Origin of the sequence: Stenotrophomonas sp. G106K1 (assembly GCF_037969685.1) — a bacterium.
Taxonomy (GTDB): Bacteria; Pseudomonadota; Gammaproteobacteria; order Xanthomonadales; family Xanthomonadaceae; genus Stenotrophomonas; species Stenotrophomonas lactitubi.
Genome location: NZ_JBBPFR010000001.1, coordinates 1 through 56,826, shown reverse-complemented (window position 1 = coordinate 56,826; position 56,826 = coordinate 1). Strand labels below are relative to the sequence as shown.

The 56,826-nt window shown below is 65.8% G+C and carries 55 protein-coding genes (1 of these 55 only partly in view); 33 read left to right on the top strand and 22 right to left on the bottom strand.

Annotated features, from left to right (window positions below; genetic code table 11):
- The 3 genes from WKB25_RS00275 to WKB25_RS00265 form a co-directional block, all read left to right on the top strand.
- A protein-coding gene (locus WKB25_RS00275) for an MFS transporter (RefSeq protein WP_340568034.1) crosses the window boundary here: on the top strand, nt 1-651 show its final stretch. The gene continues 1,023 nt to the left of window position 1, outside the view; only the last 651 of its 1,674 coding nucleotides appear in the window; its start codon lies beyond the left edge, outside the window; it ends in the stop codon at nt 649-651.
- Nucleotides 652-661: 10 nt separating this feature from the next.
- Nucleotides 662-1,825 (top strand): HlyD family secretion protein, encoded by a 1,164-nt coding sequence (locus tag WKB25_RS00270; protein WP_340568033.1) that lies wholly within the window; start codon nt 662-664, stop codon nt 1,823-1,825.
- A gap of 419 nt (nt 1,826-2,244) precedes the next feature.
- Nucleotides 2,245-2,502 carry a hypothetical protein gene (locus WKB25_RS00265; RefSeq protein WP_340568032.1) on the top strand — a complete coding sequence of 86 codons (258 nt, stop codon included), beginning with the start codon at nt 2,245-2,247 and terminating at the stop codon, nt 2,500-2,502.
- 85 nt (nt 2,503-2,587) lie between these two features.
- On the opposite strand, the gene WKB25_RS00260 is transcribed toward WKB25_RS00265, so the two are convergent.
- The 7 genes from WKB25_RS00260 to creB form a co-directional block, all read right to left on the bottom strand.
- Entirely contained in the window at nt 2,588-3,073 is a 486-nt protein-coding gene (locus tag WKB25_RS00260) for a Fur family transcriptional regulator (protein ID WP_025879333.1), read from the bottom strand.
- A gap of 34 nt (nt 3,074-3,107) precedes the next feature.
- A complete protein-coding gene (gltX, locus tag WKB25_RS00255; RefSeq protein WP_340568030.1) occupies nt 3,108-4,511 on the bottom strand; it encodes a glutamate--tRNA ligase in 1,404 nt (467 codons plus the stop codon).
- A gap of 53 nt (nt 4,512-4,564) precedes the next feature.
- Complete coding sequence (locus tag WKB25_RS00250) at nt 4,565-6,157, bottom strand: M20/M25/M40 family metallo-hydrolase (RefSeq protein WP_340568028.1); 1,593 nt, start codon at nt 6,155-6,157, stop codon at nt 4,565-4,567.
- A gap of 205 nt (nt 6,158-6,362) precedes the next feature.
- A complete protein-coding gene (locus WKB25_RS00245) occupies nt 6,363-6,773 on the bottom strand; it encodes a hypothetical protein (RefSeq protein ID WP_340568027.1) in 411 nt (136 codons plus the stop codon).
- A gap of 10 nt (nt 6,774-6,783) precedes the next feature.
- Nucleotides 6,784-8,097: a cell envelope integrity protein CreD gene (gene creD / locus WKB25_RS00240; protein ID WP_340568026.1), complete on the bottom strand. Its 1,314-nt coding sequence runs from the start codon at nt 8,095-8,097 to the stop codon at nt 6,784-6,786.
- A gap of 81 nt (nt 8,098-8,178) precedes the next feature.
- On the bottom strand, nt 8,179-9,639 hold the full coding sequence (gene creC, locus WKB25_RS00235; RefSeq protein ID WP_340568025.1) for a two-component system sensor histidine kinase CreC: 1,461 nt from the start codon (nt 9,637-9,639) through the stop codon (nt 8,179-8,181).
- 3 nt (nt 9,640-9,642) lie between these two features.
- Nucleotides 9,643-10,368 carry a two-component system response regulator CreB gene (gene creB / locus WKB25_RS00230; RefSeq protein ID WP_340568023.1) on the bottom strand — a complete coding sequence of 242 codons (726 nt, stop codon included), beginning with the start codon at nt 10,366-10,368 and terminating at the stop codon, nt 9,643-9,645.
- 35 nt (nt 10,369-10,403) lie between these two features.
- Between creB and rlmJ the strand changes: the two genes are divergently transcribed.
- The 6 genes from rlmJ to WKB25_RS00200 all read left to right on the top strand — a co-directional run bounded on the left by rlmJ (nt 10,404) and on the right by WKB25_RS00200 (nt 17,565).
- A complete protein-coding gene (rlmJ, locus tag WKB25_RS00225; RefSeq protein ID WP_265953333.1) occupies nt 10,404-11,261 on the top strand; it encodes a 23S rRNA (adenine(2030)-N(6))-methyltransferase RlmJ in 858 nt (285 codons plus the stop codon).
- Between the two features lie 95 nt (nt 11,262-11,356).
- Nucleotides 11,357-11,902 carry a GNAT family N-acetyltransferase gene (locus tag WKB25_RS00220; RefSeq protein ID WP_025879325.1) on the top strand — a complete coding sequence of 182 codons (546 nt, stop codon included), beginning with the start codon at nt 11,357-11,359 and terminating at the stop codon, nt 11,900-11,902.
- 148 nt (nt 11,903-12,050) lie between these two features.
- Entirely contained in the window at nt 12,051-15,515 is a 3,465-nt protein-coding gene (mfd, locus tag WKB25_RS00215) for a transcription-repair coupling factor (protein ID WP_340568017.1), read from the top strand.
- Nucleotides 15,516-15,597: 82 nt separating this feature from the next.
- Nucleotides 15,598-16,113 carry a hypothetical protein gene (locus tag WKB25_RS00210; protein ID WP_340568016.1) on the top strand — a complete coding sequence of 172 codons (516 nt, stop codon included), beginning with the start codon at nt 15,598-15,600 and terminating at the stop codon, nt 16,111-16,113.
- 184 nt (nt 16,114-16,297) lie between these two features.
- Nucleotides 16,298-16,903, top strand: coding sequence for an HD domain-containing phosphohydrolase (locus WKB25_RS00205; RefSeq protein ID WP_340568015.1), 606 nt, complete (start codon nt 16,298-16,300; stop codon nt 16,901-16,903).
- A 101-nt stretch (nt 16,904-17,004) separates the two neighbouring features.
- The gene (locus WKB25_RS00200) at nt 17,005-17,565 is read left to right on the top strand and encodes a hypothetical protein (RefSeq protein WP_340568014.1); all 561 of its coding nucleotides are present in this window, start codon (nt 17,005-17,007) and stop codon (nt 17,563-17,565) included.
- Between the two features lie 81 nt (nt 17,566-17,646).
- On the opposite strand, the gene WKB25_RS00195 is transcribed toward WKB25_RS00200, so the two are convergent.
- Together WKB25_RS00195 and gpmA are read right to left on the bottom strand one after the other, a co-directional pair.
- Complete coding sequence (locus WKB25_RS00195) at nt 17,647-19,737, bottom strand: M13 family metallopeptidase (RefSeq protein ID WP_340568013.1); 2,091 nt, start codon at nt 19,735-19,737, stop codon at nt 17,647-17,649.
- A gap of 156 nt (nt 19,738-19,893) precedes the next feature.
- Nucleotides 19,894-20,643, bottom strand: coding sequence for a 2,3-diphosphoglycerate-dependent phosphoglycerate mutase (gpmA, locus tag WKB25_RS00190; protein WP_108266143.1), 750 nt, complete (start codon nt 20,641-20,643; stop codon nt 19,894-19,896).
- 94 nt (nt 20,644-20,737) lie between these two features.
- Between gpmA and nfi the strand changes: the two genes are divergently transcribed.
- Complete coding sequence (nfi, locus tag WKB25_RS00185; protein ID WP_340568010.1) at nt 20,738-21,412, top strand: deoxyribonuclease V; 675 nt, start codon at nt 20,738-20,740, stop codon at nt 21,410-21,412.
- Nucleotides 21,413-21,434: 22 nt separating this feature from the next.
- On the opposite strand, the gene WKB25_RS00180 is transcribed toward nfi, so the two are convergent.
- Nucleotides 21,435-22,409: a cation diffusion facilitator family transporter gene (locus WKB25_RS00180; RefSeq protein WP_340568009.1), complete on the bottom strand. Its 975-nt coding sequence runs from the start codon at nt 22,407-22,409 to the stop codon at nt 21,435-21,437.
- A gap of 149 nt (nt 22,410-22,558) precedes the next feature.
- Nucleotides 22,559-24,805, bottom strand: coding sequence for a TonB-dependent siderophore receptor (locus WKB25_RS00175; RefSeq protein WP_340568006.1), 2,247 nt, complete (start codon nt 24,803-24,805; stop codon nt 22,559-22,561).
- A 287-nt stretch (nt 24,806-25,092) separates the two neighbouring features.
- On the opposite strand from WKB25_RS00175, the gene WKB25_RS00170 reads away from it, so the two are divergent.
- Nucleotides 25,093-26,508: a GGDEF domain-containing protein gene (locus WKB25_RS00170; protein WP_340568005.1), complete on the top strand. Its 1,416-nt coding sequence runs from the start codon at nt 25,093-25,095 to the stop codon at nt 26,506-26,508.
- 40 nt (nt 26,509-26,548) lie between these two features.
- Here WKB25_RS00170 and WKB25_RS00165 read toward each other — a convergent pair whose 3' ends face one another.
- Complete coding sequence (locus tag WKB25_RS00165; protein WP_340568003.1) at nt 26,549-27,730, bottom strand: MFS transporter; 1,182 nt, start codon at nt 27,728-27,730, stop codon at nt 26,549-26,551.
- Between the two features lie 79 nt (nt 27,731-27,809).
- Here WKB25_RS00165 and WKB25_RS00160 point away from each other — a divergent pair, with 79 nt between their 5' ends.
- The 15 genes from WKB25_RS00160 to map all read left to right on the top strand — a co-directional run bounded on the left by WKB25_RS00160 (nt 27,810) and on the right by map (nt 40,369).
- A complete protein-coding gene (locus tag WKB25_RS00160; RefSeq protein WP_340568002.1) occupies nt 27,810-28,259 on the top strand; it encodes a helix-turn-helix domain-containing protein in 450 nt (149 codons plus the stop codon).
- A 75-nt stretch (nt 28,260-28,334) separates the two neighbouring features.
- Nucleotides 28,335-29,468, top strand: coding sequence for a metallophosphoesterase (locus tag WKB25_RS00155; RefSeq protein ID WP_340568001.1), 1,134 nt, complete (start codon nt 28,335-28,337; stop codon nt 29,466-29,468).
- 131 nt (nt 29,469-29,599) lie between these two features.
- A complete protein-coding gene (locus tag WKB25_RS00150) occupies nt 29,600-30,271 on the top strand; it encodes a response regulator (protein WP_100464099.1) in 672 nt (223 codons plus the stop codon).
- Entirely contained in the window at nt 30,268-31,647 is a 1,380-nt protein-coding gene (locus tag WKB25_RS00145; RefSeq protein WP_340568000.1) for an ATP-binding protein, read from the top strand. Before WKB25_RS00150 ends, WKB25_RS00145 begins: the two co-directional genes overlap by 4 nt.
- Before the next feature lie 79 nt (nt 31,648-31,726).
- A complete protein-coding gene (locus tag WKB25_RS00140; RefSeq protein WP_340567998.1) occupies nt 31,727-32,563 on the top strand; it encodes an alpha/beta fold hydrolase in 837 nt (278 codons plus the stop codon).
- 1 nt (nt 32,564) lies between these two features.
- Entirely contained in the window at nt 32,565-32,924 is a 360-nt protein-coding gene (locus tag WKB25_RS00135) for an EamA family transporter (protein WP_340567997.1), read from the top strand.
- Nucleotides 32,921-33,319, top strand: coding sequence for a DMT family transporter (locus tag WKB25_RS00130; RefSeq protein ID WP_340567996.1), 399 nt, complete (start codon nt 32,921-32,923; stop codon nt 33,317-33,319). Before WKB25_RS00135 ends, WKB25_RS00130 begins: the two co-directional genes overlap by 4 nt.
- A complete protein-coding gene (locus WKB25_RS00125; protein WP_340567995.1) occupies nt 33,316-34,518 on the top strand; it encodes a DegT/DnrJ/EryC1/StrS family aminotransferase in 1,203 nt (400 codons plus the stop codon). The genes WKB25_RS00130 and WKB25_RS00125 overlap by 4 nt, the downstream gene beginning before the upstream one ends.
- 161 nt (nt 34,519-34,679) lie before the next feature.
- The gene (locus tag WKB25_RS00120; protein ID WP_340567994.1) at nt 34,680-35,366 is read left to right on the top strand and encodes an MtnX-like HAD-IB family phosphatase; all 687 of its coding nucleotides are present in this window, start codon (nt 34,680-34,682) and stop codon (nt 35,364-35,366) included.
- A 48-nt stretch (nt 35,367-35,414) separates the two neighbouring features.
- On the top strand, nt 35,415-36,815 hold the full coding sequence (locus WKB25_RS00115; RefSeq protein WP_340567992.1) for an aminotransferase class III-fold pyridoxal phosphate-dependent enzyme: 1,401 nt from the start codon (nt 35,415-35,417) through the stop codon (nt 36,813-36,815).
- Nucleotides 36,816-36,847: 32 nt separating this feature from the next.
- Entirely contained in the window at nt 36,848-37,912 is a 1,065-nt protein-coding gene (locus WKB25_RS00110; RefSeq protein WP_340567990.1) for a GNAT family N-acetyltransferase, read from the top strand.
- A 3-nt stretch (nt 37,913-37,915) separates the two neighbouring features.
- Nucleotides 37,916-38,800 (top strand): hypothetical protein, encoded by an 885-nt coding sequence (locus WKB25_RS00105; RefSeq protein WP_340567988.1) that lies wholly within the window; start codon nt 37,916-37,918, stop codon nt 38,798-38,800.
- Nucleotides 38,801-38,936: 136 nt separating this feature from the next.
- Nucleotides 38,937-39,296: a VOC family protein gene (locus tag WKB25_RS00100; protein WP_340567987.1), complete on the top strand. Its 360-nt coding sequence runs from the start codon at nt 38,937-38,939 to the stop codon at nt 39,294-39,296.
- 67 nt (nt 39,297-39,363) lie between these two features.
- Nucleotides 39,364-39,576 (top strand): ParD-like family protein, encoded by a 213-nt coding sequence (locus tag WKB25_RS00095; RefSeq protein WP_340567985.1) that lies wholly within the window; start codon nt 39,364-39,366, stop codon nt 39,574-39,576.
- A 10-nt stretch (nt 39,577-39,586) separates the two neighbouring features.
- Entirely contained in the window at nt 39,587-40,369 is a 783-nt protein-coding gene (gene map, locus WKB25_RS00090) for a type I methionyl aminopeptidase (protein ID WP_340567984.1), read from the top strand.
- On the opposite strand, the gene WKB25_RS00085 is transcribed toward map, so the two are convergent.
- Nucleotides 40,366-40,947 carry a LysE family transporter gene (locus tag WKB25_RS00085; protein WP_340567982.1) on the bottom strand — a complete coding sequence of 194 codons (582 nt, stop codon included), beginning with the start codon at nt 40,945-40,947 and terminating at the stop codon, nt 40,366-40,368. The two genes, map and WKB25_RS00085, sit on opposite strands and share 4 nt — an antisense overlap.
- Nucleotides 40,948-41,051: 104 nt before the next feature.
- Here WKB25_RS00085 and WKB25_RS00080 point away from each other — a divergent pair, with 104 nt between their 5' ends.
- From WKB25_RS00080 to WKB25_RS00060, 5 genes are all read left to right on the top strand, one after another.
- Nucleotides 41,052-41,945: a LysR family transcriptional regulator ArgP gene (locus WKB25_RS00080; RefSeq protein WP_340567979.1), complete on the top strand. Its 894-nt coding sequence runs from the start codon at nt 41,052-41,054 to the stop codon at nt 41,943-41,945.
- A gap of 111 nt (nt 41,946-42,056) precedes the next feature.
- Nucleotides 42,057-43,433, top strand: a complete 1,377-nt coding sequence (locus WKB25_RS00075; RefSeq protein ID WP_340567977.1) for a TolC family protein — start codon at nt 42,057-42,059, stop codon at nt 43,431-43,433.
- The gene (locus tag WKB25_RS00070; protein WP_340567975.1) at nt 43,426-44,439 is read left to right on the top strand and encodes an efflux RND transporter periplasmic adaptor subunit; all 1,014 of its coding nucleotides are present in this window, start codon (nt 43,426-43,428) and stop codon (nt 44,437-44,439) included. Before WKB25_RS00075 ends, WKB25_RS00070 begins: the two co-directional genes overlap by 8 nt.
- Entirely contained in the window at nt 44,424-45,611 is a 1,188-nt protein-coding gene (locus tag WKB25_RS00065) for an ABC transporter permease (protein ID WP_340567972.1), read from the top strand. The genes WKB25_RS00070 and WKB25_RS00065 overlap by 16 nt, the downstream gene beginning before the upstream one ends.
- Nucleotides 45,608-46,735, top strand: coding sequence for an ABC transporter permease (locus WKB25_RS00060; protein WP_340567970.1), 1,128 nt, complete (start codon nt 45,608-45,610; stop codon nt 46,733-46,735). Before WKB25_RS00065 ends, WKB25_RS00060 begins: the two co-directional genes overlap by 4 nt.
- A gap of 253 nt (nt 46,736-46,988) precedes the next feature.
- Here the strand turns inward: WKB25_RS00060 and WKB25_RS00055 are convergent, their stop codons facing one another.
- From WKB25_RS00055 to WKB25_RS00040, 4 genes are all read right to left on the bottom strand, one after another.
- The gene (locus tag WKB25_RS00055) at nt 46,989-47,357 is read right to left on the bottom strand and encodes a glycine zipper 2TM domain-containing protein (RefSeq protein WP_025873797.1); all 369 of its coding nucleotides are present in this window, start codon (nt 47,355-47,357) and stop codon (nt 46,989-46,991) included.
- 154 nt (nt 47,358-47,511) lie between these two features.
- Nucleotides 47,512-49,734, bottom strand: coding sequence for a methyl-accepting chemotaxis protein (locus tag WKB25_RS00050; protein WP_340567968.1), 2,223 nt, complete (start codon nt 49,732-49,734; stop codon nt 47,512-47,514).
- Nucleotides 49,735-49,940: 206 nt separating this feature from the next.
- Nucleotides 49,941-50,333 carry a hypothetical protein gene (locus tag WKB25_RS00045; protein WP_340567967.1) on the bottom strand — a complete coding sequence of 131 codons (393 nt, stop codon included), beginning with the start codon at nt 50,331-50,333 and terminating at the stop codon, nt 49,941-49,943.
- Nucleotides 50,333-50,905: a hypothetical protein gene (locus WKB25_RS00040; RefSeq protein WP_340567966.1), complete on the bottom strand. Its 573-nt coding sequence runs from the start codon at nt 50,903-50,905 to the stop codon at nt 50,333-50,335. Before WKB25_RS00040 ends, WKB25_RS00045 begins: the two co-directional genes overlap by 1 nt.
- Between WKB25_RS00040 and WKB25_RS00035 the strand changes: the two genes are divergently transcribed.
- Nucleotides 50,904-51,131 carry a hypothetical protein gene (locus WKB25_RS00035; protein WP_340567964.1) on the top strand — a complete coding sequence of 76 codons (228 nt, stop codon included), beginning with the start codon at nt 50,904-50,906 and terminating at the stop codon, nt 51,129-51,131. The genes WKB25_RS00040 and WKB25_RS00035 overlap by 2 nt on opposite strands.
- Before the next feature lie 138 nt (nt 51,132-51,269).
- Here the strand turns inward: WKB25_RS00035 and WKB25_RS00030 are convergent, their stop codons facing one another.
- Both WKB25_RS00030 and WKB25_RS00025 read right to left on the bottom strand, forming a co-directional pair.
- Nucleotides 51,270-51,509 carry a hypothetical protein gene (locus tag WKB25_RS00030; protein WP_165376620.1) on the bottom strand — a complete coding sequence of 80 codons (240 nt, stop codon included), beginning with the start codon at nt 51,507-51,509 and terminating at the stop codon, nt 51,270-51,272.
- Nucleotides 51,509-52,303 (bottom strand): hypothetical protein, encoded by a 795-nt coding sequence (locus tag WKB25_RS00025; RefSeq protein WP_340567962.1) that lies wholly within the window; start codon nt 52,301-52,303, stop codon nt 51,509-51,511. The genes WKB25_RS00030 and WKB25_RS00025 overlap by 1 nt, the downstream gene beginning before the upstream one ends.
- A 135-nt stretch (nt 52,304-52,438) precedes the next feature.
- Here WKB25_RS00025 and WKB25_RS00020 point away from each other — a divergent pair, with 135 nt between their 5' ends.
- The gene (locus WKB25_RS00020) at nt 52,439-53,401 is read left to right on the top strand and encodes an IS5 family transposase (RefSeq protein ID WP_340567960.1); all 963 of its coding nucleotides are present in this window, start codon (nt 52,439-52,441) and stop codon (nt 53,399-53,401) included.
- A gap of 107 nt (nt 53,402-53,508) precedes the next feature.
- On the opposite strand, the gene WKB25_RS00015 is transcribed toward WKB25_RS00020, so the two are convergent.
- From WKB25_RS00015 to WKB25_RS00005, 3 genes are all read right to left on the bottom strand, one after another.
- A complete protein-coding gene (locus WKB25_RS00015) occupies nt 53,509-55,689 on the bottom strand; it encodes a hemagglutinin repeat-containing protein (RefSeq protein WP_340567959.1) in 2,181 nt (726 codons plus the stop codon).
- 269 nt (nt 55,690-55,958) lie between these two features.
- Nucleotides 55,959-56,153: a hypothetical protein gene (locus tag WKB25_RS00010; protein ID WP_340567958.1), complete on the bottom strand. Its 195-nt coding sequence runs from the start codon at nt 56,151-56,153 to the stop codon at nt 55,959-55,961.
- Nucleotides 56,150-56,826 (bottom strand): toxin C-terminal domain-containing protein (locus tag WKB25_RS00005; RefSeq protein WP_340567956.1); only part of this gene is annotated, 677 nt, incomplete at its 5' end. The genes WKB25_RS00005 and WKB25_RS00010, both read right to left, overlap by 4 nt.

Genomic DNA, 56,826 nt, shown 5'->3' with positions numbered 1-56,826 from the left:
GGCATCGCCGGCGCGGCGATCACCTTCGGCCCGAAGCGGCTGATCGCGCAGCTGCTGATGGCGATCCTGCTGCTGGGCGCGGCCGCGTTCTTCGACCAGCACCGCACCAGCATGGACCGGCCGCACGACTTCTACGTCAGCCAGTTCCTGGCCTCGGTGGGCGCCGGCATGTTCATGGGCCCGCTGATCATGCTCGGCATTTCCGCCGCGTTGAAACAGGGTGTGGACCACATGATCACCTTCCTGGTGACCTTGTCGATCACCCAGACACTGGGCGGACTGGCCGGCTCGGCAGTGCTGGGAACGTTCCAGCTGCATCGCGAGCAGCTGTATTCCAGCGCCTTGACCAGCCAGCTCGATCCAGCCGACCAGGTAGTGGCGCAGCGCCTGCGCATCCAGCAGCAGCTGTACGCAGCGCAGATCACCGACCCGGTGCTGCGCAGCGCACAGGGCAGCGCGCAGCTGGCGCAGACCACCCGCCGCGAAGCCAACGTGCGTGGCTTCAACGATGTGTTCACCCTGAGCGGCTGGCTGGCAATCGGTTTCCTGTGCTGGTTGCTGCTGCTGTCGCTGCGTACCGCCGTGCGCAAACAATGGCGCAAGCGCCATCCTTCCTCTCCCGCTGCGGCTGCGACCGCGGCACCGCGCTGAGTTCACTGCCATGCCTCCCGTCCCGCCCCGTCCAGACGACACCGACGCTGCCGAGAACGTTACCCCGCCACCGCCCACCGATGCGGCGCCTGCGGCGACGCCTGCCGCGCCCGCCGCCGCGCCGAAGTACCTCAAGCCGAGTTCGCGCAGCGTGGTGGTGATGGTCGTGGTGGCGTTGCTGGGCATCGCGCTGATCCTGCGCGCCTGGCATCTGTGGCCGTTCAGCAGCAGCGTGATGGTGACCGACAACGCCTACGTGCGCGGGCAGATCACGGTGATGGCGCCGCAGGTGAACGGTTACGTGACCGAGGTACTGGTGAAGGATTTCCAGCACGTGAAGCAGGGCGAGCCGCTGCTGCGCATCGACGACCGCATCTATGCGCAGCGGGTGGCGCAGGCGCAGGCGACGTTGGACAGCGCGCGCGCGGCACTGGCCAATTCGGACCAGTCGCAGGCGCAGAACCGCGCGCAGATCGCTTCGGCGCAGGCCACGCTGTCGGCGGGGCAGGCTGAGCTGCAGCGCTCGCGCAATGAAGCCAAGCGCTACGAGGAACTGGCGGCGCAGCAGCTGGTATCGATCAACGACCGCGACAAGTTCCGTACCAGCCAGGCCTCGGCACAGGCCAGCGTGCAGCAGTCGCAGGCCCAGATCCGCATCGCCGAGGAGACCCTGGTCTCAACCCAGGTCTCGCGCAAGAGCCTGGAGGCGCAGGTGGAAAGTGCGCAGGCGCAGCTGGAACTGGCGCGCATCGACCTGGCCAACACGGTGATCCATGCGCCGCGCGATGGGCAGATCAGCGAGGCCAGCGTACGCGTGGGCCAGTACGTGGCGGCCGGTTCGCAGTTGCTGTTCCTGGTGCCGGACGCATTGTGGGTGGTGGCCAACTACAAGGAAGGCCAGACCTGGAAGATGGCGATCGGGCAGCCGGCGTCGTTCTCGGTCGATGCGTTCCAGGGCCAGGTGCTGCGCGGACGCGTGGAAGAAATCGCGCCGGCCACCGGATCGGAGTTCAGCGTGCTGCGCCCGGACAATGCCAGTGGCAACTTCACCAAGGTGGTGCAGCGGTTGCCGGTCCGGATCTCGATCAACGGCGAACAGGAACTGGCGGCACGGTTGCGGCCGGGCATGTCGGTGATCGTGCGGGTAGATACCGCGACCAAGCCGATGGATTAGGCGCTGGCTTGCTTGACTGCGCGGCTCCGCCAAGGACAGCGAACGGCAGAGCCCCTCGTGGCTGATCGTTGCGGTTGGATTGGTGGGATTGGCCAGGTGGAAGACCTGATCGGCTTCGTGCTGGAGCACGGTGCCGAAGGTGCGGCCGAGATTGAACGTCTGTGCGCGCTGCATGGATGGCGCGAGGAGTTCCAGTACAACTGGCGATGGCACGCATTTCGCGCTGATGGCGCCGTGGGCAAGGGCCTGTGCGGCTTTCGGCCATGGCGGCGTGGCGGCGATGCTGCCGCTGCTGGATCAGCCGCGCATGGCGACCTATGTGATCGGGGTGCTGGAAGAGGTGCGCAGCGAGGCTTCAGTTGCGGCCCTGCTGGCGTTCTGCGGACAGGCCGATTTCAACGTCAGCACCGTGGCGGGCGTTGGGCGCGCTGAACGTGCTGCTGTCGTTCGACAGGGGGGTGGCGGTGTATACGGATATCCAACAGGCGTTGCTGCAGCGTGTGCAGCGCGCGTGGGGCCAAGCGCCGACGCCGCAACGCCAGTGCATGGCGCTGTATGCCGTGCGCGGCGCACGCGTGGCCGAGGCGTTGGACTGGGTGCAGTCACTGGTGCTGGAGGATGCGGAGTTGATCGCCGCACGCAAGGCAGTGCTGAAGCATCTGCGCAGACATCTGTGAGATGGGGTCAGATCCCTTTGCCGCTGGCAAAGGGATCTGACCCCAATTGCGAGGATGCCGGCCAGCGACCGGCACTCCCCTTCCGTCAGCCGGCGCAGCGGGCGCAGAGTCCGTGCACTTCCAGCGTCTGTGCCTGCGGCTGGAAACCGAGTTCCTTGGCCCGCTTCTCCAGCTGGGTCACGATCTCGCGGTCCTCCAGCTCCACCGCGCTGTGGCAGCTGTTGCAGATCAGGAACGGCACCGAATGGGCCGCACTGCTGGGATGGTGGCAGGCCACGAAGGCATTGACCGATTCCAGCTTGTGCACGAAGCCATTGGCCATGAGGAAGTCGAGGGCGCGGTACACGGTGGGCGGGGCGTCGGCGCCCACACCCTTGCCGTTGCGCACCCACTCCAGCAGCTCGTAGGCCTTGACCGGCTTGCCGGCCTCGGCGATCAGCTTGAGTACGTTGGCGCGGATCGGGGTCAGGCGCAGCCCGCGCTCACGCGAGACACGCTCGACCACCGCCACGAAATCCGAAGCGTCGTGGACATGGTGGTGCGGGGCCGTACAGGCGGTTTTGGCGGACATGCGCGTTCTCCAGTTCGGGCGTGGGCCGGTGGGCTCAGGCCGTTGCTACCTTGGTGATGGCCACATCGATGCGTTTCAAGGCCTGCTCGCGACCGGCCAGGTACACGGTATGCGAAATGTCAGGACTGACCTGGGTGCCGGTGATGGCCACGCGCAGCGGCTGGGCGACCTTGCCCATGCCCATTTCCAGCGCTGCGGCAGCATCGTGCAGGGCCACGCCAACGGCCTCGGCGGTCCACTCCGGCAAGGCTGCCAGCAGCTCGCGGGCCTTGCCCAGCGGCAGTTCCGCACCGGCCTTGAAGTGCTTGGCCACCGCCGCTTCATCGTACTCGGTCAACGGCTGGTACCAGACCACGGCCTTCTCGGCCATTTCCTTCAGGGTCTGCACGCGCTCGCGCAGGGCGATCACCACGTCCACCGGCGCCGGGCCTGCGGCCACGTCCAGGCCCAGCTTCTGCAGCTGGTAGACCAGGTGCGGCACGATCGCGGCCGGTTCCTCGGTCTTCAGGAAGTGCTGGTTGACCCAGCCCAGCTTGGCCATGTCCAGGCGCGAGGCCTTGGAATTGCAGTTCTTCACGTCAAACAGGTCGATCAGCTCCTGGCGGCTGAACAGTTCCTGGTCGCCGTGCGACCAGCCCAGCCGGGCCAGGTAGCTCAGCAGCGCGTCGGGCAGGTAGCCGGCGTCCTTGTACTGCATCACGTCGGCCGCGCCGGTGCGCTTGGACAGCTTGGCACCCTGCTCGTCCAGGATCATCGGCATGTGGCCGAACTTCGGCACCGGCGCGCCGATGCCTTCGTAGAGGTTGATCTGGCGCGGGGTGTTGTTGATGTGGTCGTCGCCACGGATGACTTCGGAGATCTTCATGTCCCAGTCGTCCACCACCACCGCGAAGTTGTAGGTGGGGTAGCCGTCCGGACGGAAGATGACCATGTCATCCAGTTCGCTGTTGGCGATCTCGATGCGGCCCTTGATCAGGTCATCGAACACCACCGTGCCTTCAAGCGGATTCTTGAAGCGGATGACGCGGTTCGGGTCGTCCCTATATGGCAGGCCCTGCTCGCGCGCGGCGCCGTTGTAGCGCGGCTTTTCCTGCCTGGCCATCGCGGCCTCGCGCATGGCGTCCAGCTCTTCACGGGTCTCGTAGGCGTAGTACGCCTTGCCGTCGGCAATCAGCTGCTCGGCCACTTCCTTGTACCGGGCGACGCGCTCGGTCTGGTAGAACGGGCCCTCGTCGTAGTCCAGGCCCAGCCACTCCATCGCCTCCAGAATCGCGTCGATCGCGCCCTGGGTGCTGCGTTCGCGGTCGGTGTCCTCGATACGCAGCACGAACTCGCCGCCACGGTGGCGGGCCTCCAGCCAGCAGTACAGCGCGGTGCGGGCGCCACCGATATGCAGGTAGCCGGTGGGACTGGGGGCGAAGCGGGTGCGGCAGGTCATGGAGGGCTCGAGGAACGGGTATCCCCCGATTTTACCAGCCCTCCGTCCCCTTTTCAGGGCTCGGGCTTGCGCGGGAACGGCTGCTCGCGCATGGCGGCGTGGTAGGCGAAGGAGGCGACGATGGCAGCGGCCTGCTTCAGGTCTTCCGGTTCAGCGTGGTCCCAGGTGTCCAGGTGGCTGTGGTGGACGTTGCTGAAATAGTCCAGCTTGTCCTGGATGAACTGGAAGCCCGGCAGGCCGATGCGGTCGAAGCTGATGTGGTCGGTGCTGCCGGTGTTGCGGGTGGCGACGGTGGTTGCACCCACGTCATGGAACGGGGCCAGCCAGGCTTCGAAGATCGGCATCGCCGCCAGGTTTTCCTGCGCGTAGATGCCACGGAAGCGGCCCGAGCCGTTGTCCATGTTGAAGTAGACCTGGAACTTGCCGTAGTCGCGGGTCTTCTGCAGGGCACCGGTCGGTTCGCGCAGCGAGGCCGGCAGCGCCTTCTGCGCGGGGTCGGTGGGCTCGGGGAATCGACCGAAGTGCTTGGCCACGTATGCCTGCGAGCCGATCAGTCCCTGTTCCTCGCCACTCCACAGCGCAACCCGGATGGTGCGCTTGGGCTTGGCACCGCTGGCCTTGAGGATGCGCATGGCCTCCATCATCACTGCCACGCCGGCGGCGTTGTCGGCTGCACCGGTGCCGCTGTGCCAGGAATCCAGGTGCGCACCGATCATCACCACTTCATCGGGCCTGCTGCTGCCGCGGATCTCGGCCAGCGTGTTGTAGCCGGGCTGGTCGGCCTCGTCGGTGAAGCGTGCGGCCACATCCACGCGCAGGCGCACGCTCTGCTTGGCTTCCAGCGCGCGCACCAGCGGATTGAAGTGCTCGGCGATCATCGCCAGTTCGGGGATGCCGACCGATTCGCCGGCCTTGCGCGAGCCGCCACCGGCCACGCGGATGATGCCGTTGTCCCAGCTGCTGATGCTGATCGCGGCCAGCGCGCCTTCTTCGACGAAAAACGCGTTGACCTTCGCCGCCAGCGCCTGCTTCTCCTGGTACTCCTTGACCCGTTTGGCGCGGTCGGCGGCCACGTCCTTGTCCTTGGGCAGGGTGAACTCCTGCAGGCCTTCCAGCGAGGTGGCGTCGTGCCGGTGCGAATCGGCGTCGGCGCCGCGCTTGTATTCGCGCGCCTCGCCCAACAGCAGGATCTTTCCACGCAGCTTGCCGCGATATTTCTCGATGTCCTCGGGCTTCTTGATGTCCACCTGCAGCAGGTCGCCCTCGACCGGGCCGTTGGTACCCGGCGTCCACGCCTTGGGCAGGGCATGCAGTGGCTGCACGCGATCGCCCAGCATGTCCACGCTGGCCGACGTGAATTCCCAGCCACGGCCGAATTCGTCGAAGGCTTCGTCGTGGACATTGTCCAGCTTCCATTCGCTGAACTTGCCGCGGGTCCAGGCGTTGGCCCGCCCCATCGCCGGCGAGTTGGTCAGTCGCGGCCCGATGCGTTCGGTGAGGTAGCTGAAGGTGTCCATCACCTGCGATTTGTGGAACGCCTGCTGACGGATCTTGCCGACCATGTCCAGGTCCACCGGCTCGCGCTGCTGCGCCACCGCATTGCCACCCATCGCCAGCGCTACTGCCAGCACGCCCCACTTCAGCACATCGCCCCCCTGCCCTTCGGCTCGATCATCAACCGGTTGAGTCTAGCCAGCCAGGGCGGCTGGCCCCTGTCCCATCGGTCATGGGCATCTGGTAGATCCACGCCATGCGTGGATGGGGCTTCCCACCGAAGAGCGGCGCGGACCAAGGTCCGCCCCCACCAGAGGCCCAGCAGATCCACGCCATGCGTGGATGGCCCTTCCACCATCACCCCTTCCACCCCAGCCACAGCTGCGCGCGTTCCGGCAACAGCAGCAGCCAGTGCCGCTGGTCGATGCTGCTGCAGCCGAACACGGCAGCATGTTCCGGCCAGTCTGCAGGCAGCCCGTCGATGCCGATCTCCGACAATGCCGCCGCCCCGGCCTTCCATGGCCGGTAACGAGGAACCTTGCCCGCGAGCGTGCCGCGTCCATACCGCGCCTCCCGCAACCAGTCCAGCCCACGCCGCTGCAATCCCTCGCAGGTGAGGGCGGCCAGCTGGAAGCGGACCAGGCCGGGCGCGATCCGTGCCCCCGGCAATGCCGCCAACACCCCATGCGCCTGCAGCAGCGCATCCACTTCCAGCAGGGCGGGAATGCCCTGTCGTGCCCGTTGCTGCAATCCTTGGCGCCAACCCACGGTGTGCTCCCTACTTCTGCTCGGCCAGGGCGTACCAATCGACCCGACGGGTCACCCACATCGCCAGCGCCAGGATCACGAACAGCAGCAGCGAGCCCATCAGCAGTGCATTGTTTTCCGATACCAGCAGCCCATACAGCGCGCCGTACAGCACCGTCAGCATCGCGGCGAAGCCCAGGCCCCGCTTCCAGTGCCCCAGCACGTTGGCCAGGTACACCGCCTGCAGGCTGATGCAGGCCAGCGCGGAAACCAGATAGGCCTGCCAGAAGGCGATGTGCTCGGACAGGCTGATCAGCAACAGGAAGAAGATCGCCAGCGCCAGGCCGACCATCAGGTACTGCAGCGGGTGGATGCGCAGCGACTTGATCAGCTCGAACAGGATGAAGCCAACGAACGTCAGCACCACGAACAGCACGCCGTACTTGGAAGCGCGGTCGGCCTGGGTATAGGTATCGACCGGGTCCACCAACGAGACCTGCACCGCCTGCGCATCCAGGTCATCGCCCTCGCGCAGTCGCTGCTGTGCGTCCGATGCCAGCGAGGACACGGCCCAACGTGCATCGAAGCCCTGCGCATCCACACGCCGCTCGTTAGGCAGGAACGCACCGGCAAACGAGGGGTGCGGCCAGCTGGAGCGCAGGGCGATCTGGTTGTCATCGCCCACCGGCACCACCGACAGGGAGCGGCTGCCATCGAGCTGCAGCTCCAGTTCCACGCTGCTGGCCGCCAGGGTGCCGCCGCTGCGGGCGATGCCGGCGATGGGTGCATGCAGCCCACGGCCCAGTGCGGATGCGCCGGCCACGCCCGGCAGCAGCTTGACCTGCTGTCCATCAACGCGCAGGTTCGGCGTACCGACCAGGCCGCGCGCATCGGACACGCCCAGCGCGATGTAGGCCTCGCCATAGGTCGTGCCATCGTGCTCCGGGTAGTCATCCTCGCTGAAGGTCGCCTTGAGCTGGCCATTCCAGCTGTACACCGGCACCTTGAACAGGCCGACCGAACGCTGGCTCGGCAGCAGCTCGCCGCTGATCTGCAGGGTGGCCGGCGGCTGCAACCAGTAACCCTGGGTGGTCTGCAGCTCGGTCTTCTTGTTGCCCTGCGCGTCGACCACCTCCACCTGCTCGCGCTTGGACCAAGGCACCACGCGCACCGGCCCGACCACGCGCTGGGTTCCGGCACGGCTTTCGGCCACCCGCGAATAGGCCTCTTCGCGATAGGCGCTGCGCTCGGTGATGACGCTGCGGATCAGGAACAGCGGGATCAGCAGCAGCAGGATAAGGCCGCCGACAATGGCGAACCGCAGCAGCATCTTCAGGGATTTCATCGTCCGTCCTCGTTGGAGAGGACTGCAGGATGGACGCCTGCGGTGAGCAGGGTTTGTGGCGAATTTGAAGCGGGTGTGAAGTCAGCGCCGCGGGCGCTGCCCCGGTATCGCCAACGGCAGCCACAGGCTGGCCACGGTGCCGCCATCTTCGCGCGGCTGCAGGCTGGCGCGGCCGTCATGCAGGCGCGCGACTTCCTGCACGAAGGGCAGGCCGAGGCCGGAACTGCGGCGGCCGGTGCCGGGTCGGGCCAGCGAATAGAAGCGTTCGAACACGCGCTCGCGCGCGTAATCGGGAATGCCCGCGCCACGGTCGGCAACCTGCAGGCGTACGCCCTGCCCGTCCACCTGTGCATCCAGCTGCACCTGTGCCCCGGGCGGCGAGAACGCAATGGCGTTGTCGATCAGGTTGTGCAGCGCTTGCCGCAGCAGATAGCCATCGCCCTGCACGCGCAGGTCGGGCACCTGGTCGATATGCAGCTCGACACCGGCGGCCTGCGCGCGTACCTGCGCTGCCACCGCGGCTTCCTGCAGCAACGCGGGCAAGGCAATCGGATCCCGGGTCTGCAGCCAGCCGTGCTGCTCGACCTCGGCCAGCGCCAGCAGCTTGTCGATGGTTTCGGTCAGCCGCTCCTGCTGGTCGACGATGCTGCGTGCGAAATGCGCGCGGTCGGCGTCGGCCATAGGCTCCTGCAGCAGTTCGGCCGCACCGCGGATCGCCGCCAGCGGGCTTTTCATCTCGTGGGTCAGCGATTGCACGTACTGTTCGACGTACGCCTTGCCTTCCAGCTTGCGCCGCATCGTCTCCAGTGCCTGGCCAAGCTCGCCGATCTCATCGTTGCGCCGCTTCGGCGGTGGCACCGGCTCACCGGCACTGACCGCCCGCGCATAGCGGCTGAGCTGGCCCAGGCCGTTGGTCAGCCACATCGTCACCAGCACGCCCACCAGCGCTGAGAGCCCAATCAGCCACGCGCCGCGTTCGATGATGGCGCGCTGGCTGGCGGCGATGAACGGATCGATGCTGCGGTTGGGCTGGGCCAGGCTGAGCACGCCGATCAGGGTGCTGCCATCGACCGGGTCGTACACCGGCGCGGCCACGTGCATCACCGTGTTGCTGTCATCGCCCGGCGTTTCCGGGCTGGAGCGCGCGCCGTACTCGCCGCGCAGGGTGCGATAGACATCGTTCCAGCGCGAATTGTCGCGGCCCACGTCGCGGCCCAGCGAATCGTAGATCACGATGCCCTTGGCGTCGGTGATCGTCACCCGGTAGTCCAGCGCACGCTTGGGGAAGCGCCAGACCATTGCCTTCAGGTCGCGCTGCCGGGCCTTGGCCAGGTTGCGGGTGAAGCTGCCGTTGCGGATGGTGCCGGCTTTGACGTCGGCGGCGGCCATCTCGGCCAGCACGTTGGCCGCATCCACCAGGGTCGATTCCATCGCCTGGCGCACGCCCGGCTTCACTTCGTTGACGAACACGCGCATCACGAAGAACGCGGCGATGCCTACGATCAGGAAGAATCCCAGGAACAGTTTCAGGACCAGACGCACGCGTCAGACCTCCAGGGCGTAGCCGAGGCCGCGATGGGTGCGGATCGGTTCACCGCTGGCACCTGCCGCCCGCAGCTTCGCGCGCAGCGTCTTGACGTGGGTGTCGACGGTACGGTCGGCGCTGTCGGCGGCGCTGTCCCAGCCACGGTCCATCAACTGGGCACGGCTGAGGATCGCGCCGGGGCGCTGCAGCAGCGCTTCCAGCAACGCATACTCATAGCGGGTGAGGTCCAGCGCGTGGCCCTGGAAGCGGATGCGGCGGCCTTCACGATCGATGGCGAAGGCACCGTGTTCCTGCCAGCCGCTCTCGGCGCCCGGGGCGGCCGGAGCGGGCGTTGCGCGCCGCAGCCGGGCACGCACCCGCGCCACCAGTTCGCGCGGCGAGAACGGCTTGGCCATGTAGTCGTCGGCCCCCAGCTCCAGGCCCAGCACGCGGTCGAGTTCGTCGTTGCGTGCGGTCAGGAAGATCACCGGCACCTGCGCCACCGGCCCCGGCAGGGCGCGCAGCCGGCGGCAGACCTCGAAGCCACTGAGGTCCGGCAGGCCGACATCCAGCACCACCAGGTCGATATCGCCGGCCTGCAGCTGCTGCAGCGCCAGCCCGCCCAGCAGGCAATGGCTGGCCGCATAGCCTTCGCTGCGCAGCGCATAGAGCACGGTTTCGGCGATGGCCGCTTCGTCTTCGACCACCAGGACATGGGTAACAGGGGCTGTCATGGCGCGCAGCATAGCCGCTGCGGCCCTTGCCCCGTACACTGCCGCCCATGAACTATCGCCACGCCTTCCACGCCGGCAACCACGCCGATGTCCTCAAGCACATCGTGCAGCTGGCCCTGATCGACAGCTTCAAGCGCAAGGACAGCCCGTTCTTCGTGCTCGACACCCACGGCGGTGCCGGCCGCTACCTGCTGGCCAGCGAAGAAAGCCGCAAGACCCTGGAAGCCGAATCCGGGGTCATGCGGCTGATGGCCCAGCCCAAGCTGCCGGAGGTGGTCGAGCGCTACCTCAAGGCGGTGCAGGCCGACAATCCGGTCGGCGCGATGATCGCCTACCCCGGCTCGCCGCTGCTCAGCGCGCAGGCCATGCGCCCGCAGGACCGCATGGCGGTGTGCGAGCTGCAGGAGGACGAAGCCGCGTCGCTGAAGACCCTGTTCGCCCATGACAGCCGCGTCGGCGTGCACCCCGGTGACGGCTACGCGCTGCTGCGCTCGCTGCTGCCGCCCAAGGCCAACGGCGCCAAGATCGGCCGCGGGCTGGTCCTGATCGACCCGCCCTACGAGGCCCAGGACGCCGAGTACCAGGCGATCCTCGCTGCTCTGGCCGAGACCCTGGCGCGCTGGCCGCAGGCCACCTGTGCGGTCTGGTTCCCGATCAAGCAGCGCCGCACCATCCTGCATTTCCTGCGCAAGGCCGCCGCACTGCCGGTGAAGTCGGCCGTGACCATCGAGTTCCTGGTGCGCCCGGACGACTCGCCGCTGCGCCTCAACGGTAGTGGCATGCTGGTGCTCAATGCGCCCTGGCAGTTCGACCGTGTGGTCGGCCCGGCGCTGCCGGCGCTGCGCCAGCATCTGGGCGAACCCGGTGCCAGCACCCGCCTGGACTGGCTGAAGACGGCCGAATAAGGGCCTTCACGAGGCTGTACGACCGTGAGCCTTTCGTTCACGGAATGCAGCCCCGGTGATGACACAATCGATGGACCACCAAGGAATCACCCGGTATGGCCACTCGCAACCGCATGCCGCCCTGGCATGAGATCTTCAAGGCTCCCAGCGGCCACGAGCTGCTGATCCGCCCCATCCGCCCGGAAGATGGCGCGCCGCTGCAGGCCGCCTTCAGCCTGTTCGGGCCGGAAGAAATCCGTGACCGTTTCCTGCAGTCGGTGACCGAGCTGTCGCCGGAAACCACCCAGCGCCTGACCCACCCCAATCCGAAGACCGAGATCACCCTGGTCGCCGCCGAGTCGCTGCCGGCCGGTGAGGCCGTGGTCGGCGCGGTGGCCCGTGCTTCGATCATCCCCGGTACCCGCGAAGCCGAGTACGCGATCCTGATCAGCCGGTTCCTGATCGGCCAGGGCCTGGGCCGCCAACTGATGCGCAAGCTGGTGAAATGGGGCCGCGGCAAGTACCTGGACCGCCTGTACGGCGATGTTGCCGCCGAGAACGAGCCGATGAAGCAGCTGGCCGCCTCGCTGGGCTTCAAGCCGGTGCCGCACCCGAACGGGGCCGAAGGCCTGGTGCGGATGGTGCTGGAACTGGACAACTGACGGTAGTGCCGGCCGCTGGCCGGCTCCACCGATACCCCGCAGCATCATGAGGCTGCCGGCCAGCGGCCGGCACTACCGGTATCGGCCTGCCGCCGTCAGTACCGGCTGACACGGTCGCGACAACGCGGTCTGTTAAGATCAGCGGTCCATGTCGCGTACTCCCTACCCCGCCCCGCCGCTGCCCCGTGCCGGCCAGCTCCGCGCCTGGTGGCGCGCCCCCGCCTCGCCCACTGCCCTGGCCTGGTATCTGGCCCAGGCCGCGCGCACGCATGACGCCCCGGTACTGGTGGTGGCCCGTGACAACCACGGTGCCAACCAGCTCGAAGCGGATCTGCATACCCTGCTGGGAGGCGACCCGAGCCTGCCGGTGGTGGCGTTCCCGGACTGGGAAACGTTGCCCTACGACCGCTTCAGCCCGCACCCGGACATCATTTCGCAGCGCCTGTCCGCCCTGCACCGCCTGCCCACGCTGAAGCGTGGCCTGGTGGTGGTGCCGGTGCAGACCCTGCTGCAGCAGCTGGCTCCCCGCAGCTACGTCATCGGCGGCAGCTTCAATCTTGAAGTCGGTCAGCGCCTGGACCTGGAAGCGGAGAAGCGGCGCCTCGAAAGCGCCGGTTACCGCAACGTGCCGCAGGTGATGGACCCGGGTGACTTCGCCGTGCGCGGCGGCCTGCTTGACGTCTACCCGATGGGCGCCGACGAGCCGCTGCGGGTGGAGCTGCTGGACGAGGACATCGATTCGATCCGTGCGTTCGATCCGGAAAGCCAGCGCTCGCTGGACAAGGTCGAGGCGGTGCACATGCTGCCCGGTCGCGAAGTGCCGATGGACGACGCCAGCATCGCGCGGGTGCTGGCCACACTGCGCGAGCGCTTCGACGTCGATACCCGCCGCAGTTCGCTGTACCAGGACCTGAAATCGGGCCTGGCGCCGGCCGGCATCGAGTACTACCTGCCGCTGTTCTTCGAGCGCACCGCCACCCTGTTCGACTATCTGCCTGCCGGCAGCCTGCCGGTAGTCTGCGTTGGCGCCGCTGAGGCGGCAGAGACCTTCTGGACGCAGACCGGCGAGCGCTACGAGCAACGCCGCCACGATGTTGAACGGCCGCTGCTGCCACCGTCGGCGCTGTACCTGTCGCCGGACCTGCTGCGCGAGCGTCTGAACGACGCACCGCGCATCGAGGTGTGGGCTGCCGATCACGCACGTATCGCCGACGCGCATGCGCTGGGCGACCAGCCGTTGCCGCCGCTGCCGGTGGCCGCGCGCGAAGCACCAGCCGGTGACGCACTGAAATCCTTCCTCGGCCATTACCCCGGCCGGGTGCTGATTGCCGCTGATTCGCCCGGACGCCGCGAGGCCCTGCTGGAAGTGCTGCAGGCCGCCGAGCTGAAGCCGCCGGTGGTGGCCGATCTGCTGTCCTTCCTGGCCAGCGACGAACGCTTCGCCATTGCCGTGGCGCCGCTGGAAGACGGCTTCGCATTGGACGCACCGCACATCGCGGTGCTGACCGAACGTCAGCTGTTCCCCGAGCGCGCGGGCAGCACGCGCCGCACGCGCCGCGCCGGACGTGAGCCGGAAGCGATCATCCGCGATCTCGGCGAGCTGACCGAAGGCGCGCCGATCGTGCACGAGGACCATGGTGTCGGCCGCTATCGCGGACTGATCGCGATGGACGTCGGCGGCATGCCCGGCGAATTCCTGGAAATCGAATACGCCAAGGGCGACCGGCTGTACGTGCCGGTCGCGCAGCTGCATCTGATCAGCCGCTATTCCGGCGCCTCGGCCGAGACCGCACCCCTGCATTCGCTGGGTGGCGAGCAGTGGAGCAAGGCCAAGCGCAAGGCTGCCGAAAAAGTGCGCGATGTGGCCGCCGAGCTGCTGGAGATCCAGGCCCGCCGCCAGGCGCGTGCCGGACTGGCACTGCAGGTGGACCGCGCGATGTACGAGCCGTTCGCCGCCGGTTTCCCGTTCGAGGAAACCCCGGACCAGCTGGCCGCCATCGACGCCACCCTGCGTGACCTGGCCAGCAGCCAGCCGATGGACCGCGTGGTCTGTGGCGATGTGGGCTTCGGCAAGACCGAAGTCGCGGTGCGTGCCGCGTTCGCCGCCGCCAGCGCTGGCAAGCAGGTGGCGGTGCTGGTGCCGACCACGCTGCTGGCCGAACAGCATTACCGCAATTTCCGCGACCGCTTCGCCGACTATCCGATGAAGGTCGAAGTGCTGTCGCGCTTCAAGAGCACCAAGGAGATCAAGGCCGAGCTGGAGAAGGTCGCCGCCGGCACCATCGACGTCATCGTCGGCACCCATCGCCTGCTGCAGCCGGACGTGAAGTTCAAGGATCTGGGCATGGTCGTCGTCGACGAGGAGCAGCGCTTCGGTGTGCGCCAGAAGGAGGCACTGAAGGCACTGCGCGCCAACGTGCACCTGCTGACCCTGACCGCCACGCCGATCCCGCGTACGCTGAACATGGCGATGGCCGGCCTGCGCGACCTGTCGATCATCGCCACCCCGCCGCCGAACCGGCTGGCGGTGCAGACCTTCATCACCCAGTGGGACAACGCGCTGCTGCGCGAAGCCTTCCAGCGCGAGCTGGCACGCGGTGGCCAGCTGTATTTCCTGCACAACGATGTGGAAAGCATCGGCCGCATGCAACGCGAGCTGTCCGAGCTGGTGCCCGAAGCGCGCATCGGCATCGCCCATGGGCAGATGCCCGAGCGCGAACTGGAAAAGGTGATGCTGGACTTCCAGAAGCAGCGCTTCAACGTGCTGCTGTCGACCACGATCATCGAATCGGGCATCGACATCCCCAACGCCAACACCATCATCATCAACCGTGCCGACCGCTTCGGCCTGGCCCAGCTGCATCAGCTGCGTGGCCGCGTCGGTCGTTCGCACCACCGCGCCTATGCGTACCTGGTTGTACCGGACCGTCGCTCGATCACGCCCGACGCGGAAAAGCGCCTGGAAGCGATCGCCTCGATGGACGAACTGGGTGCCGGCTTCACCTTGGCCACGCACGATCTGGAAATCCGCGGCGCCGGTGAACTGCTGGGCGAAGACCAGAGCGGGCAGATGGCCGAGGTGGGCTTCAGCCTGTACACCGAGCTGCTGGAACGCGCCGTGCGCAGCATCAAGCAGGGCCATCTGCCCGACATCGATGCCGGCGAAGAAGCGCGTGGCGCCGAGGTCGAGCTGCATGTGCCGGCGCTGATTCCGGACGACTACCTGCCGGACGTGCACACCCGCCTGACGCTGTACAAGCGCATTTCCAGCGCGCGCGACAGCGATGCGCTGCGCGAGCTGCAGGTGGAGATGATCGATCGCTTCGGCCTGCTGCCGGATGCGGCCAAGAACCTGTTCGCCATCGCCGAGCTGAAGCTGCAGGCCAGCACGCTGGGCATTCGCAAACTGGACCTGGGCGAGAACGGCGGCCGCATCGTGTTCGAATCCAAGCCGAACATCGACCCGATGGCGGTGATCCAGCTGATCCAGAAACAACCGAACCTCTACGCGATGGACGGTCCGGACAAGCTGCGCGTCAAGCATCCGCTGCCGCTGCCCGAAGACCGCTTCAATGCCGCACGTGCGCTGCTGCTGACCCTGGCCCTGCGCTGATCGATCTCCAAGGTGCCGGTCCGCCGCGGGCGGCAGACCGGCACCCTTTCCGTTTACCGCGCCCGCGACAAGGAGTGTTGCCGTGAATCGTTTCGCCCCCCTTCTGCTCGCCACCAGCCTGGGCCTGCTGGCCGCCTGCCACAGCGGCATGAGCAACCGTGATTACCTGCTTGAGAATGTCGCCAGCTGGAACGGCACGGTCAGCATGGTCGAGCAATGGACCAACGGCCCGAACGGCGAGGCCTTCCATGCGTCGCTGCAGGATGGCAAGAGCATGCAGCAGCATCGCTTCGGCCTGAAGAACGCGCACCAGGAAATCGCCGACCGGCTGGTCTTCGTCCAGCAGTTCACCCATGGCAAGGACGCCGATGCACTGCATCAGAACCTGCTCGATTCCCTGAAGAGCACCGAACAGATGTTCGCGGTGATGGAACAGCTGGCTGCCCTGCCCGATGGCTACAGCGAAGAACAGGTCGCCCCGCTGTTGCAGACGCTGGATGAGGCCGTGACCAAAATGGACGAAGACATGCAGACCCTGAGCGACGCGCAGGACGCCTTCGCCAAAGCCCATCGCATCCACCTGCAGACCACCGGCTGAGCCACGCCGCCCCGGTTGCCGATGCGGCCGGGGCGACGACACGCTGCACGACTGAACGCATGGCCCCACGCGATACCGTCGATGCGCCCCGCGCAACACCGATGTGGGTACCCTATGCACCGCCCCGGCCCGCTCTCGCGGGCCTTTCCGTTTCCTGCGTGGCTTCGCCGCGCCGCCAGTTCCGATGCCCCAGCCCAGACCTCCCGACCTCCTGCACGCGCAGGCCTGCCTGATCGACGCCCTGTCGATGTCGCTGCAGATGCGTGATGCCTATACCCGCCACCACTGCGACCGCGTGGGCCTTCTTGCACAGCACCTCGCCCTGCGCTGCGACCTGGATGAGGAGGCCTGTACGCAGGTCGGCCTGGCCGCGCGCTTCCACGATATCGGCAAGATCGGCATTCCCGACGACGTACTGCTGAGCCCGCGCCGGCACAACGATGAAGAGCGCGCGATCATGCGCGAGCATCCGGTACGTGGCGAACACATCTTCCTGGCCACCGGTCGCAGCGATGCCGCGCCGGTCGCGCGCCTGATCCGCGCCCACCATGAAGCGTTCGACGGCAGCGGCTATCCCGATGGCCTGCAGGGCGAGAATATCCCGCTGGGCGCACGCATCGTCACCATCGTCGATGCTTACGATGCGATGACCAGTGCACGCCCCTACCGCGCAGCGATGGAGCATGAGACGGTGCTGCGGATACTCGATGAGCAGGCCGGCGGCCTGATCGATCCGTACGTGCTGCAGCGTTTCCACGGCATGCTCAAGCACGAGCCGGCGCTGGCCTGAGCATTCACATGCTGGGCTGCGCCTCGCTTGCGCAGCCGCGGCAATCCTCGCAAGCTGATGGTCGGCCAAAGACGGTCGCCTGCTTACGAGGAGTACCACCCATGAAAGGAAACACCCGCACCGCCGCACCGCTGGGACTGTTGCTGTTGGCCCTGGCGCCGTTCGCGCAGGCTCAGCAGGAGAGCAACGCGCCCGCTGCCGCCTGCTTGTCGCGCAGCCAGATCAGCGCCAGCACCTCGCCCGCCGCCTTGATGAACGCCCTGCCCCGCTGCGTGCAGGATGGGCGCATGCAGGACGCCATCGATCTCTACAACATCGCCGGCGTATTCGCCCATTTCGATCGCCAGCGGGTCGCGGACGAGACCGGACACAGTGCCTACAACGCGCTGAAGGCGATGGCGGGTTCGGCGATGGGCGAGGAGAATCTCGGCCGCTTCGACAGCGCGTTGAAGGCGCAGCTGTCCCCCGACAAGGCGCCCGCCTATGTCGCTGGCATCTGCAGCTTCAGCAAGCGCGTGGGGCCGCCCTCGTATACCCCCACCTACATGCTGGCCCATGGCATGTCCAACTTCACCGGCACGGGGGGCGGCCTGGTGCCGGGCTTCGAGCCGGCCAGTGCATGGCAGGCGACGTTGTCGCAGTACCTGAAATGCCCGGCCTGAGCCTCAGCCGCTTGTAGGCGAGCGCAATGAAAAGGCCCGGCTTGCGCCGGGCCTTCTGCTTCACGCGTCGCGGGCGATCGGTTACCAGATCACCACGCGCTTGTCGTCGGCACGCACCATCGCATCGCCGGCCTTGCACTGGAACGCAGCGGCATAGGACGGCATGTTCGACGGTGCACCGTTGGCACGGAAGTTCGCCGGCGCGTGCGGATCGGTGTTCAGGCGCACGCGCAGCTCACCGTCGGTGAAGTTGCGACGCCACACGGTGGCCCAGTTCATGAAGAAGCGCTGGTCCTGGCTGTGGCCGTCAACCTCGACGTTCGCCTTCGGGTTCTCCTTCAGTGCCATCTGCAGTGCATCGTAGGCCACGGTCAGGCCACCCAGATCACCGATGTTCTCGCCCAGGGTCAGCTTGCCCTTCACGAACACGCCCGGTACCGACTCGTAGCCGTCGAACTGTGCGACCAGCTGGTCGGTGCGCTCGGTGAAGGCCTTGCGGTCGCTGTCGGTCCACCAGTTGTCGAAGTTGCCGTTGGCGGCGAACTGGCTGCCCGAGTCATCGTAGCCGTGCATCATCTCGTGGCCGATGACCGCACCGATGCCACCGTAGTTCAGCGCCGGATCGGCCTTGGCGTCGAAGAAGGGCGCCTGCAGGATCGCCGCCGGGAACACGATCTCGTTCTTGGTGGCGTTGTAGTAGGCGTTGACGGTCTGCGGGGTCATGCCCCACTCGGTCTTGTCTACCGGCTTGCCCACCTTGTCCAGCATGTAGCGGTAGTTGAACGCGCGCGCGGCCTGCATGTTGCCCAGGTAGCTGTCACCGTTGGTCTGCAGGCCCGTCCACTCGCGCCACTTGTCCGGGTAACCGATCTTCGGGGTGAAGCTGGCCCACTTCTCCAGTGCCTTCTTCCTGGTTTCCTCGCCCATCCACGGCAGCTGCTCCAGGCGCGCCTTCAGCGCCACCGACAGGTTCTGCACCAGGTGCTGCATGGCCTCCTTGGATTCGGCCGGGAACACTGCATCGACATACAGCTGGCCGAGCGCTTCGCCCATGCCGCCGTTGACCGACTCCAGCACGCGCTTCCAGCGCGGCTGCATTTCCTGCTGGCCACGCAGGGTCTTGCCATAGAACTCGAAGTTGGCCTTCTCGAACTGGCTGCTCAGGTACGGCGAGGCATCGTCGATGGTGTGGAAGCGCAGGTACGACTGCCAGGTGGCGGCCGGCACGTCGGCCAGCATCTTGTCCATCTCGCTGAAGAAGCCCGGCTGGGCCAGCGAGAACTTCTGCGCGGCCGGCACCTTCAGGGTGTCGAACAGCGCGGTCCAGCTGAAGTTCGGGGTCAGCTTGTCCGCGTCGGCGGCGCTGAGCGGGTTGTAGCGCTTGGCCGGGTCACGCATCTCGATGCGCGACATCGAGGCCTTGGCCAGGCGGGTCTCGAAGGCCATCACCGCCTTGGCCTGTTCGGCGGCCTGCGCCGCGTCCACGCCGGACAGGGTCAGCACCTGCGCGATATAGGCCACATAGGCATCGCGGATCCTGGCTTGCGATTCGTCGAAGTAATAGCCCTTCTCCGGCAGGCCGAGGCCGCCCTGGCCGACATAGGCGATGACGTTGGCCGAATCCTTGTAGTCGGCGTTGGCGAACAGCGAGAGCAGCACGCCCTGGCCCTGCGCCTGGCTGTCGCGCAGGTACTGGGTGATGGCGGCGGTGTCGTTCAGCGCGGTGATCTTGTCCAGCGTCGGCTGCAGCGGCGCCAGGCCGGCGGCCTCGATCTTCGCTTCATCGTTGCCGGTCTTCCAGATGTCGCCGATCTTGGCTTCCACCGAGCCGGCCTTGGCCTGGCTGGCGGCGGCCTGCTGCACCAGCGCGTGCTGCACTTCCAGCGAGCGCTCACGCAGGATCTCGAAGCTGCCCCAGGTAGTCTGGTCGCCCGGCACCGGGTTGGCCTTCAGCCACTTGCTGTTGACGAAGCCGTTGAGGTCGGCGCATGCGGCGATGGACGGATCCAGGTCGGCGCTGTTGAGCGAAATCAGCGCGGTCTTGATCTGCGACTGGTCGAACGCCGGCTTGGCGGCGTCGGCAGCGGGCGCGGTCTCGTTCTTGCCGCAGGCGGCGAGCGAGGCGGCGATGGCGATGGTCAGGCCCAGCGGGACCAGATTGCGGACGTTCATGGCGTGTCTCCAACGGCGAATCGCCCAGCGTAGCCGCTGCGGCGATGGTGGGGACCGGCCAAAGGTCACAGGGGGAACACCCGTGGTCGCAATCGAGCAGGTGCGGACCGTTGGTCCGCACACACCCAGAGAGGAATACCCACAAACGGTGGGTATCTACCGCGCCTTGCCCTGGTTGGCCACGGCTTCAGCAGCCTTGCGTGCCGCTTCCGGGTCACCCAGGTAGCGGAACGACTTCACGGTCAGGTCGTCGTTCAACTCGAACAGCAGCGGAATGCCGGTCGGGATGTTCAGCTCGAGGATTTCCTCGCGCGAGACGTTGTTGAGGTACTTGTACAGCGCGCGCAGCGAGTTGCCGTGGGCGGTGACCAGCACCGTCTTGCCGTCCTTCAGCTGCGGCGCGATGGCGTCGTGCCAGTACGGCAACACGCGGTCCAGGGTGGTGGCCAGCGATTCGGTACCCGGCAGCGCGTTGCGGTCCAGGCCGGCGTAGCGACGGTCATGGATCGGATGACCCGGATCTTCCAGGTCCATCGCCGGCGGCGGGATGTCGTACGAACGGCGCCACACCTTGACCTGGTCTTCGCCGTGCTTGGCGGCGGTCTCGGCCTTGTCCAGGCCCTGCAGGCCGCCGTAGTGGCGCTCGTTGAGGCGCCAGGACTTGTTCACCGGCAGCCAATCCTGATCAAGCTCGGCCAGCGCACCCTGCAGGGTGTGGATGGCGCGCTTGAGCACGGAGGTGTGGGCGACATCGAACTGCAGGCCTTCCTCGCGCATCAGGCGGCCGGCGGCAGCCGCTTCCCGGCGCCCCTGTTCGGTCAGGTCGACGTCGACCCAGCCGGTGAAGCGGTTGTCCAGGTTCCATTGGCTCTGGCCATGGCGCAACAGTACGAGTTTACGGGTCACTGCAGGGTCTCCAACGCGAGGAAAGGCAGGCGGCCATTGTAGCCCCGGCGCCCGCTCACCGCGCCGTGGCGGTGCGGATGTCATCCTGTGGCCGATGAATACCGTGATCGACCCCGGGCGCTGGGAAGGCAGCGTCAGTGCCGCGCGAGAGCAGCAGAAACAGCTGGCCACCCGCGTGCAGCGCCAGGACCACTTGCCCGCCACCGTGCGCTGGCTGGCCGGACTGGATGTCGGCTTCGAGGAAAACGGCGCGATCACCCGTGCCGCGGCCGTGTTGCTCGACGCGGATACCCTGCAGCCGGTGGCGCAGGAAATCGCCCGCATCCCCACCGTGATGCCCTATATCCCGGGCCTGCTCAGCTTCCGCGAACTGCCGGCGCTGCTGGCCGCGTTGGCGTTGCTGCCGCGCGCACCGGACCTGGTGTTCGTCGATGGCCATGGCATCAGCCATCCGCGCCGCCTGGGCATTGCCGCACACCTAGGCGTGGTGACCGACCTGCCAAGCATCGGCGTGGCCAAATCGAAGCTGGTCGGCCGCTTCGTCGAGCCGGGCGCCGACGCTGGCGCGCATACGCCGTTGATGGATGGCGGCGAGCAGCTCGGCTGGGTGCTGCGCAGCAAGCTGCGCTGCAAGCCGCTGTTCATTGCCGGCGGGCATCGGGTCAGTGCCGATACCGCGCTGTCCTGGGTGCGGCGCACGCTGCGCGGCTATCGCCTGCCCGAGCCGACCCGGTTGGCGGATCGGCTGGCCTCGCGGCGCGACAAATAGCGGTGCAGCTGGGCAATACCGTTCAGCGATGCACGTGACCGCGATGGCCCTGCGCGTCGGTGGCTGCATGATCGTGCCCGGCGTGATCGTCGCCCTTGGCCGCTGATGGCTGGCCACAGGCTTCGCCGCAATGGTCGGCTTCGATCTGCAGGGTCACGTGCTCGATGCCGAAATCATCGTGCAGGCGATCACCGAGTTCGCGACGAAGGCGGTCGGCGTCGTCGCCTTCGCGCATCACGATGTGTGCGGTCAGTGCCGGCGTGCTGGACGCCAGCGCCCATACGTGCAGGTCATGCACGTCCAGCACCGCGTCATGGTCGGACAGGCGGTCGCGCACCTTGGCCACGTCCATGCCCTTGGGCACGCCTTCCAGCAATACGTTGATGGCTTCGCGCATCAGCACATACGTACGTGGCAGCACCCACAGACCGATCAGCACGGCCAGGATCGGGTCGATCGGCTTCCAGCCGGTCCATTGGATCAGCAGCGCACCGGCAATCACCGCCACCGAGCCGAGCATGTCGGCCCACACTTCCAGGTGGGCCCCCTTCACGTTGAGGCTCTCGCCGCTGCCGGCCTGCAGCAGGCGCATGGAGATCATGTTGATCACCAGACCGACCGCAGCAATCACCAGCATGCCGGTGGAGGCGATCTCCTGCGGCTGGCGGAAGCGACCGATGGCTTCCCACAGGATGTAGCCGGCGACCACGAACAGCATGGCGCCGTTGATCATCGCACCCAGTGCTTCAAGACGCGCATAACCATAGGTGCGGCGTGCATCCGGCGGACGCCGGCTCAGCCGCACGGCCACCAGCGCGATCATCAGCGCCAGGGTGTCGGTGGCCATGTGCGCGGCATCGGACAGCAGCGCCAGACTGTTGGTCCAGAATGCACCGACCACCTCCACCACGAGGAAGGTGGAGGTCAGGCCGAGCGCCCACCACAAGGGCTTCTCGTGGCGGATCTCGGATGGCAGGTGATCGTGGTCGTGACCCATGGCAACAGCTCCTTTGCGATGGAGGCAGGCTACGCCGAGGGGCGTTGGGAAACTATCACGGTGTTTATAACATTTCAGACCTGCACGGCCTGCACGGCCGGCGCAAACGAGGATGGTGCCGGCCAACGGCCGGCACTACCGCCTGACGATCAGAACCCGAAACGCAGGCTCGCCCAGTACGCGCGACCGGGCTCGTTGTACGTCGCCGCACCGGCATCGCTGCTGTTGGCCTCGCGGAACAGGCGCTTGTCGGCCAGGTTGTTGACGCCGAAGCCCACGCTGACCGTGTCGGTCACCTTGTAGCGCGCGCTCACGCCCCACACGTTGTACGCGCTGCGGGTCTGCAGCACGGTGGACGCATCGCAGTTGACCGTGCAGCGCGGGTCGTTGTTGATGTTGGTCGTGGCCGGTTCCTGCTTGCCGTAGAAGGTGCCGGTCAGCAGCAGCGACAGCTGCTCGGTGGCCTGCCAGTCCAGCATGGTGTTGACGGTGTACTTGGGAATCACCGACAGCGGCTGGCCGGTGCTCTTGTTTTCGTTCTCCACCATGTAGGTGAAGTTGTTGCTCCACTTCAGGCGGTCGCCCTGCTCGCCCAGCAGCGGGATCACCAGGTTGCCCTCGAGCCCCTGCACGATGGCCTTGGGTGCGTTCTCCCAGCGGAAAATGCGGCCCTTGCTGTCGGCCGTCAGGCCGATCTGGGTGTACCCGGCCTGGATCTTGTCCTTGTAGTCGTTGTGGAAGTAGGTCAGCGAGGCCTGCCAGCCGCTCTGCGGTGCCCACTCCACGCCCAGTTCCTTGTTCAGGCTGGTCTCTGCCTTCAGATCCGCATTGCCCCGCATGTAGCAACCGGCGCCGAGGCTCGGCAACGCGTTCGGGCAGCCGTTGCCACGGGTGTAATACAGATAGTCCGGGTTGGACTGGTACAGGTTCGGCGCCTTGAACGCGCGCGCGATGCCGCCCTTGACCACCCAGTCACTGTTGAGCCGGAACTGCGCGTTGAGGCTCGGGCTGGTGTTGTTGCCGAACTGGCTGTGATGGTCGAAGCGCAGGCCCGGGGTCACGATCCAGCGCTCACCCAGGTAGATGTTGTCTTCCACGTAGACAGCGGTGGTCTGTGCATCGGACTTGCCGCGTGCGCGATCTGCCGAAAGACCCGGAATGCCACCACCGCTGCTGCTGGACTGGCTCATCGAGTACGGATCGGTCAATCGGCTGTCGAGGTATTCGAAGCCCAGCGTCCACACGTTCCCGGCGCCGCCGAGGGTGGTCGGGAAGCTGACCTCGCCGTCCAGTTGGTAGTTGCGCAGGCGCGAGGTCGACCAGTCAGCGCCGTTGAAGCTGCCTTCCGGACCACCGGCCAAGCCCTCGTTGATGCGCGAATTGTTGACCCCTTCCACCGCTGCCGTCAGCCGCGAACTGACATCGCCCCAGCGTCCGCGATGGGTGATCGCGCCGGTGCTGCGGTACATGCGGTTGGTCTCGGCCTGCTGCTCGGCCAGCGCGGCCAGGTCGACGCCGGTGGAGGTTCCGGTGGTGCTGACCGCACGGTCGCCGGCATAGATGTTGCCCTGGCGGCTGGTGCCGGCCTCGAATTCGACGACCTGGTTGGCGGTCACGTCCCAACGCAGCAGCGCGTTGACATCGCGGTTCTTGACGCCCTCGCGGCCCGCCGGCGGTACCGCATTGGCGCCGGTGGCGAAGTTGCGGTTGAGATCCAGCGAATCGGCATCGGTCTTGTTGAGGTTGCCGTACAGCCGGAACGACAGCGTGTCGGTCATCGGCCCGCTCAGCTGCAGGCCGACGCGCTCGCTGCCACCCTCGGCACTGTGTTCGGGTACCAGGCCATACAGATCAACCGCGCCGGTCAGGTCGCCGGTCGGGCGCTTGGTGATGATGTTGACCACGCCACCGGATGCACCCGAGCCATAGCGCGCCGCCGCCGGGCCGCGCAGCACTTCGATGCGTTCGATCATTTCCGCCGGCACCCAGTTGGTATCGCCACGCGTGTTGCGCTCGCCACTGCGGCCCATGCGCACCGCGTCGCGTGCGCCCACGCGCTTGCCGTCGATCAGGATCAGGGTATTTTCCGGCCCCATGCCGCGCAGATCGATCTGCCGGTTGTTGCCGTACTGCCCCGACGCGCTGTTGCCGGTCAGATTGACGCCGGGCATCGTACGCAGCAGTTCGGCGATGTCGTTGACCGGCGGTCGCTTGGCGATGTCTTCAGCGGTGATGGTGGAGGTGCCCAGCGCCTGCCGCGCTATCTGCGAGGCGGTGACATGCACGGTATCGATATCGGTGGCATCGGTTTCCGCATGCGCGGTAACCGCGGCGCCGGCCAGCAGCGCGGCGACGGCGAGCGCCAGCGGGCGCGGTGAAAGAGTGTTTGCAGGCATGTTCTGGACCTTCTGGCAGGGCAGCGGAAGCCTCTGGCATAGGGCACGAGGCGGCGACGGGGGAGGCGGAACGATCACTGCGGGATGCGCGCAGGTTGGTTCCTGCCGTCATTTTTCCACAAATGCGAGTGATTCTCAAATGCGTCAACGCATTGCGGCATCGGCCCGCATGTGCTCTGCCCGGGTTTTTCGGCCTGCATGGCGCTTAAACTGGCGGGCTTACCTGCCATCAACCGTCGACAGCTGCGGCCGATACCGTGGTCTGTTGTGCGCCGCTAGAGATCGACGTGGATACACCCCAACTGGACGAAGCCAGCCAACCGCTGGCCCAGGCCTGGCAGCACTGCCTGCTGCAGGCCGGCCCCGCCGCTGCCGCACTGCTGCATGCCGTGGCCGCTGATGCACCGCCGATGCTGGCGCAGCGCTTCTACGAAGTGCTGCTGCAGGACACGCGTGCGCGCCGATTCCTGTCCCATGAACAGGTCAAGCAGCGCCTGCAACCGGCGATGCAGCGCTGGCTGGCGCAGCTGCTGACCACCGATGCGGATGGAATTGCCGCTACGGTCGCCGCACAGCGCGTAATCGGCGATGTGCATGCGCGGGTCGGCATTCCGGTTGACCTGGTGACTCGCGGAGCACGCGTGCTCAAGCACGAACTGTTCGTGCGCCTGCGCGCCGACGCCCATGACAACGACACCGCCTTCGCCGCCATCGATTGCCTCAGCGCGATCATGGACATCGCCATGGAGGGCATGACCCTGGCCTATACGCATGCCCGCGAGCGCTCGTCGCGCACCGATGCAGCGTACCGGCTGTTCTCGCTGGTGCAGAACGTCAGCACCGAGCGCGAGCGCCAGCGCGCACTGCTGCTGGATTGGGAAAACAGCCTGCTGTACACGCTCGCTGGCCATGCGACAGGCACCGACAACGCCAGTCTGGCGACCTCTGAGTTCGGCCTGTGGTTCACCCACAAGGGCATTCCCAGCTTCGGCGAAAGCAGCGAGACACAACAGGTCGGCCAGCTGATGGCGCGCATCGACAGCAGCCTGCAGCGTGCCACGGATGAAGATCCGGCACGACGTCTGGCCGCCCTGCCGGCCATCCGCGAAGACCTGGCCACCATCCGCAACCTGATGACCCTGCTGTTCGAACGCATCGGCGAACTGGATGCGGGCAGCGATGCGCTGACCAACCTGCTCAACCGGCGCTTCCTGCCGACCGTGCTGCGCCGTGAGATCGAATTGTCCACGCGCAACCACACGCCGTTCTCGCTGCTGTTGCTGGATCTGGATCATTTCAAGGCGATCAACGATGGCCACGGCCACGACGGCGGCGACCGCGCACTGCAGCACGTCGCCGCCCTGCTCGGCCAGCAGACCCGTGGCAGCGACTACCTGTTCCGCTACGGCGGCGAGGAGTTCGTGGTGGTGCTGGTGGCGGCGAGCGAGTCGCAGGCGGAGGTGATCGCCGAAAGCCTGCGTCGGCAGATCGCACAATCGCCGATCACCCTGCCCAATGGACAGACGTTGGGGCTGACCGCCAGCATCGGCGTGGCCGGACACGATGGGCATCCCGATTACGAGCGGCTGATGGCGCGCGCCGACGCGGCGATGTATGCCGCCAAGCGACAAGGCCGCAACCGCGTGGTGGTGGCCGACGCAGCACTGCCCGAGGCACCCGGGCGACGCGCGCTGCAACGTTGAGCCTGCAGCGCGCGCGGCAGGGCATCGAACAGCGTCGGCGCTACAGGGCGGCCTTACGCGGAATGCGCCACGCCGCCCACCACATCAGTGCCAGCAGCGCGATGCCCGCTCCCAGCACGCACACCGCCGGCCACCCGTAGCGCGCCTGCATCCAGGTGCCTGCGGCAGCACCCGCACCACTGCCCACCGCATAGAACAGCATGTACAGCGCCACCAGGCGCCCATGCTGTTCGGCCGGTGCACGCAGCAGCAATGCCTGGTTGGACACGTGCAACGCCTGCCCGCCCAGGTCCAGCACCACCACGCCCAGCAGCAACAGCGCCAGCGACTGCGGCAGGCCCAGCAGCGGCGCCCAGGCGACCAGCATCAGCAGCAGCGCGCCCAGGCTCACCCGATGGGCAAAACCACGATCCATCCAGTGCCCGACCCGCGCCGCCAGCAGCGCGCCGATGATGCCAGCCAGGCCCAGCGCGCCGATGCCAGCGGTCGACCAGCTCAGGGGCGGCGCCGACAACGGCAGTGGCACCGCCGCCCAGAACACATTGAGACCGGCAAACAACAGCAGTGCCAAGGGCCCACGTTCGCGCAGTGCCCGATCCTGCAACAGCATCTGGACCATGGAGCGCAGCAGCTCGCGCCACGCCGGCGGCATTGCAGGCACCGGCACATGCGGCAGCCGCCGCCACAGCAGAAGCGCCAGCGCCGCCATCAGCAGTGCCGACAGCAGGTACACCGCGCGCCATCCCGCCACGGCGGCGACCGCGCCGGAGACCACGCGTGCCGACAACAGACCGATGAACACGCCGCCCTGGACCATGCCGACCACCCGCCCGCGCTGCTCCGGTGCAGCAAGGTTGGCGGCATAGGCGATCAACCCTTGGGTGAGTGCGGTACCGAGCAGCCCCGCCAAGAGCATGCCCGACAGCAACCACGCGGTGCTGCGGGCGGCGGCCAGCCATAGCAGCGCCACCACCAGCGCCAGCAGTTGCATCTGCAGCAGTCGGCGACGGTCGCCACGGTCGGCCAACGGCAGCAACCCGAGCAGAGCCAGCACGCTGCCGGCCTGGGTGGCAGCCAGCAGTGCACCGGCCACCGCGGCATCCAGGGCGAAATCGTGGGCCAGGCGCTCCAGCAGCGGCTGCGCGAAATAGACGTTGGCCACGCTGGCACCGGCAGCAATGGCGAGCAGGCCCAACAACGGGCGGGACAGCGAAGGCATCATCAGTGTGGTTGCATTTTGAAACTACGTGCACGGTAGCGCCACTGGTTTTAAACTGCAACCACAATCAAGGGATACCGCCATGCACGCCAACAGCCCCTGCCCCGTGGCCCGCAGCGCCGATCTGCTTGGCGACCGCTGGGCGTTGCTGATCATCCGCGACGCCTTCGATGGCATCAGCCGCTTCGGCGATTTCCAGCGCAGCCTGGGTGCGGCGCGCAACATCCTCAGCGACCGCCTGCGGCGACTGGTCGAGGCGGGGCTGCTGGTGCAGCAGCCTGCCGCCGATGGCAGCGCCTACCAGGACTATGTGCTCACCGCGGCCGGCCAGGACCTGTTCCCGCTGCTGGTCGCCCTGCGCCAATGGGGAGAACGGCATCGCTTCGCCGCTGGCGAGGCACACTCGCAGCTGATCGAATGCAGCAGCCGCCGGCCGCTGCCCTATATGCAACCGCACGGACGCGACGGCCAGCCGCTGCACGCCACCAATACCCGCGTACGCAAGCTCAAGGAAGAAGGCGGCCGGGCCTGATCCGCCCGTTCACGCACACCGGCGACGTCCCCGGGCAGTTAGCATCGCTGGTCTCCTGCCGCTGAATGCCGCTGAATGCCGCCGATGCCGAACTACGCCCGAACCGTTTCGATCCTGCTGCCGCTGGCCCTGCTGCTGGCCGCACCACTGGCCTCGGCCCGCGACGCGGCAGCACCCGCAGAACACGTCGACAGCGATGGTCCTTACGTGTTCCGTGAAGGCGCGCAGCTGAAAGCGCAGTGGATCTGCCAGGACCAGGTGGAAACCCAGACCGTGCACGCCGGCACCGCAGGCGCGGACGTTGCCGCGCACTGCGGCTATCCGCATGCGGTGCATGTGCTGCCGCCGAATGCACCGTCGGTCTCCGTGCTGCCGGCGGTGCCGCGCATCGTCGCCGTGTCCGACATCCACGGCCAGTACGAGCTGCTGGTCCGCCTGCTGCGCGCCAACCGGGTGATCGACGCGCAGGACCGCTGGGCACTGGGCTCGGACACGCTGGTAGTCGCGGGCGACGTGTTCGATCGCGGCCCACAGGTGACCGAAGCGTTCTGGCTGCTGTACGGCCTGCAGCAGCAGGCGGCGGCGGCCGGTGGCGCGGTGCATTTCGTGCTGGGCAACCACGAGACCATGGTGCTCTATGACGACCTGCGTTACGTCAACCCGAAGTACCTGCGCAGCGCGCAGCTGCTCGGTCGCAGCTATCCGCAGCTGTATGCTGCCGACTCGGTGATCGGCCAGTGGCTGCGCACGCGCCCGGTGCTGCTGCAGATCGGCGACACCCTGTTCCTGCACGGCGGCATCTCGCCCGATGCCGTGCAGATGGCATTGGACCCGGCCCACGCCAACGCCGCCTACCAGGCCTCGCTGGGCATTCCCAAGGCCGAGGTGAAGGCAGACCCCGCCACTGCACCGCTGTACGACGGCAAGACCAGCCCGATCTGGTACCGCGGCTACTTCGACGGACGCTTGGACAGCCAGGGCGTGCAGGCGGTACTCGACCGCCTCCAGCTCAAGCGCATCGTGGTCGGCCACACCTCCATGCCGCACGTCAGCAGCTTCCACGACGACCGCGTGATTGCCATCGACAGCAGCATCAAGAATGGCGAGAACGGCGAACTGCTGTTCATCGAGGACGGCAAGCTCAGCCGCGGCCTGCTGAATGGTTCGCGGGTGCCACTGGCCAAGGGCGAGACCGGCCTGCAGGACTGAACGAAGGGCCAGCGCCGGGCCGGCCCAGGCCCCCCACGCCCGCCACCTGCGCCCGGTTTGCCGCTACCCTCGGCAGCCGAGAGGCCCGCCCTGTCCAGCGGGCGGCCCATCCGCCCCCAGGAGCCCCGCGCATGCGCGTTCTCATCGCAGAAGACGACCCCGACATCGCCTCCGGCCTGTGCGCCTCGATGCGCCGGCAGGGCCACGTGGTCGACCACGTGGACAACGGCGCGCATGCCGATGCCGCACTGAACTCCACCCAGTACGCATTGCTGGTGCTGGATCTTGGCCTGCCCCAGCTCGATGGCCGCGATGTGCTGCAGCGGCTGCGCCAGCGTGGTGACGGCCTGGCCGTGCTGGTGGTCACCGCACGCGATGGCCTGGCCGAACGCGTGCGCGTGCTCGACCTCGGCGCCGATGATTACCTGGTCAAACCCTTTGCACTGGACGAATTCGAAGCACGCGTGCGCGCGCAGCTGCGCCGGGTCACCAGCAACGGCAACCCCGACCTGCGCATCGGCCGGCTGCGCCTGGACCTGACCGGGCACCGGGTGTGGATAGACGAGCAGACGCTGGAGCTGACCGCGCGCGAATTCGGCCTGCTGTCCGCCCTGGCGGTGCGTGCCGAGCGCATCGTCTCCCGTGCGCAGCTGGTGGAGGCCCTGTGCGACTGGGGCCAGGACCTGACCGACAATGGCCTGGACATCGCCCTGCACCGCCTGCGCCGCAAGCTGCAGCCGGGCGGCATGGGCATCCGTACGGTGCGCGGGCTGGGCTACATGCTGGAAGACGCCGGCGCGTGATCAGCGGACCGCCCAGCCTGCGCCGGCGCCTGCTCGCCTTTCTGGCACTGCCGATGCTGGGCCTGCTGACCTTCAACACGCTGCTGGCGTACTACGTGGCGCTGGACTACTCCAACCGCATCCACGACCGCAACCTGACCGACGACACCGTGTCGTTCGCGCAGATGCTCAGCACCATGCCGGTCAGCAGCGACCTGTCCCCGCAGGCACGTTTCCTCATCGAGTACGACCCCGACGGTCATCGCTACTTCAACGTCGACAGCAGCCGCCTGGGCACCATCGCCGGCAACGCCGATTTCAGCGCCTATGCACCGTCGCAGGACTGCAGCGGCACGCACCCGGCGCTGTACGAAGGTGAATTGAACGGCCAGCAGGTGCGCATGTCGACGGTCTGCACCCAGGCGATGAACGATCCGCAGGACCAGCTGGCGGTGACCGTGGCCGAAAGCATGGCCGACCGCCGCCAGCGTGCACGCGAGATCCTGATGATCGTCATTCCCCTGATGGCCATGCTGGCCCTGGGAATGGCGGCGCTGGTCTGGTTCGGCGTCACCCACGGCCTGCGTATCCTGACCCCGCTGACCTCGCGCCTGGCCCAGCGCCGCGGCGAGCTGGCACCGATTTCCGATGCCGACGTGCCCGAGGAGATCCAGCCGCTGATCAGCACCATCGACGGCCTGTTCGCGCGGCAGGCGGAAATGATCACGCTGCAGAACCGCTTCATTGCCGATGCCGCCCACCAGTTGCGCTCGCCGCTGGCAGGCATGGCACTGCACGTGGACCAGGCACTGGCCCACGGCGATCCAGAGACCGTGCGCGAAGCGCTGCAGAACATCCGCCGGCTCAACCAGCGAACCGCGCGCGTCAGCACCCAGCTGCTGGCGTTGAGCCGTGCCCAGACCGTGCCGGAGACGGTGGAGGCGCTGGACCTGTCCGAGCTGGTGCCGCAATGGGTGGGCATGCGCGTGCCCGAAGCGATCCGCGATGGCACCGACCTGGGCTACCTGGGTCCGCAGCAGCCGGTGCGGATACTGGGCAACGGCGCGCTGCTGCACGAGGCGCTGGACAATCTGATCGACAACGCACTGCGCTACGCCGGCGTGGATGCAACCGTCACGGTGGGCGTGCAGGCGCTGGACGACAACGATGTCGAGCTGTACGTCGAAGACAACGGCCCGGGCGTACCCGAGGACGTGATGTCGCGGCTGGGGGAACGCTTCTTCCGCGCGCCCGGCACTGCCGCCAGCGGCACCGGTCTGGGCCTGGCCATCGCCCATGAGGCCGTCGAGCATCTGGGCGGGCGCCTGGGTTACCTCAACCGCCCCGGTGGCGGCCTGAAGGTGTCCATCACCATACCGTTGCTGAAGGGCCCTTGATCCAGCAGGGCCGTTGAAAGGTTGCCGAAAATCGCGCTTGCGATGCTGAGCTTCCCGACTGCCGCGCTGGAGCCGACTGGTGCCTGCATCCCATGAGTTCTTTCTTCCCGGTGGCCCGCAGGGTGTCCTGCTGATCCATGGCCTGACCGGCACGCCGGCCGAAATGCGCATGCTGGGCAAAGGCCTGAACAACGCAGGCTTCAGCGTGCACGGCGTGCAGTTGCCGGGCCACTGCGGCAGCGTCGAGGACCTGCTGCAGACCCGCTGGGAACAGTGGTACCAGGGCGTGGAAGATGCGGCGGCAAACCTGCGCGGCAAGGTCGACCAGTTGTTCGTGGGCGGGCTGTCGATGGGCGCGGTGCTGGCGCTGGCACTGGCCGCGCGCCGGCCGGACTGGGTTTCCGGCGTGGGCGTGTACGGCGCCACCTTCCGCTACGACGGCTGGAACATTCCGGCGGTTGCGCGCTTCTCGTTCCTGTTGCCGTGGTTCAAGCGCCTGGGCATCGGCCGCGACCGCATGTTCATGGAAGAGCCGCCGTACGGCCTGCGCGACGAGCGCCTGCGCGCGCAGGTCAGCGCCGCCATGCTGTCCGGTGACAGTGCTGCTGCCGGCCTGCCGGGCAATCCGTGGCATGCGTTGGCCGAAATGCGCGCACTGAGCACCTGGACGCGCCGTCACCTGCACCAGGTCACGGCACCGTGCCTGGTGATGCACGCCCGCGAGGACGACGTGGCCAGCATGGGCAATGCCGAACTGGTGATCTCACGCGTCAGCGGACCGACCGAACTGGTGGTGCTGGAAGACAGCTACCACATGATCACCATCGATCGCGAACGGCGCGAGGTGATCCGCCGCAGCGCGCGCTTCTTCAGCGACATCGGCGAACGTGCGGGCGTGCTGCAGGCGGTCGCCTGAGATGGGATCGCTTGCCACCCTGCTGTGGCTGGTCAACGTGGTGCTCGACACCGGTGGCCAGTTGGCCTTCAAGGCCGCCGCCAGCGACCCGCAGAACGGCGAAGGCCTGCAGCGCTGGAAACACATGTTCGGCCGTCCCTGGCTGTGGCTGGGCATCGCCTGCTACGTGCTTGAATTCGTCGCCTGGATCGCGTTCCTGTCGCTGGTACCGTTGTCGCAGGGCGTGCTGCTCGGCTCGATCAACATCGTCGCGCTGATGGTTGCCGGCCGCATCCTGTTCCGCGAGCGGCTGACGCCGTTGCGGGTGACCGGCATGCTGCTGGTCAGCGCCGGTGTTGCCGTGGTTGGAGCCGGAACATGAGGCGGCTGTACCTGGTCGGCTTCCCGCTGCTGATGGCCTTCGACACCCTGGCCCAGCTGTGCTTCAAGTATGCCGGCGACGCCGCGCTGCCGGTCGAGGCCAATACCGCGTGGCTGCTGCGCGTACTGTCACAACCCTGGGTGTACGGCGCGATGCTCGGTTACGTCGGCGCGTTCTTCACCTGGATGAGCCTGCTGCGGCACGCGCCGATCGGCCCTGCGTTCGCGGCCTCGCACCTGGAAGTGATCAGCGTGTTACTGCTGTCTGCGTGGCTGCTGCACGAGCCGTTGACGCTGCATCACCTGATCGGTGCGGTGCTGATCGTGGCCGGCATCATCTGCCTGGGTCGCGCCGAAGCGGATGATCCGCACGCTGCAACTGAAGCAGCCCCGTGAGCCTGCTGCCGCGCGAGCTGCCACCTACCGCCGGCCTGCCGCTGCAGGCCGGCGATTTCCTTCCCGGCGGCGGTGACCTGTGCGCGATTCTCGCCGAGCAGCTGGGCACGCCGTCGCTGCAGCTGACCTGCTCGGGCACCCACGCCCTGCTGATCGCCCTGCGCACCCTGCGCAGCCGCGCGCCGCAGCGCGATACGGTGATCCTGCCGGCCTATACCTGCCCACTGGTACCGATTGCCGTGCACAGTCTCGGCCTGCGCATACAGCTGTGCGATACCCGCCGCGACCATTTCGATTTCGACCCGGCAGCACTGCATGCCGCCGCCGACGCACGCACCCTGGCGATCATTCCCACGCATCTGGGCGGGCGTATCGCCGATGTCGATCGCACATGTGCCATTGCACACCGCGTCGGCGCGTGGGTGATCGAGGACGCTGCGCAGGCACTGGGTGCACGCGTGGCCGGCAACAGCGTCGGCCTGCGCGGCGATATCGGTTTCTTCAGCCTGGCCGCCGGCAAGGGCCTGAGCCTGCATGAGGGCGGTCTGCTGCTGACGCATGACGAAGCACTGCGTGCGGCATTGATCGAGCAGGCCGCAGCACACACGCCCTTCAGCCTGCGCTGGGAGCTGACCCGCAGCCTGCAGCTGCTGGGACTGGCGGCCTGCTACCGCCCTTCCCTGCTGTCGCTGGTGTATGGAAACCCGCTGCGGCGTGCCCTGCGCAGCGGCGACCTGGAAGCTGCAGTGGGTGATGTGTTTCCGTTGGATATTCCGCAGCATCGCGTCAGCCGCTGGCGGCAGAACGTCGGTGCACGCGCAGCACAGCGCCTGCCCGCCTTCCTGCAGGCGGCCCGCCTGCGGGCGCTGCAGCTGCGCGTGCAGCTGGAGTCGCTGCCTGCCGTTGAAGTGGTGGACGGAATGCCTGGCACCCTTGGCACCTGGCCGATGCTGATGCTGCTGCTTCCCAGCGAACGTGCGCGTGACAAAGCGCTGTCCACGCTGTGGCAGCGCGGCCTGGGTGTCAGCCGCATGTTCATCCATGCCCTGCCGGACTACGCCTATCTGCGAGGCGTCGTCGCAGACACGGATGTACCCAATGCCCGCGACTTCGCCGCACGCTCCCTGACCGTGGGCAACAGCCCCTGGCTGACCCATGAAGACACCCGCGAGATCGTGAAGGTACTGGCGCGCCAATAGTGGCTGAAGCCAGGCAAGGCCTGCTCCGCGTCACTGGCTGAACGCTTCCCGAGCGCCTCCATTCGAGCTTTCAGCCGGAAAGGAACGAGAAAGACGGCATGCCTACATTGGCCCCGTCGCCGGCATCGTGCCAAGGCCTCTCTTCATCGACGGAGCTGCCCATGCAATGGAGCATCCTGTGTGACTTCGATGGCACCATCAGCCTCGAGGACGTCATCGATTCACTGTTGGAAAAATTCGGCCAGCCCGGTTGGCAGCAGCTGGAAGACCAGTGGCGTTCCGGTGAGATCGGCTCGCGTGAATGCATGCAGGGCCAGGTCCGCCTGCTGAAGCTGGATCCGGCCACCCTCGATGCACACCTGGACCAGGTACGCATCGATCCGGGCTTCGCCGCCTTCGTCAATCGCGCACACGCATTGGGCCTGCCACTGCGCATTGTCAGCGACGGCCTGGACTACGCGATCCATCGCATCCTCGCCAACCATGGCTTGCCAACGCTGCCTGTAGTGGCGAACCACCTGCGCTGGTGTGACGACCATTGGCAGCTTGAATCCCCGTACCAGGCCGAAGGCTGCCGCAGCGGCACCTGCAAGTGCACCTGCGCGGCGCAGGCACGTGCCGACGAAGCCCCCCGCGTGCTGATGATCGGTGATGGTGCCTCGGATTTCTGCGTATCCGAACACGCCGATTTCGTCTTCGCCAAGCGTCGCCTGGTCTCCCATTGCACCAACGCCGGCATTCCCCACGCCGCCATCGACACCTTCCACGACGCTACTGCGCTGCTGCCGCGCCTGCTCGAAGGCAGCCTGCTTCAGCCCTCGCTTCCGCGGCTGCTCGCCACCGCCTGATCGCTCCGCCCGTTGCTTCCTTTGAATGCCCTCTCCGGAACCGAACCGATGAATATTTTTGACAAGAACACCGATGCCGCCATCACCGATGCGCAGCTGCTGGCAGACGAAGCCCGCTACAGCTCCTTCGGCGACACCGTGCACTACGTCGATCCGCCGAAGATCTTCCAGTGCTGCGAAGGCAGTTACATGTTCGATGCCGCCGGCACCCCGTACCTCGATCTGCAGATGTGGTACTCGGCGTGCAACTTCGGTTACGCCAACCAGCGCCTGAACAATGCGCTGAAGGACCAGATCGACGCCCTGCCGCAGGTCGCCAGCCAGTATCTGCACCCCACGCGCGTGCAGCTGGCCAAGACCATCGCGGTGGACATGCACGAGAAGTTCGGCCTCGATGGCCGCGTGCACTTCAACGTCGGTGGTGCGCAGGCGGTGGAGGATTCGCTGAAGATCGTCCGCAACGCGCGCAACGGCAAGAGCCTGATGTTCGCGTTTGAAGGCGGCTACCACGGCCGCACCCTCGGTGCCTCGTCCATCACCTCCAGCTACCGTTACCGCCGTCGTTACGGCCACTTCGGCGAACGCGCGATGTTCATCCCGTTTCCGTATCCGTTCCGTCGCCCGAAGGGCATGACCCCGGACGAATACTCCGACCACTGCGTGCACCAGTTCGAGCGCCTGTTCGAAAGTGAGTACAACGGCGTGTGGGATCCCAAGGTCGGCCAGGCTGAGTACGCCGCGTTCTATGTCGAGCCGATCCAGGGCACCGGCGGCTATGTCATTCCGCCGCGCAACTTCTTCAAGGGCCTCAAGCGCGTGCTGGACAAGTACGGCATCCTGATGGTCGTCGATGAAATCCAGATGGGCTTCTGGCGCACCGGCAAGCTGTGGGCCATCGAACACTTCGATGTCACCCCGGACGTGTTGGTGTTCGGCAAGGCGCTGACCAACGGCCTCAATCCGTTGTCGGGCCTGTGGGCACGCGAAGAGCTGATCAACCCGACCGTGTTCCCGCCGGGCTCCACCCATTCCACCTTCAACTCCAATCCGCTGGGCACGCGCCTGGGTCTGGAAGTGCTGAAGCTGGGCAAGGAAATGGACTACGAGCGCACCGTGCCGGAGAAGGGCGCCTACTTCCTCGACGGCCTGCGCGGCCTGCAGAAACGCCATCCGGAAATCGGCGATGTCGACGGCCTCGGCCTGGCCCTGCGTGCAGAAATCTGCGCCGCCGATGGCTTCACTCCGAACCGTGAACTGCTGGACCGCATGGTCGACATCGGCCTGGCCGGCGACCTGCTGCACGACGGCAAGCGCATGGGCCTCGTGCTCGATGTCGGTGGCTGGTACAAGAACGTGATCACCTTCGCGCCTTCGTTGAACATCACCTACGAAGAGATCGATCTGGCGATCACCCTGCTGGACCAGCTGCTGACCAAGGCCAAGGGCTGAGCTCGAATGCGCTGCCGGTTCCCGTGCGCCGCATGGACATGATTCCGCGTGTATCCAGCACCGCGCTGGAACCGGCCGCGCTGCTGGAGGGCTTCCTGGCCCACCCGCCCCTGGGCTTCGATGCCAGCCGCCTGCCCAGTGGCCTGCCCAGCTTCCGTGCACCGCTGGATCTGACCACGACCCTGGACGATGCACTGCGCTCGCGCCTGCTGGGGTTGCCGCTGTCGCGCCTGTGGCGGCCGTGGCTGACCTGGCAGACGCGGTTCATCGGCGCCACCAGCACCGAGTACACACCGCTGCCGGCACATGTGTCGGCGGCTGCACTGGCCGACGACGTGCTGCGTCACGGCGTCGGTGACAGCCGGCTGCTGGTGGTCAAGGACCTGGCGATCGATTCCCCCTTGCTGGACGACGCCGCCAACGCACACAGCCAGGCGTTCCTGCAGGCGCTGCTGGAACGTGGGTTCATCCAGCTGGAAGGCATGCCACTGGCATGGGTGGCGATCGATTTCGACTGCATCGACACCTACCTGGCGCGCCTGTCCACTGCGCGGCGCAAGAACATCCGGCGCAAGCTGCGCTCGCGTGCCCACCTGCAGATCGACTGCATCGCTACCGGCGACCCCGCCCTTGCCGAGCCACGGCTGCAGGCCGAACTGCACGCACTGTACCTGCAGGTGTATGCGCAAAGCGCCGTTCATTTCGACCAGCTAGACCTGGCCTTCTTGCAGCACCTGCTGGCAGACACGCAGGGCCAGGGGCGCTTGTTCCTCTACCGCCACAACGGCGAGCTGATCGGTTGGAACCTGTGCTACGTTCACGCCGGCAAGCTGGTGGACAAGTACATCGGCCTGTCCTATCCGCAGTCGCGCGACCACAACCTGTACTCGGTCAGCTGGATGCACAACCTGGAATACGCGTTGCAGCACGGCCTCAGCCACTACGTCGCCGGCTGGACCGACTCACGCATCAAGGCCGAACTGGGAGCCCGCTTCACCTCCACCGTGCATGCGGTGCACGCGCGTTCGCCCCTGCTGCGCGCCGCCCTGCGCAGGCTGGCCCCGCACCTGCAGGCTGAGCCGGACGGTGGGGGCTGACCGATGCAACTGCGCCCCCCGCTGATCCTCGACCTCGATGGTGGCGTACTGCCATTGCCGCAGGCACGCACGCTTGCGCTGCAGCACTGGCATGACCCGCTGCGCTTTGCCTGCCGCAACGCCACGCTGTCACGCTTCGCCAATGACGTTCTGTTGCCGTTGCCGGCACAACTCGGCACGGTGATGCTCGGCAGCGGCGATTTCCACCATCTCAGCCTGCCACTGCTGCAGCGCCTGCATACGCGCGCCCCGTTCCAGCTGGTGGTGCTGGACAACCACCCTGACAACATGCGCTTTCCCTTCGGCATGCACTGCGGTTCCTGGGTGAATGCCGCCGCCGCGTTGCCGCAGATATCGCATGTGCATGTACTGGGCATCACCTCCACCGATATCGGCCTGGGCCATGCGTGGGAGAACCACTGGCGCCCCTTGCTGGAGCGACGGCTGACCTACTGGTGCATGGACGTGGATGTGGGCTGGGCCAGCCGCGTGGGCATGGCAGGTGCCTTCCGCCGCTTCGAACATCCCGAGGCACTTGTTGCCGCATTCGCCGCCGAACAGGCGCAGGCGCCGCGGGCCACCTATCTGTCGATCGACAAGGACGTGTTCGCCGAAGAGGTAGCACGCAGCAACTGGGACCAGGGCCGCTTCCAGCTTGAACATGCGCTGATGGTGATCGAGGCCCTGCGCACCGGTGGACTGGTGGGCAGCGATATCACCGGCGAGGTGTCACTGCCCAACTACCAGAGCCGTTTCAAGCGCTGGCTGTCGTCGCTGGATGGGCAACCCGACATCGCTGCCAGCGATCTGCCAGCCTGGCAACAGCAGCACCAGCAGGTGAACCGCGAACTGCTGGCGGCGATGGCCGCAGTGCCGACTGCCTGCTGAGTGCTTTTTTGTAGAGCCGAGCCATGCTCGGCTGCTGTTCGCGGTCCCCTGAGTCGAGCATGGCTCGACTCTACAAAAGGCGATAGCCGAGCATGGCCCGGCACTACACTGGCCTCCCGCCCCCGGAGCCGCCGTCATGCCCCAGACCGTCATCCCTCAGTTGCGCATGCGCCATGCCGATACCAGCCTGCCGTTCTATGTGCAGGGCCTGGGCTTCCTCGTCGACTGGGAGCATCGCTTCGAACCCGGCTTCCCGCTGTTCGCCCAGCTCACCCGCGAGGGCCAGACGATCTTCCTGACCGAACACACCGGTGACTGCGAAGTGGGCGGCGCGGTGTATTTCATCGTCGCCGACGTCGATGCCCTGCATGGTGCTTTCAGCGCTGCCGGGGTACCCATCGAGCAGCCGCCACACGATACGGATTGGGGAAGCCGCGAAATGCTGATCGTCGATCCGGACGGCAACCGCCTGCGCTTCGCCACCGACGCTGGCTGAATGCCCCGGGCTTGAGTGACGATATACGTTTCGTATACGCTTCGTATATTCCCTGTCGAGAACGCCCATGGGCATCGTCAACATCGATGACACCCTGCACGACCAGCTGCGCCGTGCCTGCACCGTCTCCAACCGCTCGATCAATGCCCAGGCCACGTTCTGGATCCGGGTCGGCATGCTGTGCGAGATGAACCCGACCCTGAGCTTCCAGGACGTCGTCGCCAGCGAACTGCGCGCCGCCGGCGTGCAGCCGCAGCCGCTTGCGCCCGGGCGGGCCTGAGCCGATGGCCATGATCAAGCGCCCCGACGAGATCGACCACATGGCCGAGTCCGGACGACTGCTGGCGCAGGTCTTCGCCATGCTCGACACCCTGCCGCTGCAGGGCCGCAGCACGCTGGAGATCAATGACATCGTCGAACGCATGATCCTCGACGACCTGCAGGCGCGGCCCGCCAGCAAAGGGCAGTACGGGTTCCCGTACGTGCTCAATGCCTCGATCGACAACGTCATCTGCCACGGCATGCCGTCGGCCGATGACGTGCTGCGCAACGGCCAGATCGTCAACCTCGACATCACGCTGGAGAAGAACGGCTACATCGCCGATTCCAGCACCACGTATCTGGTGGGTGAAGTCGACTACGCCGCGCGCAAGCTGGTGCAGGTGACCTACCAGGCCATGTGGAAGGGCATCGCCGCCGTGCGGCCCGGCGCGCGCTTGGGCGATATCGGCCACGCCATCGCCCGCCATGCCCGCAGCCACGGCTACAGCGTGGTCAAGGAGTACTGCGGGCACGGTATCGGCCAGGAAATGCACGAGGAGCCACAGATCCTGCACTACGGTCATGCCGGCACCGGCATGGAACTGCAGGAAGGCATGGTGTTCACCATCGAGCCGATGCTCAACCAGGGCAAGCCGGCGATCCGCCAGCAGCCCGACGAATGGCCGGTGTATACCCGTGACGGCAAGCTTTCAGCGCAGTTCGAGCACACCGTGGCCGTGACCGGCAGTGGTGTACGCGTGCTGACCCTGCGCCCCGGCGAGACCCCGTTGTGCGCGGTGGATGCGACCTAGAGCGGGCGCAGCAGCAACAGCAGCGCAAGGCACAGCATGAACACCGCTACGCCTGCATCCAGCACCCGCCATGCGGCCGCGTTGCGGAACACCGGCTGCAGCAACCGTGCACCGAATCCCAGCCCGCAGAACCAGAGCACGCTGGCCACGCAGGCGCCCGCCGCGAACGCCCAACGCAGGTCGCCCGGATAGCGCGTGGACAGGCTGCCCAGCAGCACCATCGTATCCAGGTAGACGTGCGGGTTGATCAGGGTGAAGGCCAGGCAGGCCAGCAGCACCTGCCGCCGGCTGCCCCCACTGGCATCGGCCGCGGCCAGCGCGCTGCCACCGCGCCATGCGCGCAGCCCGGCCTGCAGGCCGTAGCACAGCAGGAAGGCGGCCCCGCCGAAGCGCAGCACCTGCAACAGCAGCGGCCACTGCAGCACCAGCGCTCCCATGCCGCCCATGCAGGCCAGCACCACCATGCCCACGTAGCGACGCTGCAGGCCCTGCCGCAGCACGAAGGCGTTCTGCGCGCCGATGGCGATGATCAGGCCGGCGCCCGCGAACAGGCCGGCCAGGGCCGCAGCAATCCACATCCGACGCTCTCCACCGTGAAAGAAGGCGCAGGGTGCGACCAACGGCCCCGTTAAGGCCAGCTGGTTTTTCTTTATCCTGTGCAGAAAAACTGAAGAGGCATCGCGTGGACCTGGTACATCCGCAGTTGAGCGCCTTCACCGCGGTGCTTGAAGAAGGCAGCTTCGAGGCTGCCGCACGCCGCCTGTCGATCAGCCCATCGGCGTTGTCGCAACGGATCAAGGCGCTTGAGGACCGGCTGGGCCAGGTACTGGTGGCACGGCAGGCGCCATGCCGGCCTACCGCTGCCGGCGAAGTACTGCTGCGGCGGGTGCGGCCGATGCAGGAACTGCAGGCCGAAGCGCTGGCCGAACTGCTGCCGGAACGCGGCAGCGATGCCACCCGCACGCCGATCCCGCTGGCGGTCAACGACGATTCGCTGGATACCTGGTTCGTCGCCGCCATCGCCGAACTGCACCAGCGCCACGGCTACCTGTTCGACCTGCGCATGGACGACCAGGAACATACCCTGGAACTGCTGCGCAACGGCAGCGTACTGGGCGCGGTCACCGCCGAACGCAAACCCCTGAAGGGCTGCAACGTGCATCCGCTGGGCGCGATGCGCTACCACGCCATCGCCTCACCGGCATTTGCGCGGCGCCACTTCAGCAAGGGCATGCAGGCCGACGCGTTGGCGTCGGCGCCGATGATCGTGTTCAACCGCAAGGATGAACTGCAATGGCGCTTCCTGCGCAGGCTGACCCGCGCGCGAATGCAGCCGCCCGTACACTACCTGCCCTCCTCCACCGGCTTCGTCGATGCTGCCGCGCGTGGGCTGGGCTGGTGCCTGGCGCCGGAGGCCCTGGTCACGCCAGCGGCAGAGGCCGGGCAGATAGTGGTGCTGGAACCCCGTCGCTGGCTCGACGTACCCTTGTTCTGGCAGCATGCCGCCGTGCGTTCGAGCACGTTGCAGCACATCACCCACGCACTGCGCACCGCCGCTGGCAATACCCTACGTTGAAAAGAGCATGATCCAGACCACCGCAGACCCCGGCTTCACGCGCGGACCACTACCGTTTGCCCACTTCTTCACTACAGGAACGGCATGCGCCTGAGCTGCCCACGGACAAGAATGCATCGCGCGCTCGGCGCTGCCGGCCTGGCCTTGCTGGCCAGCCTGCCGCTGGCTGCAGCGGCACAGACCAGCGCGCCTCCCGCACTGGAATGGGAACAGGCGCGGCAGCGCCTGGAACAGGTCTCCGACGCACTGGCCGCTGCTGATGCCGGCGTGCGCAACAAGGAAGAACTGCAGGAAGCCACCCGCCTGCTGCGCCTGCCGGAGATCACCGGCGAAGTGCGCCGCCTCCAGTTCCAGAAGACACTGACCCTGCCGCTGGGCTCACTGGCACCGGTGGCCGAAGCCTATGGCATCGACTCGCCGCTGTCGTTCACCGAACGCGATTGGCGCACGCGGCCGGTGGTCACTGCAGTGCTGCCGCTGTACACCGGCGGCCTGATTCCCGCCGCGCAGCGTGCTGCCGGCGCGGCCAGCGAACAGGCCAGCGCCGAGCGCGAAGCGCAGCGGCAGTCGCTGACCGTGCAGCTGGCCCAGGCCTACTTCGGCCAGCGCCTGGCCGAACAGGCAGTGGTCGTGCGCCGCGATGTGCGCGATGGTTTGAACCGCCACCTGTCCGATGCCGAAAAGCTGGAACGCGAAGGCTTCGCCACGCGCGCGCAGCGCCTGCAGGCCACCGTCGCCCGCGACAAGGCCGAGCGCGAGTACCAGAAGACGCTCAATGACCTGGCCACGCTGAAGGCTGCGCTGGCCACCCTGCTGCGCAGTGGCGGCGATGTGCAGCCGTTGTCACCGCTGTTCGTGCAGCGTACCCCGCTGGAACCGGTCGCCAGCTTCGAGCGCACCGCACAGGCACGGCAGCCGCAGATCGCGCGGCTGCGGGCGATCGTCGCGCAGGCCGAACAGGGCGTTCGCGTGCAGCAGGCCAAGCTCAAGCCAACGGTATTCCTGTTCGGCCAGTACGACTTCCGCCGCCGCGACGAAATGCTGACCGATCCGGACTGGGCGTTCGGCATCGGCCTGAAGTACACCTTCCTGTCGCCGAACTCACGGCCAGCACAGATCAGTGCAGCACGCGCGCAGCAGGAGCAGGCCGAGGCCGGCCTGCGCGAGGCCGAGAACCAGGTTGCACTTGGTGTGCGCAAGGCCTGGAACGCGCTGGAAACCGCACGCCAGCAGTTCATGCTGCTGGACAGCAGCATCGCCCAGGCCGACGAGAACCTGCGCCTGCAGGAGCTGGCCTTCCGCGAAGGCCAGGCCACCTCGCTGGACGTGATCGATGCGCGGCTCGGCCTCGGCGGTGCCCGCGTCGAACGTGCGCAAGCCGCCTACCAATACGATATCGCCTTGGCGCAGTTGCTTGAGGTGAGTGGACAGATGGACCGCTTCGAAGACTATCGGCGGCGTGCAGACGAGGTGATCGATCATGAGTGATGTGTTGCACGACGAAGCAACGACGCCCCCAGGCAAGCGCCGGCTGGGGCCGATTCTGCTGGTGCTGCTGCTGGTAGCAGTGGTGCTGGGCCTGTGGCTGGCCTGGCGCAGCCCCGCCGACCAGATCCAGGGCATGGCCGACGCCGACACCCTCAACGTGTCGGCCAAGATCACTGCGCGCGTGGCCGAACTGAAGGTGCGCGAGGGTGATCGCGTGCAGGCCGGACAAGTACTGTTCCTGCTCGACAGCCCCGAAGTGGCGGCCAAGGAACAGCAGGCGCACGGCGCGCTGGCTGCAGCGCAGGCGGTGGCCGACAAAGCCAACGACGGTGCACGTAGCGAAGACATCCGCGCGGCCGAAGCCAACTGGAAGCGCGCCGAAGCCGGCGCCACGCTTGCCGAAGCCACCTACCGGCGCGTGCAGAACCTGTTCAACGAAGGGGTGATGACCCGGCAGAAGCGCGACGAAGCCGCTGCCCAGGCCACCAGCTCACGCGAGCTGGCGCGCGCCGCCCGCGCCCAGTACGACATGGCATTGGCCGGTGCGCGCGAGCAGGACAAGCGTGCCGCACAGGGCCAGGTGCAGCAGGCGCAGGGCGCGGTGGCGGAAGTCAACGCCGCACGTGTGGAAGTGGAAGGTCGCGCACCGGTAGCCGGTGAAATCAACAAGCGCATGGCCGATCCGGGCGAGCTGGTACCGGCTGGCTACCCGGTATTCACCCTGGTCGACATCGACCGCATGTGGGTGTCGATGAACCTGCGCGAATCGCAGATGCAGGGCCTGAAGGTCGGCAGCAAGCTGCGTGGCAGCGTGCCGGCGCTCGGCAAGGACGACGAATTCGAGGTCTACTTCATCAATCCTGCGGGCGACTACGCCACCTGGCGCACGACCCGGCAGTCATCGGGCTATGACGTGCGCAGCTTCGAAGTGCGGGTGCGCCCGGTACGCCGCATCGAGGGCTTCCGCCCCGGCATGAGCGTGCTGTTCGCATGGCCGCAGCACTGAACACCAGCCGCAGCGGCTTTGGCAGCTCATGGCAGCGTGAACTGCGTCGGTTGCGCAGCAACCGTGCAGACCTGGCGCTGGTCACCCTGCTGCCATTGTTGATGCTGGTGGTGATGGCCTGGATGTTCTCCGCATCGGTGATGCGTGACGTGCCGATTGCCGTGGTCGACCTGGACCACAGCAGCGACAGCCGCCTGCTGCTGCGCATGCTGGATGCCAGCCCCGGTGTGCGCATCACCAGCCAACCGGCAGGCATGGAGGAGGCACGCGCGCAGCTGCGCCGGCTGGAGGTGTTCGCGGTGGTGCTGGTGCCGCGCGATGTGACCCGCCAGGCGTTGCGCGGCCGGCAAGGCACGGTGTTTTCCTATTACAACGCCACCTACATGACCACCGGCCAGTCCGCCGCGCGGGATATCGGCGATGCAGTATCGGCATGGAACGCGCGGCTGCTGCGCGAACGCATCGGCCTGCAGGTCGGGCCGGGCAAGCTGCGTGCCGCGCCCATCGCGGTGCAGTCGGACATCCTGTTCAATCCGGCGCGCAGCTACGAGCTGTTCCTGCTGCCACTGATCTTCCCGGCGGTGCTATCGCTGGTACTGGCGCTGGCGGTGGCCGGCAGCCTCGGCCGCGAAATCCGCGAGGGCACCCTGCCCGCCTGGTTGGGCCAGACGCCGTGGTCGGCCATTGCCGGCAAGGTGCTGCCCTACGTGCTGCTGTTCTCGTTGTACGGCGCGCTGGGCGCGGCCTACCTGGCCTGGCTGCGCGGCGACGGCATCGCCGGCAGTGTGGTTCTGCTGCTGCTCGCACAGCCGCTGTTCTACCTGGCCACCGCGGCCTATGCACTGTTCTTCGTCGGCGTCACCCGCGACATGGGCACCGCGCTGTCCGCCGTAGGTCTGAGCATCGGCACCGCACTGGCCTTTTCCAGCGCCACGTTCCCGGTGATCGACGCGCCGTTGTTCACCCGCGTCTGGCACCTGCTGCTGCCGCTCAGCGCCTACATCAAGCTGCAGACCCAGCAGCAGTTCATCGGCTCGCCACTCGTGGTTTCGCTGTGGCCGCTGGCCACGCTGCTGCTGATGATCCTGGTTGCTGGTGGCATCGGCGGCTGGCGCCTGCTGGCGTTCGCGCGCACGCCGCAGGCCGCGCAGCCGGCTGGGGCAGGCACATGAGCCGGATCTGGCACAGCCTGCGACAGACCCTGCTGGCCGTGCTCTGCGACCGTTATGCGATCGTGGTGATGGTCGGCGCGGTGATTCTGTACTCGTTCTTCTACCCCGCCGCCTATCGCCACCAGGTGGCCGGCAACCTGCCCGTGCTGGTGGTCGATGAAGACCACAGCGCGACCAGCCGCGAACTGCTGCGCAAGCTCGATTCGCTGCGCGTGGCCCATGTGGTCGGGCAACCAGCCGATCTGCAGCAAGCACGTGCACAGCTGGAAGCCGGCCATGCCGAAGGCATCGTGCTGATCCCGGCCAACCTGGAGCGCGACATCCTGCGTGGCCATCCGGCCAAGCTGGTACTGCTCGGCAACGGCGCCTATCTCGGTCGCGCCAGCTGGGTGCTGGGCAGCGTGGCAGATGCACTGGGTGCGTTCGGCCGCGAAGCAGCGGTCACCCAGGCCGCGTTCATGGGCGCGCCACAGGCACCTCCGGTCACCCTCGTGCAACGGCCGCTGTACAACACGCAGGAAGGCTATGGCAGCGCGATCGTGCCCGGCGTGGCCGAACTGATCGTGCATCAAACACTGCTGATGGGCATCGGCGTCCTGCTCGGCGGCCGCCGGCTGGTGCTGGGCCGGCGCCTGCGGTTCGACCTGCCGACCTTGACCGGCATGGCCCTCGGCTTCGGCCTGATCGGGCTGTTCGGGCTGTTCTGGTACGCCGGCTTCACTGCATGGGTGCAGGACTATCCACGTGGCGGCAACCCGCTTGGCCAGTTGCTCGGCGGTACGCTGTTCATCGCTGCCACAGTGGCGTTCGGCCTGTTCGTCGGCAGCTTCTTCCGCACCCGCGAACGCGCCTTCCAGTACATCATCGCCACCTCCATCCCGCTGTTCTTCCTGGCCAGCCTGTCGTGGCCGGCGGTGATGACTCCGCGCCCACTGGTGTGGCTGGCACAACTGCTGCCGACTACCTCCGGTATCAACCTGATGGTCCGACTGAACCAGATGGACGCCAGCCTGGCCGAGGTCAGCCACGAACTGATCACCCTGACTGCCCTGCTGGTGCTGTACAGCGCCCTCGCCCTTTGGCGCCTGCACAGCAAAAAGGGGACGGAGGCGATTGCGTCGTAATCGACACGAAGGGGGAGAAAACGGTTTGATCCCCTCCGTCCCCTTTTACGGCTCCGGCGCGTACCAGAACGGGATGCTGTATTCGTGCCGACCGCTTGGGCCGCGCGGCGCTGCGCGATGGATTCCGGTGATGCGGACCACAACGCTTGGAAGTACTTCTTCTCCAGGAAGGACTGGGCCTGAAACGAAGAACGCCGGCACAGGGCCGGCGTTCGGGGTACAGCAGTGTGGAAGGGGCTATCGCATGAAGGGATCAGCGATAGACGCGCTCACAACGGCGCTCGACCACGCGGTCGCCGGTCTTCTGCTGATGGTTGCCCTGGATCTGTCGGCCGGCTGCACCGCCCGCCACGGCACCGGCCACGGTTGCCAGCTTCTTGCCGTTGCCGCCGCCTACCTGGTTGCCCAGCAGACCACCGACCACGGCGCCGGTGGCGGTACCGGTGATGCGGTTGGGATCGCGGGTATTGCGCTGCACTTCCACGTTCTTGCAGACCACGCGGCTGCCATCGTTGAACTTGCGGCCTTCATCACGCGGGCCGTAATTCTGTGCGCCAGCAACGGACGACGCCGCCAGCAGGGTGCCCAGCACCATCAATCGGGTCGAGGTCTTCATGGCCATCTCCTGTGCTCCGGTATGGCGCAAGTGTCTGCCTGCGGGTGGCAACTGCAGGTGAAATCCGCGTCTGCGGGGATTGAGCGGCCACCATCGGTTCAGGAAACAAAAATGCGCCCATCGCGACCAGCATCGCGATGGGCGCCGTCTCCCACCCGGCCTAGAACTCTTCCCACCCACCCGTGTTGGCCGCGAGCGAGGGCGCGATCCGAGGCGGCACGCCGGTCACGCGACGCACCGGCGGCACACTTGCAGCAACCGCGGCCAACATCGGACGGACTGCTGCCGCCGCCACCGAAGCCCCGGTGCGGAACACCGACACCGCCTCGGCCAACAGGTTGGCCTGCTCCTCCATCGAACGTGCTGCAGCACTGGCCTCTTCCACCAGCGCGGCGTTCTGCTGGGTGGCTTCATCCATCTGCATCACGGTCTGGTTGACCTGCTCGATACCGGAACTCTGCTCCTGCGAGGCCGCCGAGATCTCCGCCATGATGTCGGTCACCCGCTGCACCGAGGCGACGATCTCGCCCATCGTGGTGCCCGCCTGACGCACCAGCGCCGAGCCGTCGGACACCTTGCCCACCGACTCCTCGATCAAGCCCTTGATCTCCTTGGCCGCACCCGCCGAGCGCTGCGCCAGCGTGCGCACCTCACTGGCCACGACGGCAAAGCCCCTGCCCTGCTCACCCGCGCGCGCCGCTTCCACGGCGGCGTTGAGCGCCAGGATGTTGGTCTGGAAAGCGATGCCATCAATCACGCTGATGATCTCGGCGATCTTCTTCGACGACGCTTCGATGGCGCTCATGGTGGTCACCACCTGGCCGACCACCTCGCCGCCCTGCGAGGCCACCCCATGTGCACCGATCGCCAGCTGATTGGCCTGGCGCGCGTGTTCGGCGTTCTGCTTCACCGTGGAGGTCAGCTCCTCCATCGACGCTGCCGTTTCTTCCAGGTTGGCCGCCTGCTGCTCGGTACGCCGCGACAGATCGGTATTGCCCGAGGCGATTTCCCCCGCTGCCAGATTGATGCTGGATGCACTGGCCTGGATGCGGCCGACGATCTGGGTCAGCTGCTCGACGGTCGCGTTGCAGTCGTCGCGCATGCGGGCGAACACGCCGTGGAAGTCGCCCTGCATGCGTACGGTCAGATCGCCACGTGAGATCGCCTGCAACAGGCACGACACCTGCACCAGGTTCTCGTCGGTGGTCTGCATCAACCGGTTCAGCCCGGTCACCATCTCGGCGAAATCGTGGTCAAAGCGTGTTTCGTCGCCACGCAGGCTGAAGTCACCGGCTGCAGCAGCTGTTGCCAATCGGCGGATCTCACCGTTGATGGCCGACAGGCTGGACTTGGTCTCGTCCATCGCCTGGGTGATCGCCGCTTTTTCGCCAGGCAGACGATCCATGTCCACCGACAGGTCGCCGCGCGCGTAGTGCTTCATCACCTCGATCAGGCGGTTCTGCACGTGCACGTGGGAACCCACCAGCGCGTTGGTGTCATGCACCATCCGCCCGTAATCGCCGGGGAAGGCGCTCTCGTCCATGCGATAGCCCAGGCTGCCGTCATCATGCTGCCGCGCCATCTCGCCCTGCGCCGCCATCACCGCCTGCAACTGCCCCTGCATGCGCTGCATGGACTTCAGCAACTGGGTCACCTCGTCATTGCCCGAGGCATCGATGACGTTGTCCAGGCGACCGTTGGCAATGCCATCGGCCAGCTTCACCGCGCCCGCCAAGGGGCGGGTCAGGCTGCGGGTGATCGCCCACGCAGCCAGTGCACCGAGGATCAGGCTGAGCACACCGAAGGCGATGGACAGGGTTCCCGTCCACGCTTCCGTGGCGCGGTATTCCTCACGGCTGCGTTCGGTCAGGGCTTCCTGGTGCCGCAGCAGGCTGGAGATCGCTCCATTCCAGGCGGTGGCCAGACCGTGCTCGGCCAGCAGCTCGGTGGCTGCACCGTCGTAGTCGCCCGCCTTCATCCGCTCGTGCAGTTGTCGAGTGGAGACGTCGGTGGCCTTGCGTGCCGCCGCGATCTGCGCCACCAGCGTATCGCCGGTGGCATCGCGAGGAATCTTGACGTACTTGTCCCAGATGCCGTCGTAGGTACGGCTCAGTTCCTGCGCCCGCTGGTAGTCCTTGTCGAACTCCTCGCCACGCTTGATCACCATCAGGCGGCGATGCATCAGCACCGCGTTGTTGGTATCGAGCATGTCGTTCAACAACCGCATCTTGACCATGTTCACGCCCACTACTTTCTCGAACTGGGCGGACTTCAGATGGTTTCCGTACAACACCAGGCCGACGATGGCCAGGATGAACAGCAACAGCAGACCGAAGCCGGCAGAAAGCCGGGATCCCACACGGAGGTTGCGTAAGGCGAGCATCTCAATCCCCTTGATCGTGGCCCTATATCGGTGGCGGCACGGGCAAGGGAAACTTTATGGGTCAATTTTATTATATCGATCCAAAAATCTAAAACTGTGCAGACAGGTGTGAAATCAGGCAACCCACAGATGCTCTATATCCAGAAGGCATATCGATACATGCAGAAAAAACCAGACCGAACCGGGATAGCCCCCGTCATGCGGCATTATGGGGCAGCAGGCCCAGGGCAGACCAAATCCTGTCCGAGCCTTGCTGCATAGATGCTCTCGAACTGGAACGAGAGCACAAACCGGAACCCGCACGTCGCGGCGTAGCACCTGATGAAACGGCAGATTTCCTCCCAGGCGCTTTCAAATCCGCTCGCGCGGAAATGAAACGAGCCGAGCAGTCCAACCATCCACTCGGCTTCAACTCCTTCGGCTACGACAGCCTCCGGCGGATCGACGATGCCGAACCCGAAGCCGGTGTTGGACGCTGGGAAATACCCATGCAGATCGTCAATGCCGTTGGAGTACTCGGCCCGGATCGAATCCAGGGCATGCAGAACGGCATCGAGGTCGGCGCCGGCTTCGACCTCGAGAAACAGCGAAATGCTCATTACTTGCGCAAGCCGATGAGGGTATGCCTGTTGAAGAACCGCATCTTCCCCTGGATGGTGAAGTCCGTGCGCCTGATTTCACCCAGCATCATTTCGCGCTGTTCGTCGTTCAACGTGCAGGGCTCCATAACATTGGCCTCCAGCACGCGACCTGGGGGCGCCAAACGCAACTCGACAATGCAGGCATTGCCGTCGGTCGGAATGCCGGCAGGCCACGCCGTCATTGCGATCGCACGCATCTGCTCCTGGTATTCCTCACGCTCCACTTCCTCCAACTGCGGATCCAGCGGATCCGGCAGGTTCGACGCCACGTGCACGGGAGACGGCTTGGGCGCTGGCTTCGGTATCGAACCAACCATCAGATTGATCAGGGTGTTCTGTGAGGCCGTTACCGCCAAGGCGATCACCAGAGCGGTGTAGCTGATATCGCCAGCCTTGCGCAGCTCAAGGTGCCACCGGTGTGCCCCGCGATGCTCGGCATCGACCTTGTGGACAATCCTTCGACAGTGCGCCAGGTACAGCGGATTCGCCAGGATTCCAGCAAGTACGCGAAACACCACGAAAGAAGGCATGGACAACCATGGCAGCCCCATCATTACTCATGCTTGGCTTGCAACTCGCCGCATGCCAGCCATTCTCAAAATGGCCGGCCATGTCTCAGCGCCGCCCCCCGCTCCTGCTGCTTCACCAGATACAAGCCGTCGCGTGCATCAAAGCATTACAGGCGCCTATCCACAGAAATTGACTCCCAAGATGGAGCAATCGAATTCTCCTCAAGATAAGTTTCAAGATCCCTGAACGGAGAAGCACCGATGTCAATCAAAGAAAACCAGACAGCATCACATTCGTCGCAGACAAATATCTGAACCCCACTCCTCTTGACATGAGCCTCAAATATCTCACCTTGCTCACAACGCGGACAAATCATAAAAAACCTCACTGTACAGGATATGCAGATATTATTTTATTGGTACCAGGTTTAACAATAATTCTTATATTTTTCTCGCCGGCAGTGCCAATCACCCGCCCCATTGGGACGATGAATGCTCCCGGATCTCCTGGCACCGCTGCCCCCTTCATCCTCCAAGCCTCGTCGATAAGAGAAATCAACTTGGATCTATCCTCAACGAAAACGGAATGCGTCAATTTTGCTGGGTTTGGAATCGTATGTGCCATTACATGTTTGATACGATTTCCATGCGTAGAGCCCATTCCATAGTCAAGCCCCCCCCCGGACTACTCCAAGTCTTGGTTACTTTGTTGAACGTCAGGGGAGTGCCAATGTTCGCACCCATTGTGCCTGCTGTTGCCTCTGCCCGGGACGCGGCCCCCTTCACAGCCTGCGCGGCCAGACTCTCCGCAACCTCCGCTGCAGCCTTGGCCCCTGGCACCTTCGTAAAGATAAGAAGAGGCACAGCTGCGAGGCTTCCGGACTCACCATCCCCCTTCAGTACATTCTTTATTACTGAACCCCACCCACCAATTTCTCCACTGAAGGTCTCGAGGATCATCACTCCATCACGGCCACGTGCACTCGTGGCGAGCTCAGCGAGCTGCCGGTTGTAGTCCAGCCTCACAGCTGCTTCTGTTTTACCTCCCTCCAGAAGTGCGGCGGTAAGCAGATTAAATTCGGCTCGCCGGGTGCCAAGCATATCCTTGTACAGGCTGTGGTCATTGCGGCGGTCATTGTCGAGTTCAATGAACCCTTCATGCTGCTTACCATCGGGCCCAACGAAAGTCATTGGGTTTGAGCCAATGAAACTTGACGCCGCAAAGTCTGACTCGTACGAGCCGTATATGTCATCCACGCGGGCGTAGGCTTCGCGCAACAGACGCCCCCGGGCCACATTGACCTGATCGGCACTACAGCTTTCCCCGCATCCAAACAGCAGATTGGCGAAGTCCTTTGCCTTTGCGGCCAGGAAATTAATTTCATCAGGATGCAACTGACGGTTGAACTGATCTCCCATAAGTGCCGTGCCTGCACCACTGGCGCCTCCCAGTGCGCCACCTAGGGATGCTCTGAACAACTACTTCGGCGGTGCCGTGCCGTGCCTTGGCCTGTCGCCTGAGAGACAATGGCGGCACACGTTGAGAAGCTATCGATGCAGCTGACATTTGGTGATGCCGAGGGCCTGGGCAAGCGCAAGCAGACCCGACGCGAGATATTCCTTGCGGAGATGGAGCAGGTAGTGCCTTGGAAGGCGCTGCTGGCTCAGATCGAGCCGCATTATCCGCGCTCAGATCGCGTGGGCCGGCCGCCGTATTCGATGGAGACTATGCTGCGCATCCACCTGCTGCAGCAGTGGTACGCGTTGAGCGATCCGGGGATGGAGGAAGCGCTGCACGAGATCGCTTCGATGCGGCTGTTCGCCCGGCTCAGCGGGCTCGATGTGATCCCGGATGAGAGCACGATCCTCAACTTCCGTCGTCTGCTGGAGAAGCATGGCCTGGCGGCGAATATGCTGGAGGCGGTAAATGCGCACCTTGCGCGCAAAGGCCAGAGCCTGCGCGCCGGAACGATCGTGGATGCCACGATCATCCACGCGCCCAGCTCGACCAGGAACACCAACAAGGCGCGCGACCCGGAAATGCATCAGACCCGCAAGGGCAACCAGTGGTACTTCGGGATGAAAGCGCATATCGGTGTTGATGAATTCTCCGGGCTGGTGCACCACGTCAAGTGCACGGCAGCCAATGTCAGCGATGTCACGGTCACCGACGCGCTGCTGCATGGCAAGGAAGAGTGCGTGTTCGGCGACAGCGGCTATACCGGTGCCGACAAGCGTGCAGAGCTGTCCAACTGCAAGGCGATGTTCTTCATCGCCGCCAAGCGCTCGCAGGTCAGGGCCGTTGGCGACGCGCGGGAACGCAAACAGGTGGAACGCTGGGAGAGCTGGAAGGCCAGCATGCGTGCCAAGGTCGAGCACCCGTTCCGGGTGATCAAACGTCAGTTCGGTTACACCAAGGCGCGCTACCGCGGCTTGGCCAAGAACACGGCACAGGTGCTGACATTGTTTGCACTGTCCAATCTGTGGATGGTGCGCCGGCAGCTGCTGCCGGCATAGGGATCAATCCGTCCGCAGGTGCCTGCCGGCACCACCCAAACGGCGAAAAACCGCACATCTGGCGCGCCTGCCGGACGTTGGTCGGGCCAAACCTGGAAACTCAGGACTCAGTGCTGGTTGTTCAGACCATCCCTAAGTGCCTCACTGCTGCGGCTCAGATCATCGTAGATCCCAAGATCGCCGGCCCAAGTGCCGTACTTGTACGCGACAGCAGCACCCACAAAGGCTTGGCAGGCTGGGCTTGCAGAGTTAGCAGTGCAGACTGAGAGCAACTCGTAATCCATGCTCCGGGACACTTCCTTCGACACATTCCGCACCATCTGTTGGCACGCCAGATCCGAGCCACACTCGTCCAGTTGCTCCTTAAGCACCAGCGCCTGCGGCTCGGTCAGGAAATTATTCTCAACAGAATTCCTGGCAATCCCCGCATTCAACGCGATGCCCGCCAGATCCTGTCCCGACAACCCGCCCGCCAGAGCTCCCACCGCCTGCGACAGCGCCAGAACTGTTTCCCTTTCCTGTGGGCTCAGCTTCGAGGGATCCCCGCCGAATAGCTTGTCCGTCAGGAACTTCGCTGCCAACTCACCACCACCGGCCGCAAGCGCCCCACTCCCCGCCGAGCCACCATTGGCCTCAGCCAACAACGCGCCCAGCAGCGCATGCGACAGCATCTGCATGGCCTCGCTGGGCACAGCACTCTGCTTGTTCGGGTCGAACGTCTTGCCAATCAGTTCAGCCGCATACGGTGCCAGCGCGTTGGAACCCAGCTGACCCAGCCCTTGGCCGGACATGCCTCCGACCAGTACGGTGGTTACCGCGCCAAGCGCGCGGCCATAGACACCGTCAGGAGCCCACTTCTGCTGCGTGACCAATGCCTCGGGGTATGACGGATCGAACACTTTCAGGCGATTGAACTGCTCGTCCCAAGGAAGGTCATCAAATACCCGTCTTTCTTCGACGCTCAGCCCTTCCCGATACTTGTCGGTGATCCTGTTCGCACCACTGCCAATGTCGTTGGCAATCTGCTGGCTTGTGGAAAGCACCGTCCCCGCCGCAGCCGCCATCGCCTGCTGGTCCGCCAGCAGCTTGCTGGCATCAGGCAACGCCTCCAGCGCACGATGCGCGGCACTGGCATCGGTGTTGATGCCCAGCTCCGCCGCCGTGGTCTGCTTGCCACCGATGGTGATGTTGCCTTCGGTCAGCGTTGCAAGCGTGGAGCTGCTGTCGCTGCCGCTCTCCGTCATTGGCGTACCCGGGCCACCGCGGGGGGCGGTAGTGCCCGCCTTCGGGTCCCAACCCTTCATCTGCCCGCCGGCACCGCCACTGATGCTGCCCGAGCTGGCCGAGTAGTCCATCTGGTTCTGCAGGTCGCTGAAGGTCAGCGTCTGCGCGGTCAGTTCACTGTTGGCCGCGTTGGTGCTGGCAATCGCGCCGCCAATCAGATTCACGTGTCCCGCATCCGCGTGATAGCCACCGTTGCCGGCAAACAAGCCACTCTGCTGGCCCACGCCCTGGTAGCTGCCCTCGGCCTTGCCTGCACTGACATAGCCATCGGCATTCCACGCATTACCGAAGGCCACCTGCACGCGCCCACCCACCTGGCTGTTCTTGGACATGCTCTCGGCCATGTCCTGCAGCGATTCGATGGTCAGCGTGCCGCCGGTCTTGACGTCGATGCGGTCGGCCGTGGCGGTCGCGCCGCGCAACGTGGTGTCACCCTCGGCCTCCAGCGAGATGTTCTGGCCGGTCAGCGTGGTGTTCTGCCAGGTGCTGCTGTCCGAGTTCGACTTGCTGCTGCCCACGCTGGCTTCGGCATACACATACACGCCCGTCTGCGCACCCACCACCACGCCGACGCCCACTTCGGCGCCTGCATTGCTGCTCTTGCTGCGGTCTGCCACGTGCGCCTTGCCCGCTTCCAGCAGGATGTCGCCGGCAGAATCCAGGTTGAGGGTGTTGCCCGCGCTCAGGTTGCCCTGGACTACGTGGATGTCGCCCGTCGTGCTGGTCAGGTTGACGTTGCCGCCGCCTTGGATGGTCGAGCCGCGCGAGACCGTGCTGCTGCCGTCTGCATTGCTGTTGGCGGTCTTGAAGCCGATGCCCGCTTCAGCACTGAACAGATCGCCGCTGCCGGCACGGCCGGACAGCGCCGAGATCGCACTGGCCGCTTGATAGGCGTTGGCGCCGGCGGCCATGCCCTGCATCTTCTGCAGACGATCATCGGACTGGCGGGCTGCGTCCACGTTGTTGATCAGGTCGATCAGCGGCGACTTCACCCGCGCGAACACGCCGATCTTCAGGTCCTTGTCGCTCTGCGAGCATGGACCCTCCCCCAGCAGGAACCATCAAGTCAAGGAAGAATTATTTTAAGCAAGAGCCACCCTATAAAACCAACGAGATCCTCACACAAAATACAGAAACGCCAAGATAAAAACCATAGCCACTCAGCAATCCCCCCCCCTCACTCGAACAACGCCACCCTACCAGCATCGCGCCATTTGAAATTTACTAACCCGCTTACCCTCGTCGCCGAATAACCAGAATCTCACCCCCATAACTAATCGCTCTCACCGAAGTAGAATAGCACGCACTTCCCACCATCCCTTCCAACCAGACTAATTGGCCTAACGGTATCACCACCATCAACTGAAATTTCTACGAACAGATCCTGATCTTCAAAAGTCATGAGCTCTTCGATCAAGTCCTTAATTGTTTTTCCGCGCACCACCCAAGAAGACTGCTCCAAGATCATTCTCCTATCCTATTCATTCTGGAATCAAAAGTACCAAGCCTAGTATCCCGGCTATTCAGCGCCTTCACTGTCCTAGCCGCCTTCCAAGCCCCACCATTATGACCATCAACATCTCTCGTGATAAATACTTTCCCATTAGTGAAAACAAGTTCGCCATCATGCGCAGTCTCCTTCACGCGTCTGAAGCCCAGAGCCGTCGCGGCAACAGTGGCCTCCTTATTAGTCGCATAAACCGGAGCAGCCGTCTGCCTAGGCAGTTGCTCAGAAGCACCAGATTTCGCCCCCTTCCCAAAACCTCCATTTCCGCCAACAATGTTAACAACCCCATACTTTCGAAGCAGTACCTTCGCAAGGCCCAACCCAAGCTCGGCAGATGCTTCCTTGGAGAAGATTCCGTACTGATCGACGGTCTTGTCAAAGTTGCCAGTCCACTGTGCAAGCGCAGCGACCGTGTACTCCTGAGGCATGATGTAGACAGGCTTTAGCCCGCCGTTTTCAAAGATGAGCTGGCGGTAAGCAGTTCCGTTCATGGAGTGCGCGAACGAGCTAAGTGCCTCACTGCTGCGGCTCAGATCATCGTAGATCCCAAGATCGCCGGCCCAAGTGCCGTACTTGTACGCGACAGCAGCACCCACAAAGGCTTGGCAGGCTGGGCTTGCAGAGTTAGCAGTGC

Excerpts from the sequence above, each read along its gene's own strand:
- creB (WP_340568023.1), bottom strand. The coding sequence starts at position 10,368 with ATGCTGCGCGCCATGACAGCCCCTGTTACCCATGTCCTGGTGGTCGAA.
- rlmJ (WP_265953333.1), top strand. The coding sequence starts at position 10,404 with ATGAACTATCGCCACGCCTTCCACGCCGGCAACCACGCCGATGTCCTC.
- WKB25_RS00110 (WP_340567990.1), top strand. The coding sequence starts at position 36,848 with ATGGACATGATTCCGCGTGTATCCAGCACCGCGCTGGAACCGGCCGCG.
- WKB25_RS00035 (WP_340567964.1), top strand. The coding sequence starts at position 50,904 with ATGGACAACCATGGCAGCCCCATCATTACTCATGCTTGGCTTGCAACT.
- WKB25_RS00010 (WP_340567958.1), bottom strand. The coding sequence starts at position 56,153 with ATGATCTTGGAGCAGTCTTCTTGGGTGGTGCGCGGAAAAACAATTAAG.
- WKB25_RS00095 (WP_340567985.1), top strand. The coding sequence starts at position 39,364 with ATGGGCATCGTCAACATCGATGACACCCTGCACGACCAGCTGCGCCGT.
- WKB25_RS00050 (WP_340567968.1), bottom strand. The coding sequence starts at position 49,734 with ATGCTCGCCTTACGCAACCTCCGTGTGGGATCCCGGCTTTCTGCCGGC.
- WKB25_RS00200 (WP_340568014.1), top strand. The coding sequence starts at position 17,005 with ATGAAAGGAAACACCCGCACCGCCGCACCGCTGGGACTGTTGCTGTTG.
- map (WP_340567984.1), top strand. The coding sequence starts at position 39,587 with ATGATCAAGCGCCCCGACGAGATCGACCACATGGCCGAGTCCGGACGA.
- WKB25_RS00115 (WP_340567992.1), top strand. The coding sequence starts at position 35,415 with ATGAATATTTTTGACAAGAACACCGATGCCGCCATCACCGATGCGCAG.
- WKB25_RS00160 (WP_340568002.1), top strand. The coding sequence starts at position 27,810 with ATGCACGCCAACAGCCCCTGCCCCGTGGCCCGCAGCGCCGATCTGCTT.
- WKB25_RS00165 (WP_340568003.1), bottom strand. The coding sequence starts at position 27,730 with ATGATGCCTTCGCTGTCCCGCCCGTTGTTGGGCCTGCTCGCCATTGCT.
- gltX (WP_340568030.1), bottom strand. The coding sequence starts at position 4,511 with ATGACCTGCCGCACCCGCTTCGCCCCCAGTCCCACCGGCTACCTGCAT.
- WKB25_RS00150 (WP_100464099.1), top strand. The coding sequence starts at position 29,600 with ATGCGCGTTCTCATCGCAGAAGACGACCCCGACATCGCCTCCGGCCTG.
- WKB25_RS00100 (WP_340567987.1), top strand. The coding sequence starts at position 38,937 with ATGCCCCAGACCGTCATCCCTCAGTTGCGCATGCGCCATGCCGATACC.
- WKB25_RS00030 (WP_165376620.1), bottom strand. The coding sequence starts at position 51,509 with ATGGCACATACGATTCCAAACCCAGCAAAATTGACGCATTCCGTTTTC.
- WKB25_RS00055 (WP_025873797.1), bottom strand. The coding sequence starts at position 47,357 with ATGGCCATGAAGACCTCGACCCGATTGATGGTGCTGGGCACCCTGCTG.
- WKB25_RS00105 (WP_340567988.1), top strand. The coding sequence starts at position 37,916 with ATGCAACTGCGCCCCCCGCTGATCCTCGACCTCGATGGTGGCGTACTG.
- WKB25_RS00205 (WP_340568015.1), top strand. The coding sequence starts at position 16,298 with ATGCCCCAGCCCAGACCTCCCGACCTCCTGCACGCGCAGGCCTGCCTG.
- WKB25_RS00060 (WP_340567970.1), top strand. The coding sequence starts at position 45,608 with ATGAGCCGGATCTGGCACAGCCTGCGACAGACCCTGCTGGCCGTGCTC.
- WKB25_RS00075 (WP_340567977.1), top strand. The coding sequence starts at position 42,057 with ATGCATCGCGCGCTCGGCGCTGCCGGCCTGGCCTTGCTGGCCAGCCTG.
- WKB25_RS00155 (WP_340568001.1), top strand. The coding sequence starts at position 28,335 with ATGCCGCCGATGCCGAACTACGCCCGAACCGTTTCGATCCTGCTGCCG.
- WKB25_RS00040 (WP_340567966.1), bottom strand. The coding sequence starts at position 50,905 with ATGCCTTCTTTCGTGGTGTTTCGCGTACTTGCTGGAATCCTGGCGAAT.
- mfd (WP_340568017.1), top strand. The coding sequence starts at position 12,051 with ATGTCGCGTACTCCCTACCCCGCCCCGCCGCTGCCCCGTGCCGGCCAG.
- WKB25_RS00195 (WP_340568013.1), bottom strand. The coding sequence starts at position 19,737 with ATGAACGTCCGCAATCTGGTCCCGCTGGGCCTGACCATCGCCATCGCC.
- WKB25_RS00025 (WP_340567962.1), bottom strand. The coding sequence starts at position 52,303 with ATGGGAGATCAGTTCAACCGTCAGTTGCATCCTGATGAAATTAATTTC.
- WKB25_RS00260 (WP_025879333.1), bottom strand. The coding sequence starts at position 3,073 with ATGTCCGCCAAAACCGCCTGTACGGCCCCGCACCACCATGTCCACGAC.
- WKB25_RS00270 (WP_340568033.1), top strand. The coding sequence starts at position 662 with ATGCCTCCCGTCCCGCCCCGTCCAGACGACACCGACGCTGCCGAGAAC.
- WKB25_RS00070 (WP_340567975.1), top strand. The coding sequence starts at position 43,426 with ATGAGTGATGTGTTGCACGACGAAGCAACGACGCCCCCAGGCAAGCGC.
- creD (WP_340568026.1), bottom strand. The coding sequence starts at position 8,097 with ATGAAATCCCTGAAGATGCTGCTGCGGTTCGCCATTGTCGGCGGCCTT.
- WKB25_RS00020 (WP_340567960.1), top strand. The coding sequence starts at position 52,439 with ATGCAGCTGACATTTGGTGATGCCGAGGGCCTGGGCAAGCGCAAGCAG.
- WKB25_RS00085 (WP_340567982.1), bottom strand. The coding sequence starts at position 40,947 with ATGTGGATTGCTGCGGCCCTGGCCGGCCTGTTCGCGGGCGCCGGCCTG.
- WKB25_RS00130 (WP_340567996.1), top strand. The coding sequence starts at position 32,921 with ATGAGGCGGCTGTACCTGGTCGGCTTCCCGCTGCTGATGGCCTTCGAC.
- nfi (WP_340568010.1), top strand. The coding sequence starts at position 20,738 with ATGAATACCGTGATCGACCCCGGGCGCTGGGAAGGCAGCGTCAGTGCC.
- WKB25_RS00220 (WP_025879325.1), top strand. The coding sequence starts at position 11,357 with ATGGCCACTCGCAACCGCATGCCGCCCTGGCATGAGATCTTCAAGGCT.
- WKB25_RS00175 (WP_340568006.1), bottom strand. The coding sequence starts at position 24,805 with ATGCCTGCAAACACTCTTTCACCGCGCCCGCTGGCGCTCGCCGTCGCC.
- WKB25_RS00120 (WP_340567994.1), top strand. The coding sequence starts at position 34,680 with ATGCAATGGAGCATCCTGTGTGACTTCGATGGCACCATCAGCCTCGAG.
- WKB25_RS00065 (WP_340567972.1), top strand. The coding sequence starts at position 44,424 with ATGGCCGCAGCACTGAACACCAGCCGCAGCGGCTTTGGCAGCTCATGG.
- WKB25_RS00045 (WP_340567967.1), bottom strand. The coding sequence starts at position 50,333 with ATGAGCATTTCGCTGTTTCTCGAGGTCGAAGCCGGCGCCGACCTCGAT.
- WKB25_RS00135 (WP_340567997.1), top strand. The coding sequence starts at position 32,565 with ATGGGATCGCTTGCCACCCTGCTGTGGCTGGTCAACGTGGTGCTCGAC.
- WKB25_RS00180 (WP_340568009.1), bottom strand. The coding sequence starts at position 22,409 with ATGGGTCACGACCACGATCACCTGCCATCCGAGATCCGCCACGAGAAG.